This window comes from Roseibium litorale, assembly GCF_014842915.1.
GTDB lineage: Bacteria > Pseudomonadota > Alphaproteobacteria > Rhizobiales > Stappiaceae > Roseibium > Roseibium litorale.
The window spans coordinates 170153-227005 of sequence record NZ_JACYXI010000006.1; the positions used below are offsets into that span (position 1 = coordinate 170153).

At 61.1% G+C, this 56853-nt stretch carries 50 protein-coding genes and 1 tRNA gene (1 of these 51 running past the window's edge); 27 read left to right on the top strand and 24 right to left on the bottom strand.

The window, feature by feature from the left end:
* Positions 1 to 129 precede the first annotated feature (129 nt).
* The 3 genes from IG616_RS11260 (at position 130) to IG616_RS11270 (ending at position 4364) form a co-directional block, all read left to right on the top strand.
* The gene (locus tag IG616_RS11260; RefSeq protein WP_192148252.1) at positions 130 to 849 is read left to right on the top strand and encodes an ABC transporter ATP-binding protein; all 720 of its coding nucleotides are present in this window, start codon (positions 130 to 132) and stop codon (positions 847 to 849) included.
* On the top strand, positions 846 to 3413 hold the full coding sequence (locus IG616_RS11265; protein WP_192148253.1) for an ABC transporter permease: 2568 nt from the start codon (positions 846 to 848) through the stop codon (positions 3411 to 3413). The genes IG616_RS11260 and IG616_RS11265 overlap by 4 nt, the downstream gene beginning before the upstream one ends.
* A 168-nt stretch (positions 3414 to 3581) precedes the next feature.
* Positions 3582 to 4364, top strand: coding sequence for a Bax inhibitor-1/YccA family protein (locus IG616_RS11270; protein WP_192148254.1), 783 nt, complete (start codon positions 3582 to 3584; stop codon positions 4362 to 4364).
* 232 nt (positions 4365 to 4596) lie between these two features.
* On the opposite strand, the gene IG616_RS11275 is transcribed toward IG616_RS11270, so the two are convergent.
* From IG616_RS11275 to IG616_RS11290, 4 genes are read right to left on the bottom strand one after another with little or no spacing between them, the layout of a single operon-like run.
* Complete coding sequence (locus IG616_RS11275; RefSeq protein WP_192148255.1) at positions 4597 to 5157, bottom strand: sarcosine oxidase subunit gamma; 561 nt, start codon at positions 5155 to 5157, stop codon at positions 4597 to 4599.
* A 13-nt stretch (positions 5158 to 5170) separates the two neighbouring features.
* The gene (locus IG616_RS11280; RefSeq protein ID WP_192148256.1) at positions 5171 to 8161 is read right to left on the bottom strand and encodes a sarcosine oxidase subunit alpha; all 2991 of its coding nucleotides are present in this window, start codon (positions 8159 to 8161) and stop codon (positions 5171 to 5173) included.
* Positions 8158 to 8460, bottom strand: coding sequence for a sarcosine oxidase subunit delta (locus IG616_RS11285; RefSeq protein ID WP_192148257.1), 303 nt, complete (start codon positions 8458 to 8460; stop codon positions 8158 to 8160). Before IG616_RS11285 ends, IG616_RS11280 begins: the two co-directional genes overlap by 4 nt.
* A 10-nt stretch (positions 8461 to 8470) precedes the next feature.
* Entirely contained in the window at positions 8471 to 9724 is a 1254-nt protein-coding gene (locus IG616_RS11290) for a sarcosine oxidase subunit beta family protein (RefSeq protein ID WP_192148258.1), read from the bottom strand.
* Between the two features lie 99 nt (positions 9725 to 9823).
* On the opposite strand from IG616_RS11290, the gene IG616_RS11295 reads away from it, so the two are divergent.
* The gene (locus IG616_RS11295; RefSeq protein WP_192148259.1) at positions 9824 to 10894 is read left to right on the top strand and encodes a GlxA family transcriptional regulator; all 1071 of its coding nucleotides are present in this window, start codon (positions 9824 to 9826) and stop codon (positions 10892 to 10894) included.
* Here the strand turns inward: IG616_RS11295 and IG616_RS11300 are convergent, their stop codons facing one another.
* Entirely contained in the window at positions 10895 to 11938 is a 1044-nt protein-coding gene (locus tag IG616_RS11300) for a GlxA family transcriptional regulator (RefSeq protein ID WP_192148260.1), read from the bottom strand. It lies immediately after the preceding gene.
* Positions 11939 to 12095: 157 nt separating this feature from the next.
* Between IG616_RS11300 and IG616_RS11305 the strand changes: the two genes are divergently transcribed.
* The 3 genes from IG616_RS11305 (at position 12096) to IG616_RS11315 (ending at position 17351) form a co-directional block, all read left to right on the top strand.
* The gene (locus IG616_RS11305; protein WP_192148261.1) at positions 12096 to 14657 is read left to right on the top strand and encodes a GcvT family protein; all 2562 of its coding nucleotides are present in this window, start codon (positions 12096 to 12098) and stop codon (positions 14655 to 14657) included.
* A gap of 286 nt (positions 14658 to 14943) precedes the next feature.
* Positions 14944 to 16221, top strand: a complete 1278-nt coding sequence (locus IG616_RS11310; RefSeq protein WP_192148262.1) for an aromatic ring-hydroxylating oxygenase subunit alpha — start codon at positions 14944 to 14946, stop codon at positions 16219 to 16221.
* A complete protein-coding gene (locus tag IG616_RS11315; RefSeq protein ID WP_192148263.1) occupies positions 16218 to 17351 on the top strand; it encodes an FAD-binding oxidoreductase in 1134 nt (377 codons plus the stop codon). Before IG616_RS11310 ends, IG616_RS11315 begins: the two co-directional genes overlap by 4 nt.
* An 85-nt stretch (positions 17352 to 17436) precedes the next feature.
* Here the strand turns inward: IG616_RS11315 and IG616_RS11320 are convergent, their stop codons facing one another.
* A complete protein-coding gene (locus IG616_RS11320; RefSeq protein WP_192148264.1) occupies positions 17437 to 17898 on the bottom strand; it encodes a DUF2794 domain-containing protein in 462 nt (153 codons plus the stop codon).
* 457 nt (positions 17899 to 18355) lie between these two features.
* Here IG616_RS11320 and IG616_RS11325 point away from each other — a divergent pair, with 457 nt between their 5' ends.
* Positions 18356 to 18874, top strand: a complete 519-nt coding sequence (locus IG616_RS11325; RefSeq protein WP_192148265.1) for a GNAT family N-acetyltransferase — start codon at positions 18356 to 18358, stop codon at positions 18872 to 18874.
* Between the two features lie 18 nt (positions 18875 to 18892).
* Here the strand turns inward: IG616_RS11325 and IG616_RS11330 are convergent, their stop codons facing one another.
* Positions 18893 to 19456 carry a hypothetical protein gene (locus IG616_RS11330; protein WP_192148266.1) on the bottom strand — a complete coding sequence of 188 codons (564 nt, stop codon included), beginning with the start codon at positions 19454 to 19456 and terminating at the stop codon, positions 18893 to 18895.
* 149 nt (positions 19457 to 19605) lie between these two features.
* Here IG616_RS11330 and ppa point away from each other — a divergent pair, with 149 nt between their 5' ends.
* The gene (ppa, locus tag IG616_RS11335) at positions 19606 to 20142 is read left to right on the top strand and encodes an inorganic diphosphatase (RefSeq protein WP_192148267.1); all 537 of its coding nucleotides are present in this window, start codon (positions 19606 to 19608) and stop codon (positions 20140 to 20142) included.
* 46 nt (positions 20143 to 20188) lie between these two features.
* On the opposite strand, the gene IG616_RS11340 is transcribed toward ppa, so the two are convergent.
* Genes IG616_RS11340 through IG616_RS11355 form a run of 4 tightly spaced genes read right to left on the bottom strand, consistent with a single transcriptional unit; the run spans position 20189 to position 22090 of the window.
* Positions 20189 to 20623, bottom strand: coding sequence for a metallopeptidase family protein (locus IG616_RS11340; protein ID WP_192148268.1), 435 nt, complete (start codon positions 20621 to 20623; stop codon positions 20189 to 20191).
* Between the two features lie 48 nt (positions 20624 to 20671).
* Positions 20672 to 20971: a hypothetical protein gene (locus IG616_RS11345; protein ID WP_209007454.1), complete on the bottom strand. Its 300-nt coding sequence runs from the start codon at positions 20969 to 20971 to the stop codon at positions 20672 to 20674.
* Entirely contained in the window at positions 20968 to 21477 is a 510-nt protein-coding gene (locus IG616_RS11350; RefSeq protein ID WP_192148269.1) for a disulfide bond formation protein B, read from the bottom strand. Before IG616_RS11350 ends, IG616_RS11345 begins: the two co-directional genes overlap by 4 nt.
* A gap of 34 nt (positions 21478 to 21511) precedes the next feature.
* Positions 21512 to 22090, bottom strand: coding sequence for a YqaA family protein (locus tag IG616_RS11355; RefSeq protein ID WP_192148270.1), 579 nt, complete (start codon positions 22088 to 22090; stop codon positions 21512 to 21514).
* A 176-nt stretch (positions 22091 to 22266) separates the two neighbouring features.
* On the opposite strand from IG616_RS11355, the gene IG616_RS11360 reads away from it, so the two are divergent.
* From IG616_RS11360 to IG616_RS11370, 3 genes are all read left to right on the top strand, one after another.
* Positions 22267 to 22351 (top strand) — tRNA-Leu (locus IG616_RS11360).
* Positions 22352 to 22563: 212 nt separating this feature from the next.
* Positions 22564 to 23124 (top strand): cupin domain-containing protein, encoded by a 561-nt coding sequence (locus IG616_RS11365; protein WP_192148271.1) that lies wholly within the window; start codon positions 22564 to 22566, stop codon positions 23122 to 23124.
* Between the two features lie 87 nt (positions 23125 to 23211).
* A complete protein-coding gene (locus IG616_RS11370; RefSeq protein ID WP_192148272.1) occupies positions 23212 to 24759 on the top strand; it encodes a CYTH and CHAD domain-containing protein in 1548 nt (515 codons plus the stop codon).
* 215 nt (positions 24760 to 24974) lie between these two features.
* On the opposite strand, the gene IG616_RS11375 is transcribed toward IG616_RS11370, so the two are convergent.
* The 6 genes from IG616_RS11375 to urtA form a co-directional block, all read right to left on the bottom strand.
* Complete coding sequence (locus tag IG616_RS11375) at positions 24975 to 27875, bottom strand: AsmA family protein (protein ID WP_192148273.1); 2901 nt, start codon at positions 27873 to 27875, stop codon at positions 24975 to 24977.
* A gap of 78 nt (positions 27876 to 27953) precedes the next feature.
* Positions 27954 to 28649: an urea ABC transporter ATP-binding subunit UrtE gene (urtE, locus tag IG616_RS11380; RefSeq protein WP_192148274.1), complete on the bottom strand. Its 696-nt coding sequence runs from the start codon at positions 28647 to 28649 to the stop codon at positions 27954 to 27956.
* Positions 28650 to 28846: 197 nt separating this feature from the next.
* Positions 28847 to 29593 carry an urea ABC transporter ATP-binding protein UrtD gene (gene urtD / locus IG616_RS11385; RefSeq protein ID WP_192148275.1) on the bottom strand — a complete coding sequence of 249 codons (747 nt, stop codon included), beginning with the start codon at positions 29591 to 29593 and terminating at the stop codon, positions 28847 to 28849.
* A 4-nt stretch (positions 29594 to 29597) separates the two neighbouring features.
* On the bottom strand, positions 29598 to 30746 hold the full coding sequence (gene urtC, locus IG616_RS11390; protein ID WP_192148276.1) for an urea ABC transporter permease subunit UrtC: 1149 nt from the start codon (positions 30744 to 30746) through the stop codon (positions 29598 to 29600).
* Positions 30743 to 32362, bottom strand: a complete 1620-nt coding sequence (urtB, locus tag IG616_RS11395; RefSeq protein ID WP_192148277.1) for an urea ABC transporter permease subunit UrtB — start codon at positions 32360 to 32362, stop codon at positions 30743 to 30745. The genes urtC and urtB overlap by 4 nt, the downstream gene beginning before the upstream one ends.
* A 268-nt stretch (positions 32363 to 32630) precedes the next feature.
* Entirely contained in the window at positions 32631 to 33920 is a 1290-nt protein-coding gene (gene urtA, locus IG616_RS11400; protein WP_209007466.1) for an urea ABC transporter substrate-binding protein, read from the bottom strand.
* A 294-nt stretch (positions 33921 to 34214) separates the two neighbouring features.
* Here urtA and IG616_RS11405 point away from each other — a divergent pair, with 294 nt between their 5' ends.
* Together IG616_RS11405 and IG616_RS11410 are read left to right on the top strand one after the other, a co-directional pair.
* Entirely contained in the window at positions 34215 to 34760 is a 546-nt protein-coding gene (locus IG616_RS11405; RefSeq protein ID WP_192148279.1) for a biliverdin-producing heme oxygenase, read from the top strand.
* Entirely contained in the window at positions 34761 to 37304 is a 2544-nt protein-coding gene (locus IG616_RS11410; RefSeq protein WP_192148280.1) for an HWE histidine kinase domain-containing protein, read from the top strand.
* A 161-nt stretch (positions 37305 to 37465) separates the two neighbouring features.
* Here the strand turns inward: IG616_RS11410 and IG616_RS11415 are convergent, their stop codons facing one another.
* Positions 37466 to 37867, bottom strand: coding sequence for a hypothetical protein (locus IG616_RS11415; RefSeq protein WP_192148281.1), 402 nt, complete (start codon positions 37865 to 37867; stop codon positions 37466 to 37468).
* A gap of 259 nt (positions 37868 to 38126) precedes the next feature.
* Between IG616_RS11415 and IG616_RS11420 the strand changes: the two genes are divergently transcribed.
* The 5 genes from IG616_RS11420 to IG616_RS11440 all read left to right on the top strand — a co-directional run bounded on the left by IG616_RS11420 (position 38127) and on the right by IG616_RS11440 (position 44892).
* Complete coding sequence (locus IG616_RS11420; RefSeq protein ID WP_192148282.1) at positions 38127 to 41534, top strand: hybrid sensor histidine kinase/response regulator; 3408 nt, start codon at positions 38127 to 38129, stop codon at positions 41532 to 41534.
* Entirely contained in the window at positions 41527 to 42438 is a 912-nt protein-coding gene (locus tag IG616_RS11425; RefSeq protein ID WP_192148283.1) for a response regulator transcription factor, read from the top strand. The genes IG616_RS11420 and IG616_RS11425 overlap by 8 nt, the downstream gene beginning before the upstream one ends.
* A 229-nt stretch (positions 42439 to 42667) precedes the next feature.
* On the top strand, positions 42668 to 42865 hold the full coding sequence (gene rpmI / locus IG616_RS11430) for a 50S ribosomal protein L35 (protein ID WP_192148284.1): 198 nt from the start codon (positions 42668 to 42670) through the stop codon (positions 42863 to 42865).
* A 33-nt stretch (positions 42866 to 42898) separates the two neighbouring features.
* Positions 42899 to 43258, top strand: a complete 360-nt coding sequence (gene rplT, locus IG616_RS11435) for a 50S ribosomal protein L20 (RefSeq protein ID WP_073014711.1) — start codon at positions 42899 to 42901, stop codon at positions 43256 to 43258.
* A 206-nt stretch (positions 43259 to 43464) separates the two neighbouring features.
* Positions 43465 to 44892 carry an alanine/glycine:cation symporter family protein gene (locus IG616_RS11440; RefSeq protein WP_192148285.1) on the top strand — a complete coding sequence of 476 codons (1428 nt, stop codon included), beginning with the start codon at positions 43465 to 43467 and terminating at the stop codon, positions 44890 to 44892.
* A 90-nt stretch (positions 44893 to 44982) separates the two neighbouring features.
* On the opposite strand, the gene IG616_RS11445 is transcribed toward IG616_RS11440, so the two are convergent.
* Positions 44983 to 45651: a DJ-1/PfpI family protein gene (locus IG616_RS11445; protein ID WP_192148286.1), complete on the bottom strand. Its 669-nt coding sequence runs from the start codon at positions 45649 to 45651 to the stop codon at positions 44983 to 44985.
* An 82-nt stretch (positions 45652 to 45733) separates the two neighbouring features.
* On the opposite strand from IG616_RS11445, the gene IG616_RS11450 reads away from it, so the two are divergent.
* Positions 45734 to 46690, top strand: coding sequence for a GlxA family transcriptional regulator (locus tag IG616_RS11450; RefSeq protein ID WP_192148287.1), 957 nt, complete (start codon positions 45734 to 45736; stop codon positions 46688 to 46690).
* 25 nt (positions 46691 to 46715) lie between these two features.
* Here IG616_RS11450 and IG616_RS11455 read toward each other — a convergent pair whose 3' ends face one another.
* Positions 46716 to 47336, bottom strand: coding sequence for a hypothetical protein (locus tag IG616_RS11455; protein ID WP_192148288.1), 621 nt, complete (start codon positions 47334 to 47336; stop codon positions 46716 to 46718).
* Positions 47337 to 47472: 136 nt separating this feature from the next.
* Between IG616_RS11455 and IG616_RS11460 the strand changes: the two genes are divergently transcribed.
* The 3 genes from IG616_RS11460 (at position 47473) to IG616_RS11470 (ending at position 49993) form a co-directional block, all read left to right on the top strand.
* A complete protein-coding gene (locus IG616_RS11460; protein WP_192148289.1) occupies positions 47473 to 48090 on the top strand; it encodes a 3'-5' exonuclease family protein in 618 nt (205 codons plus the stop codon).
* 196 nt (positions 48091 to 48286) lie between these two features.
* Positions 48287 to 48580: a hypothetical protein gene (locus IG616_RS11465; protein ID WP_209007455.1), complete on the top strand. Its 294-nt coding sequence runs from the start codon at positions 48287 to 48289 to the stop codon at positions 48578 to 48580.
* Between the two features lie 369 nt (positions 48581 to 48949).
* Positions 48950 to 49993 carry an ATP-grasp domain-containing protein gene (locus tag IG616_RS11470; RefSeq protein WP_192148290.1) on the top strand — a complete coding sequence of 348 codons (1044 nt, stop codon included), beginning with the start codon at positions 48950 to 48952 and terminating at the stop codon, positions 49991 to 49993.
* A gap of 4 nt (positions 49994 to 49997) precedes the next feature.
* Here IG616_RS11470 and acuI read toward each other — a convergent pair whose 3' ends face one another.
* Together acuI and IG616_RS11480 are read right to left on the bottom strand one after the other, a co-directional pair.
* Entirely contained in the window at positions 49998 to 50990 is a 993-nt protein-coding gene (acuI, locus tag IG616_RS11475; protein WP_192148291.1) for an acryloyl-CoA reductase, read from the bottom strand.
* 126 nt (positions 50991 to 51116) lie between these two features.
* The gene (locus IG616_RS11480; protein ID WP_192148292.1) at positions 51117 to 51827 is read right to left on the bottom strand and encodes a GntR family transcriptional regulator; all 711 of its coding nucleotides are present in this window, start codon (positions 51825 to 51827) and stop codon (positions 51117 to 51119) included.
* 170 nt (positions 51828 to 51997) lie between these two features.
* Between IG616_RS11480 and IG616_RS11485 the strand changes: the two genes are divergently transcribed.
* The 4 genes from IG616_RS11485 to IG616_RS11500 all read left to right on the top strand — a co-directional run bounded on the left by IG616_RS11485 (position 51998) and on the right by IG616_RS11500 (position 55913).
* Positions 51998 to 53005 carry a sialic acid TRAP transporter substrate-binding protein SiaP gene (locus IG616_RS11485; RefSeq protein WP_192148293.1) on the top strand — a complete coding sequence of 336 codons (1008 nt, stop codon included), beginning with the start codon at positions 51998 to 52000 and terminating at the stop codon, positions 53003 to 53005.
* Positions 53006 to 53083: 78 nt separating this feature from the next.
* Entirely contained in the window at positions 53084 to 53647 is a 564-nt protein-coding gene (locus IG616_RS11490) for a TRAP transporter small permease (RefSeq protein ID WP_246476201.1), read from the top strand.
* Entirely contained in the window at positions 53644 to 54939 is a 1296-nt protein-coding gene (locus IG616_RS11495) for a TRAP transporter large permease (protein WP_192148294.1), read from the top strand. Before IG616_RS11490 ends, IG616_RS11495 begins: the two co-directional genes overlap by 4 nt.
* 44 nt (positions 54940 to 54983) lie before the next feature.
* Entirely contained in the window at positions 54984 to 55913 is a 930-nt protein-coding gene (locus IG616_RS11500) for a dihydrodipicolinate synthase family protein (protein ID WP_192148295.1), read from the top strand.
* Positions 55914 to 55923: 10 nt separating this feature from the next.
* Here IG616_RS11500 and IG616_RS11505 read toward each other — a convergent pair whose 3' ends face one another.
* On the bottom strand, positions 55924 to 56538 hold the full coding sequence (locus IG616_RS11505; protein WP_192148296.1) for a thiamine phosphate synthase: 615 nt from the start codon (positions 56536 to 56538) through the stop codon (positions 55924 to 55926).
* Positions 56535 to 56853, bottom strand: the final stretch of a protein-coding gene (locus tag IG616_RS11510) for a thiazole synthase (protein ID WP_209007467.1). 449 nt of this gene lie beyond the right edge of the window; the window shows 319 of its 768 coding nt (coding positions 450-768); the start codon falls outside the window, past its right edge; it ends in the stop codon at positions 56535 to 56537. Before IG616_RS11510 ends, IG616_RS11505 begins: the two co-directional genes overlap by 4 nt.

Consider the following 56853-nt stretch of genomic DNA (forward strand, 5'->3'; position numbering starts at 1 on the left):
ATCTTGATGCTTTCTGGTCCCATATGGTCGCAGAAGCGCAAAAGACAAGGAAGCCCAAGGATCTTCACGCTCCAACAGGGCAGAAATTTCATCACACCGGTTTCCGGTACGCACCCTACGGCAGGCAGTATGACGGCACTTTCCGCGATCGCTCTCCAGAATGTCCATCTCAGCCTCGGTGAGGGCGCCGGAAGGGTTCATATCCTCAAGGGCATTGATCTTGAAATCGCGCAAGGCACGGCGGTTGGCCTGATCGGCCCGTCCGGATCGGGCAAGTCCACGCTGCTGATGGTCATGGCCGGACTGGAGCGGGCGGACAAGGGCAGCGTGCGGGTGGCCGGAACGGATCTGTCTCCGTTGAGCGAAGACGGTCTTGCCCGCTTCCGCGGCCAGAATGTCGGCATCATCTTTCAGTCGTTCCACCTTGTTCCCAACATGACGGCCCTTGAAAACGTTGCGGTTCCGCTGGAACTGGCAGGAGACCGGGATGCCTTTTCCAAGGCGGCCCGCGAACTGGAAGCCGTGGGCCTTGCCCATCGCCTGCACCATTATCCGGCGCAGATGTCCGGCGGTGAACAGCAGCGCGTGGCCGTGGCGCGGGCGCTTGTGGTGGAACCGAAGATCCTCATTGCGGACGAGCCGACCGGCAACCTGGACGAAAGCACCGGCAACCAGATCGTGGAACTGATGTTTGCCGCCCAAAAGGCGCGGAACATGACCCTTGTGCTGGTGACCCATGATCCGGCACTGGCGCGCCGTTGCGACCGGATGATCCGTGTCAGATCGGGTGAAATCGAACCTGAGGTTCATACGGCAACAAGCAAAGCCGCAGAAGAGGTATCCGCATGACGGCGGGCGGTGTGTCCCACGGTCCCGGTTTTGCTCTGGCGGTTCGTTTTGCCCTGCGTGAGCTGCGCGGCGGGTTGAAGGGGTTTTACATCTTCATCGCGTGCATTGCGCTTGGCGTGGCCGCCATTGCGGGTGTGACCTCTGTCTCCCGCGCTCTGACCGAAGGCATTTCATCCGAAGGCCAGTCCATTCTTGGCGGTGACCTCGCCTTCTCGCTGGTGCTTCGGGACGTGGGGCCGGAGGAGAAAGCCTATATCGAAAGCCTCGGGAGCGTTTCGAAGGCGATCACCTTGCGGGCGATGGCCCGCACGATCGACAATTCGGACCAGACCGTCGTCGAGCTGAAGACCATCGACGACGCCTATCCGCTTTACGGCAGCCTTCAGCTGGAAGGCGGCGGCGATGTTGCAACCGCGCTTCAGAAGACAGATGGGGAATGGGGCGCGGTCGCAGAACCTGCCCTGCTGTCACGGCTGAACCTTTCCAAGGGGGATACGCTTTCCCTTGGCCGCACGAAGGTTCGAATCACCGGAGTTATTGCCAAGGAACCGGACAAGCTGGCCGGAGGGATGGAATTCGGTCCCCGGCTGATGATTTCCGAAGCGGCTCTCAATGACACCGGCCTGGTCCAGCCTGGCAGTCTGGCGCAGTGGAACTACCGCGTCCGGCTTGCAACGCCGGTCACTGATGATGCGCTGAAAACACTCATCGAAAAGGCAGAAGAAGCGCATCCCAAGGCCGGATGGCGTATCCGCTCCCGCGTTAATGCCGCACCTGGCCTGCAGCGGAACATCGATCGCTTCGCGCAGTTCCTGACCCTTGTAGGGCTGACAGCCTTGGTGGTCGGCGGGGTTGGCGTTGCCAACGCCATCCGCGCCTTTCTGGAAACCAAGCGCGAGGTCATTGCCAGCTTCAAATGCCTTGGCGCCACCGGCGGCTTCGTCTTCCAGATCTATCTGGTGCAGATGCTGTGCCTGGCGGCCATCGGCATTGCCATCGGTCTCGTCGCCGGGGCCATCATTCCCTTTGCCGCCGCGGCGGCCCTTTCCGGCGTCCTGCCGGTCGCGCTCCAAACCGGCCTCTACCCGGCGGAGCTGGGCCTTGGGCTGCTCTACGGGTTTCTCACCGCTCTTGCCTTTGCGCTCTGGCCCCTGGGCCGTGCCCATGATGTTCCGCCGACGGCCCTGTTCCGAGACATTGTCTCCGGCGGCCCGCGCCTGCCGCGCAAGCGTTATCTGGCTGCGACAGCAGCCATGACGGCGGCGCTTTGCGCGATCGCCCTGATCCTGGCCTATGATCAGCGTATTGCGCTGATTTACATCGCCGCTTCCGCCATTGCCTTCCTGCTGCTGGTGGCGGTTGCCCGCGCAATCATGACAACGGCCCGGAGACTTCCCGCGCAGAAATCGACGGAGCTGCGGCTTGCAATTGCCAACATCCACCGCCCCGGCGCCCTGACACCGTCCGTGGTCCTGTCGCTCGGACTGGGGCTGTCGCTGCTGGTGGCCATCGCCTTAATCGACGGCAATCTGCGCCGGGAACTCACCTCGACAATCGCGGAGGAAGCGCCGAGCTTCTTCTTCCTGGACATCCAGAACAGCGAGCGGGATGCCTTCCAGACCCTCGTCTCGAAGGAGACCACCGGCACAAAGCTGGTGAGCGTACCCATGCTGCGCGGAAGGCTGGTCAGCCTGAAAGGCGTGCCGGTGGAACAGATCCAGGCGCCGCCCAACTCTGCCTGGATCCTGCGCGGCGACCGCGGCATCACCTATGAGGACAAGCTGCCGGAGAACTCCACGCTGGTAACCGGGGACTGGTGGCCGGAGGGCTATTCCGGCAAGCCGCTCGTGTCCTTTGAGGATGAAGCGGCCCGCGACCTTGACCTCAAGATCGGCGACGAGGTGACGGTCAATGTTCTGGGCCGGGAAATCACCGCCGAGATCGCCAACACACGAAAGGTGGAATGGCGGTCGCTTTCGATCAATTTCGTCATGGTGTTCTCGCCGAACACCTTCGCCGGGGCACCACACGCAAATTTGATGACCGTCGCCTGGGATCAGGATGTGCCAGCCGAAACCGAACTGGACCTTCTGCGCAAGGTGGCCAATGCCTTCCCGACGGTGACGGCGATCCGGGTGAAGGATGCGATTTCACAAGTCAATGATCTGGTGGAACAGCTCGCCTGGGCGATCCGGGGCGCGTCCTCCATCACGCTGATCGCCAGTGTTCTGGTGCTGGCCGGGGCGCTGGCCGCCGGTCACCGCAACCGGATCTATGATGCCGTAATCCTGAAGACTCTGGGAGCAACACGGCGCAGACTGATGATCGCTTACGGGCTGGAATACGCCATTCTCGGGCTTTCCACCGCGGTCTTCGCCCTGGTTGCCGGTGGGCTCGCCGCCTGGTTTGTGACGACGCAAGTGATGAACGGCAGCTTCGCCCTTCTGCCCTTCACGGCGGTCGGAGCAGCCCTGATCGCGCTGGTGCTGACGGTCAGCTTCGGACTGATCGGCACCTGGAAAGTGCTCGGTGAGAAACCCGCACCTGTGCTTCGCAACCTTTAATGGTATTCACAAACAAGTGATCAAGGACAAGACGCCCGGAAAACCTGACCAGATTGTAATGGTTTTTTCGCCCGGGCCATCTTGTTATGCGTCTCCGGCTCGCCCATATTTCGAGCGAGGTACACGGCTGGAAACAGCCAGCAATTTGTCACAAGGGGAATGAAGCGAATGTCGACCTTTAACCGAAATTCGAATTCGGCTTATTCGGTGGCCGGCTCGCATGCCGATGCAACCATCGATCAGGGCCTGCGCAGCTATATGCTGGGCGTCTATAACTACATGACGTTCGGTCTGGCCCTGACCGGCCTGTTTGCGCTTGGCACCATCTTCCTGGCGACCACCACGGATCCGAACCAGGCTGCCGCCCAGATGGGCAACGGCGTAATGCTGACATCGCTTGGTGTTGCTCTTTACGGAAGCCCGCTGAAGTGGGTGGTAATGCTGGCTCCGCTCGGCGCCGTCATGTTCCTGTCCTTCCGCATTCAGGCGATGAGCGCGTCTGCTGCCAAGACCACTTTCATGGTCTACGCAGCGATCATGGGCCTGTCCCTGTCCTCGATCTTCCTGGTCTACACTGGCGGATCGATTGCCCGGGTGTTCTTCATCACCGCGGCTTCCTTCGGTGCGCTTAGTCTGTTCGGCTACACCACCAAGAAGGACCTGTCCGCGATGGGCTCGTTCCTGTTCATGGGCCTGATCGGCATCATCATCGCCTCGCTCGTGAACCTGTTCCTGGCGTCTTCCGCCCTGCAGTTCGCGATCTCGGTGATCGGTGTTCTGGTGTTTGCCGGCCTGACCGCCTACGACACCCAGCAGATCAAGGAAATGTACTACGAGGGCGACAGCGGCGAAGTGGCTGCCAAGAAGTCCATCATGGGTGCGCTGCGCCTGTATCTGGACTTCATCAACCTCTTCATCATGCTGCTGCAGCTCTTCGGCGACCGCAAGTAATCTGCAGCTCTGACAGCTCACTGAAACTTCAAAGCCCGGCCATGAGCCGGGCTTTTTTTGGCCCAAGTGATTGCTGCTGCGCTTGGGGGGAATAAAGCACTTACCCCGCAGCCTGACGCTGGCCCTGGCACCGATTGTGCCGGAACAGACTTTTAAGCCCAGCCGCTCAGACACACCCTCGCCGGGGGACGCGGGGAAGACGATGGCCCTTGGCTTGAGTGCCCGGTACCCTTCAAGCCTGACGGGCTTCAGCAGCAAGTTCAGCACAGCCGGTCTTGAGCAAGTCCAGAACATGTGGCGCGAAGCTGTTCCAGATATCCAGCCGGTAGCTATCGGCGGCGTCTTTCCACAAGACGACGGTTGTTCCGTCAAACATTGTGCGGCGCCCCTCGCCTGCGGGAATGGCCTCCACGTCCCGGGCACAGCCGATGCTCAGCAGGTCGGAGGCCTGTGCGCCTTCAATCACCAGGCTGACCTCGCGACCGGAAATATCCACCAGGCTGTGAGGATGGTCCGGATAGATCGCCGCAAAGGCTTCGAGAAGCCTCTGAACCGCAGCCATGGGCGTGTTGAGCGTCCATTCATCCGGGCCCAGGCGGATGGCACGGATATCATGCTCTTCGGCACGCTGGCCGATCCGCTCCGGCAGAGCGAACCCCAGGACCCTGGCAAAGGGGGTCAGATCCCCTCTGGCCCGCAGAGACAGCCGCCCACGGGGTTCAGCAAGGGACACCTCGACCGCGGGTGATGTTGCAAGCACGCCGGGATGACGGGAAGAAAGGGTCGTGGTCATCATCATCTCCTGCTCAGATCTTGAGGCGTGCGTTTTCGGGATCAACGAAGACGGTGCTGGTGATCTGCGCCGCAATGGTTCTGTCCGGCATCGGGATATAGACGGTCTCGCCCATCCGCTCGTGCCCCCCTGCCACCAGGGCCAGAGCAATGGGCCGCCCCACCGCATCCGAGTGGTAGGACGAGGTGACATGCCCGGCCATTGTCATGGGAATGGGCTGGTTGGGGTCGAAGACGATCTGCGCGCCCTCTTCCAGCCGCGACCGGTCTTCCGTCAGCAGGCCGACCAGCTGCTTGCGCCCGGGCGCGACCAGATCGGGACGGGCCATGCCGCGCATGCCCACGAAGTCCCGCTTCTTGGTGCCTACGGCCCAGGACAGCCCAGCGTCGCCTGGCGTCACGGTGCCATCCGTGTCCTGGCCAACGATGATGTAGCCCTTTTCGGCGCGCAGAACATGCATGGTTTCCGTGCCATAGGCGGTGATGCCCAAGGGCTGGCCCACCTCCCAGAGCACGTCCCAAAGGGCACGACCCAGGTAAGCCGGGACGTTGACCTCAAAGCCGATCTCACCGGTGAAGCTGACCCGGAACAAGCGCGCGGGCATGCCCGCTACCGTGCATTCGACGCAGGACATATGCGGGAAAGCCTCTTCCGTCAGGGTCACACCTTCTACCAAGGGGGCCAGAAGCTTCGCGGCATCCGGGCCGTTCAACGCGATGGTCGACCATTGCTCGGTTGTCGAGGTCAGCCAGACCTGCAAATCGGGCCATTCGGTCTGGAGGTAATCCTCCATCATGTTGAGAACCCGCGCGGCACCGCCGGTGGTGGTGGTGACATGGAACCTGTCCTGAGCCATGCGGCCGATCACACCATCGTCGCGGATATGCCCGTCTTCCCCGAGCAGCAGGCCGTAACGGCAGCGTCCCGGCATCAACTTGGTCCAGGGGTTGGTGTACATGCGGTTCATGAATTCCGCGGCATCCGGCCCGACCACTTCGATCTTTCCGAGGGTCGAGGCGTCGAAGATGCCCACACCCGCGCGTGTGGCCCGGCATTCCCGCAGCACCGCGGCATCCATATCCTCCCCTGCCTTGGGGAAGTACCAGGCCCGGCGCCATTGGCCGACAGGCTCGAAGACAGCGCCGTTTTCCTCGGCCCAGCTGTCGATATTGGTCTTCCGGGTCACCTCGAAATGGCTGCCCCGGTGATAACCGCAAAATGTGCCGAATGTTGTCGGCGTGTAAGGGGGCCGGAAAGTGGTCAGTCCCACTTTCGGCGCTTCCTTGCCCAGCGCTTCCGCGGCAATGTTCAGTCCGTTGATGTTGGACAGCTTGCCCTGGTCGGTTGCCATGCCGTTGGTGGTGTAGCGCTTGACATGCTCGATCGAGCGCATGCCTTCCTTCACCGCCAGCCGCAAATCCTTGGCGGTCACGTCATTCTGGAAATCGACGAAAGACTTGTTCTTGCCGGCATCGCGGCGGGTTGGCAGTTCCGTGTGGGACACGCCGGTTCCGGTACGGTCGTTCTCCACACGGACCGGGGCAGCGTCAACGGACCGACCCAGAGCGGCGGCGGCCTCCCGGCCTCTTTCAAGACCATCCGCCAAGGCGGCCTCGATGCCCCACAGCCCCCGGCCAGCGCCAGCTATGCCGCAGTTCTCCTGGGTAAAGCCCGGCAGGAACGTGTTCTGGTTCTCGTCCCAGGCAAGTTTGCCCTGCGTGTGAGAGAACAGATGCAGCGACGGGGTCCAGCCTCCGCTCATCAGCAAGCAATCGCAGGCATACCGGGTTTCAGGCCCTGTCTTGCCATCCTTGACTACGGCGAGAGTGATTGAGGAAATCCGCAAGCGGCCCGAGGTTGTCGTCGCGGTGTGCGACAGGAGGACCGGGATACCCCGCTTCCCGGCTTCGGCGATGAGATCACCCCGCACAGCGGGCCGGGTATCTGCGATGGCCGCCACTTTCGCCCCGGCGTCCTCCAGATCGAAAGCCGCGTACCAGGCGCTGTCATGACTGGTGAGCACCACCGGCCGGTGCCCGGCCTTGACCCCATAGCGGTTCAAATAGGTCTGGGCGGCGCCTGCCAGCATCACGCCGGGACGGTCGTTGCCGTGGAACACCAGGGGCTTTTCCAGGGCACCCTGGGCCAGAACCACCCGCTTGGCGCGGACACGCCACAGCCGTTCACGCGGCATATCCTTGGGCAGGACATCCAGATGATCCGTCAGCTTTTCGCACAAGCCGACCATGTTTTGGTGGTAGTAGCCGATGGCCGTGGTGCGGGTCATGATCCGGACGCCCTTGGCCTTCAGCCCCGCCAGTTCGGCAGCCAGCCAGTCCCACGCCTGCTGACCGTTGATCTGTGCCTGAGGCTCGGACAGAAGCGTGCCACCAGCTTCGGCATTCTCGTCCACAAGCACGACGCGCAGACCTGCCTCAGCTCCAACACGGGCGGCAGCCAGACCTGCGGGCCCAGAGCCGACCACCAGCAGGTCGCAATGCAGATAACGCGATGCATAGGTGTCCGGATCCGGCTCAGACGGGGAAACGCCCATGCCAGCCGCCGCTCTGATGAAAGGCTCATAGACCTTGTGCCAGAACGCCTTCGGCCACATGAAGGTCTTGTAGTAGAACCCGGCGGAAAACAGCATGTAAGCCGCGTCATTCACCGCGCCGATGTCGAATTTCAGGCTGGGATATTTGTTCTGGGACGTGACCGTCAGCCCTTTCCAGATCTCCTGCACTGTGGCACGGGTGTTGGGCTCATACCGGCCAGCACCCCGGCTGGTTCCGACAATCGCGTTCGGCTCCTCAGAGCCGGCCGAGAGGATGCCGCGCGGACGGTGATACTTGAAGGACCGGCCCACCAGATGGACCCCATTGGCCAACAAGGCCGAGGCGATGGTATCGCCTTCCAGGCCGGAATACTCCTTCCCGTCAAAGGTAAACCGCACCCGGCGGCCGGAATTGATCCGGCCACGGCCTGCAACACGGAACTGGCTCATTTCTGATCCCCCCCTTCAACGGGAAGCTCCGGGCGGGGTTCCCCTGCCTTGTAGGTGGTCAGGAACTGATCGGTGACCGTGTGGCGCAGAGCGTTGAAGAACCGTCCGCAGCCGTGGACATGGCGCCAGCGCTCGGCATGAATGCCCTTCTCGTTGGTCCGGATAAACAGATAGGCTTCCCACTCCTCGTCGGTTTGGCTCGACGGCAGATCGGGACGGGCGATATGCGCCTGTCCGGCGTGAACGAATTCCACTTCCGGCAGGGTTTCCTCGCAGTAGGGGCAATGGATCAAGAGCATAAAAATATCCTCAGTGCGCCACGGCCGCTGCCGCGGCCTCGTCGATCAGGCGGCCAGTGCGGAAGCGTTCCAGCGTGAAGGGAGCGTTGATCGGATGAGGTTCATCCTTCGCGATCATCCAGGCGAAGGTGTGCGCTGCGCCCGGCGTGGCCTTGAAGCCGCCGGTGCCCCAGCCGCAATTCACATAGAGCCCGGGAACCGGGGTCTTGGAGATGATTGCGGACCGGTCCGGGGTGACATCAACAATGCCGCCCCATTTCCGCAGCATGCGGACCCGGCTGAAAATCGGGAAGATCTCGGTGATCGCCGCAAGGGTGTGTTCGATCAGGGGCAGCCCGCCCCGCTGGGAGTAGGACGTGTACTGGTCCGTGCCGGAACCGATCACCAGTTCCCCCTTGTCGGACTGGCTGATATAGGCGTGGACAGCGTTCGACATGACCACACAAGGGAAGACCGGCTTCAATGGCTCGGACACCAGGGCCTGAAGCGGAAAGCTCTCCAGAGGCAGGCGGACCCCAGCGGTCTCCATCACAGTGGTCGTGTGACCGGCGACGGAAACACCGATCTTCTTGCACTTGATGAAGCCCTTGGCGGTCTCCACGCCCTCGACGGCGCCATGGGCATCCCGCCGGATGGCCAGAACCGGGCAGTTCTGGATGATGTCGACCCCACGCGAAGACGCACTGCGCGCGTAGCCCCAGGCCACCGCATCGTGACGGGCCGTGCCGGCACGTTCCTGCAAGGCGCCGCCCATGACCGGATAACGGGCAGCCGGAGACAGATCCAGAGGCGGGCAGAATTCCTTGCATTCTTCCCTGGTGAGCCAGCGGTTGTCCACGCCGTTCAGGCGGTTGGAATGGACGTGGCGCTTGAAACTTTGAACATCATGGGCCGTGTGGGCCAGCATGAGGCAGCCGCGTCGGGAGTACATGACGTTGTAGTTCAGGTCCTGACTGAGACCTTCCCACAGATCCACCGCATGGTCGTAGAGCCGGACGCTCTCGTCATAGAGGTAATTCGAGCGGATGATTGTGGTATTGCGGCCTGTGTTGCCGCCGCCGAGCCACCCCTTGTCGATCACTGCCACATTGGTGATGCCGTGCTGCTTGGCGAGGTAATGCGCGGCCCCCAGGCCATGCCCGCCGGCGCCAATGATAACCACGTCATACTCGGCCTTGGGCTGGCTGTCGGGCCACTGCTCGGTCCAGTTCTTGTGGCCGGAAAGAGCATTTCTCAGGAGTGAAAAGGCATTGAAACGGGTCATCGGGCATACCGCGCGCACTGGAAAACTTGGCGGAAGTGTAATTTTGAGCCATGGTGGCCCGGAGGAAGATTTGCGCCAGTTTGTTTGAAGGTTTGCGCCATGGCCGAAGACAGGATTCCGCAACGGAAGAGGCTTCGTGTCGCATTCCTGCTCGCGGACCGGTTCACCCTGTCGGCCTTCGCCAATTTCGTCGATGTTCTGCGCCTTGCCGCCGATGAGGCCGACAAGTCCCGGCAGATCCTGTGCGAATGGACGGTGATTTCCAGCGACATGGCGCCCATCCGGTCAAGCTGCGGCGTCCGGCTTCAACCGGACATCCGCCCCCGGAATGCGGGACACTATGATTATATTGTCGTGGTAGGCGGGTTGATCGGGGATCAGAGCGCCCTTAGCCCAGACATGACAGCCTTCCTGAAAGCCCGGGCTCAGGCGGGCACGCCGCTGGTCGGGCTCTGCACCGGCGTTTTCATCCTCTATGAGGAGGGGCTGCTCGAAGGCTACCGCTGCTGTGTAAGCTGGTTTCACCACCAGGACTTTATCGACCGCTTTGAAATGGCGCCTCCGGTTGCCGACCAGCTCTTCGTCGTGGACCGGGACAGGCTGACCTGCTCAGGAGGTCATGGGACCTCGCATCTGGCAGCCTACCTGGTTCAGCGCCACATTGGCGCGCCCGCGGCAGCCAAGAGCCTGAACATCATGATGATCGACTCGGCACTCAGCGGCGAGCGCCCGCAGCCCGGCCAGCACCTGGCCCGCCACGCGAAAGACCCTCTGGTGAAACGGGCAATCCTGCGGATGCAGCAATATATCGAGTTCCCCAAAACCATAGAGGAGCTGAGCGGGGATCTGGAAGTTGCCCGCCGGACGCTGGAACGCAGATTCACCGCGGATCTGGGTCTATCTCCCCAGAAGATCTATCTGGAATTGCGTCTCGACCGGGCCATTGCACGGCTCCGAAATTCAGAGGAGACGATTGCCGAAATCGCTCTTTCCTGCGGCTTCTGCGACACACCTCATCTGTCCCGCGTCATGAAGGCGGAACGGGGCATGACTCCCGCCCAATACCGGCGGACGCGGCTGGAGCCTGCCCAACCGGCCGCAAGTGAACCCCCTGTGCCGTCCCCGGATGCGGATGCGCCTGGCGAAACAGGGACGCGTTCCTCCCTCTGATCAGCCAAGCCCTTCCAGCAGCGTGCGGCGGACCTCCTGCGGCGTATTTTCATATCTGCGGCGGAACATCCGGCTCAGGTGGGAGGAATCGCAAAAGCCGCAATCCACCGCGATCTGAGCAATGGACTTGTCCGTCGTTTCCACCAGATGGCGGGCAAAGGTGAGGCGGATCCGCAGGAAAGCGGCTTGCGGAGAGATCCCGAGGGCGGAGCTGAAATGCCGTTCAATCTGGCGTTTGCCGATCCCCATCCGCTTGGCGATCTCTTTCACCGTAAGGGGAAAATCGATGTTCTGCTGCATGATCAGCAAGGCACGGCGCACCAAGGGGTCCTGCGTCTTCAGATCGAGCGTGACGCCGGGCTGCGGTTTCTCGGGCAAATAAAGATCGTCGATAATCATGATGTGCAGGCTTTTGCTCGCCTGCGCCCGTCCGATGTGTTTTTCCACCAGATAGGCCGCCAGATGCGCCGAACTTGCGCCGCCGGAACAGGTCAGCCGGTTCCCGTCCACGATGAAGATCTGGTCCGCGACCGGATCAAGCCCGTCAAACTGCTCCAGAAAATCAGCATGGTGGAACCAGCTGACACAGCAGCGGTGGCCATCCAGCAAGCCGATCTGGTGTAAAAAGAAGGCCCCCGTGCAAACCCCGACCAGCGGGACCCCCGCATCCGCAGCTTGTCGCAAATATTTCGTATAGGCAGCCCCCAGACTTGGGGTTTCATCCATCAGGCCGCCAACCACGACGATGTAATCGAACTTGGCCGGGTCCCCCAGCCGCTCCTTCGGCTGGACAGTCACGCCGGAGCTTGAGGGAACCGCATCCATGGTGTCGGAGAGGATGGCCCAATCGCACAGGATCGGGCGGCTCCGGTCTCCTTCATCCGCCGCGAGCCGCAGAACGTCAACAAAGTTCGCGAAAGCGCAGAGCGTAAACCGCTTCGCCAGAATGAACCCGACCGTCAGCCGCGGCCTTTGAACCGGGGCTGGCGCCTTGTTAGTCCGCAGCCCCGCTCCGCTCCGGTGTCCTTCGGCAACAGACGTCATCGCCCTCTCCTCCGGTGGAAAGGCCACCTGCGGTTCCATTGTCGTAGGTGTCATCCAAGAATGACGCAATCATTCTGTCAATTCCAAATTGAACCAACAATGCTCGTCCATCTCGCCCGCATGACCGGGCAAACGGATCCATGAGGTGGAGTGAGCCATGTCCGCATTTCCCAGCAAGGCAAAGGTGGTCATCGTCGGCCTCGGCGGCATCGTAGGGGCATCGGTCGCCCACCATCTGATCGCCCGCGGATGGGACGGGATCGTCGGCATCGACAAGTCCGGCGTTCCGACCGACATCGGTTCGACGGCCCACGCGTCCGACTTCTGCTATGCGACCAGCCACGACTTCCTGAGCTGCTGGACCACGCTCTATTCCATGGATTTCTATGAAAAGATGGGTCACTACGCGCGCATCGGCGGCCTTGAAATTGCCCGCACCGGTGACGATGCCCGCATGGAAGAACTGAAGCGCAAGGTTGCCTCGGGCAAGGCCTTCGGGACTCGGGCGACACTGATAAGCGCCGCGGAAGCCAAGGAAAAATTCCCGCTCCTGGAAGAAGACCTGGTGCAGGGCGCCCTCTGGGACCCGGACGCAGGTCTGGTGATACCCCGCTCGCAAACTGTCGCCGGCAAACTGGTCGATGAGGGCGTGGAAAGCGGCAAGCTCACGTCCATCGCCAACTGCTCCGCCCTGTCTCTCGTGATCGAGGAGGGGCGCATCAAGGGGGTCAACACCACACGCGGCACCATCATGGCCGATCATGTTGTCGTCTGCGCCGGGCTGTGGGGGCGCCTGATTGCCGCGATGGCAGGGGAAGATCTTCCGGTGATGCCCGTGGACCATCCGCTGACCTTCTTCGGCCCCTATGACAAATGGGCAGGCACCGGGGTGGAAATCGGTTTCCCGCTGATGCGCGACCAAGGCAACTCTGCCTATATGCGCGACACCGGCGACCCGAAGACCGCAGAAGGCGGTCAGATCGAGTGGGGCTACTATTACGAGACCGATCCCCGCCTGGTCCATCCGCGCGACCTTCTGGAGAAGGATCAGGCCCGCCTGTCTCCCTCCCAGCGCGATCTGGACCTGGAAGACGTGATTGCACCGCTGGAGCGGGCGGTCGAGCTGACCCCGATCCTGGGAGAACTGGGCTTCAATGAAGGGCATTCCTTCAATGGCCTGCTGCAAACCTCCACGGATGGCGGCCCTTCCATGGGCGAAAGCCAGAAGGTGCGTGGCTTGTGGTACGCCGTCGGGATCTGGGTGAAGGATGGCCCGGGCATGGGGAAACTCATCGCCGACTGGATGACCGATGGCCGCACAGCGATCGACCATCACGCCATCGATTTCTCCCGTTTCAACGCGTTCCAGCTGGACGAAAAATTCATCTGGGACCGTTGCACGGAAACCGCGGCAAAGATCTACAATCCGCCGGTTCACCCCCGCGAGCCCTTCTCTGGTGGCCGGGGCATCCGCCGCTCGCCATTTTACGAGCGGGAAAAGGAACTGGGTGGCCACTTCATGGAACTGGGCGGCTGGGAACGGGCCCACGGCTACGCCGCCAACGAGCACCTGCTGGAGAAATACGCAGACCGCATTCCGGTCCGGGAAAACGAATGGGACAACCGCCACTTCTGGCGTGTCTCCAACGCCGAACACCTGGAACTGAGCGGGAACTGCGGGATCATCAACCTGTCCCACTTCCATATCACCGACATCGAAGGGCCGGATCACGTCGCCATGCTTGAATGGCTTTGCGCGGCCAAGATCGGCGGGGACAACAACATCGGCAAGGGCATCTACACCCACTTCCTCGATGAGGAAGGCATGGTGCGCGCCGATTTCACCGTCATCCGCATGGCAGGCCGGTGCCGCCTGATCAACGGCGCAGACGCAGGTCCGCGCGACTTCCACTACATGCGCCGCGTTGCCCAGGACAAGGGATATGACGTCACCATCACCGACGTGACCGAAAAATACGTCACCATCGGCATCTGGGGACCGAACGCCCGCGAAACCCTGTCCAAAGTTGTCTCCGACCCCGGTGCCCTGTCGAAGGAGAACTTTCCCTTCGCCGCGATCAAGCCCATCACGATTGCCGGAAAGACCGTCACCGCTTTCCGCCTGTCCTATGTCGGAGAGCAGGGATGGGAGCTGCATATGGCCTATGAGGATGGCCTTGCCGTCTGGGATGCCCTGCGTTCCACCGGCGTGATCGCCGTGGGGGTGGAGACCTACGCCAACTCCCGCCGCATGGAGAAATCCCTGCGGCTGCAAAACGCCGATTTGCTGACCGAGTACAATTTGCTGGAAGCCGGTCTGGCCCGGCCCAAGGTCAAGGAAGCCGACTTCTGCGGCAAGGCAAAGCACCTGGAATACAAGGCCCGCGACCACCAGCCAGCCATGCTGTGCACCCTGGTCATGACCTATAACGTGGACAGCAAGGGATGTGCCCGTTACCCGGTGGGAATCATGCCTGTGCTGGACCCAGACACCGGTGAAACGCTGGTCGACGAACTCGGACGGCGGTCCTTCACGACCTCGGTCGCCTATGGCCCCACCATCGGCAAGAACATCGCCCTGGCCTACCTGCCCTGGTCCCATTGCGAGACCGGACGCGTGCTGCAGGTGGAATACTTCGGTGAGACCTTCCCGGTCGAGGTTGCCGCTGTTGGCTATAAGGCCTTGTACGACCCGGAGAATCTTATGCCGCGAAGCTAACCTTAGCGGGTGAAGCGGCGGCTGGTTTGTAGCTTCTTACCCTTGGACAGCCACCAGCAGCCGCTGCCCCAAAATAAACTCCAAAATGAAAACGATCGGCTGTCGCTAAAGTACCGCCAGGTCGTCGCATTGATTCTCCCTCACGAAGTGACAAAACTCTCTAAATTCCGGATTGGATAGACTTCCCGAGCGATCGGCGAAAGGCGTTCCAAGCAAGGAACCAGAAGACGCTTCGGAAAGGCCGCGGTTCACCGAAACGCCCCAGCAGATAACGAGGTATCCGCAAATGCCTTTCTCTCCCGATATCGTGAATCTCGTCCATCGCCGCGAGACTGGTAAAAGCCTGGAAGCCCCTTTCTACACGTCCCAGGAGATCCTTGACCTCGACATGGAGCTGATCTTCGGACGCCACTGGCTGTTCGTAGCCGTTGAGCCTCAGCTGCCGGAGCCTGGCGACTGCATCACCGTGGACATCGGCAAGGCATCCATTCTGATCCTGCGGGGAGACGACATGGAGATGCGCGCATTCCACAATGTCTGCCGCCACCGGGGCGCCAAGCTGATCGACGAGCCCTCGGCAACGATCGGCAACATCGTTTGCCGCTATCATGGCTGGACCTACAATGACGAAGGCAAGCTGATCCTTGCCGAGCACATGGGCAGTGATTTCGACAAGAACTGCCACGGCCTGAAGACCGTGCACCTGCGCTCCATCAACGGGCTGATCTTCATCTGCCTGGCCGAAATTCCTCCGGCGGATATCGAACATCTGGCAGCGACCATGGCGCCCTATCTGGCGCCCCATGATGTGGTCAACTGCAAGGTTGCCCATTTCTCCGAACTCATTGAGGAGGGCAACTGGAAGCTGACCATGGAGAACAACCGCGAGTGTTACCATTGTGAGGCAAACCATCCTCAACTGACGGTTCCTCTTTCGGAATTTGGCTTCGGCTTTGCCCCGGACGAGCTGGACGAGCGCCGGGCGGATGACGTGAGAGCCTATGAGGAGTCCCTGGAGAAGGCCCATACGGCGTGGGAAGGGTGCGGGCTGCCGTCCGGCGAGCAGGAGTACCTGCGCGATGTCACCGGCTTCCGCACCATGCGCCTGCCGCTCAAGTGGGAAGGGGAATCCCATACTGCTGACACCAAGGTGGCCTCCAAGAAGCTGCTCGGCCAGCTGACGGATGCAAAGCTGGGCAGCCTGAGCTTCTGGACGCAGCCGAACTCCTGGCACCACTTCATGAGCGACCACATCGTCTGCTTCTCCGTCTTGCCGGTCGCGCCTGGCCGGACCATGCTGCGGACCATCTGGCTGGTGAACAAGGACGCCGTCGAAGGCGTGGACTATCAGCTTGAAAACCTGACCCAGGTCTGGACCTTGACCAACCAGCAGGATGCGGAACTCGTCCGTCTGGCGCAGATGGGCTGCGAACAGCCCGGCTATCAGTCCGGCCCCTATTCCCAATTCACCGAACCTCATGTGGAAGCATTCTGTGACTGGTACATCTCGCGCCTGCGCGACCATCTCACGAGCGGCACAGTAAACATGGCGGCGGCAGAATGAACATCACCCCGAAAACGGACAGGGCGCGCCAGCCCGGCACGCGGGACGCCTCCAAATTCACCGAGGCAACCCGTGTTCCCCTGTGGGACCCGGAAGTGGACGATATTCTTGTCTGCCGGCAGGTGCGTCAGGAAACCCACGATGTGAAGACCTTCGTCTTCTCGGCACGCGAGCCCCGGGCCTTCCGTTTCTATCCGGGCCAGTTCATGACCTTTGAACTGCCGGTCGAAGGCATGGTGTCACGCTGCTACACCATTTCGGGATCCGCCGCCCGGCCCTACCGCATCGAAATCACGGTGAAACGTGTCCCCGGCGGCCCGGCTTCGAACTGGCTGCACGATTACATGATCCCCGGAAAAGAGGTGACGGTGAGCGGCCCGGCGGGCGAGTTCACCACCGACGCGACCGCGGACAAGAAACTGCTGTTCATTTCCGCAGGCAGCGGCATTACGCCCCTGATGTCCATGACCCGGACCGCTTGCGACTTGTCCGAGCCCACGGACCTGCATTTCATCCATGCGGCCCGCACCCCGGCAGATCTGATTTTTCATGATGAGCTGTCTCTGCTGATCAGCCAGAACCCGACATTGAAAGTGGCTCTCACGTGCCAGGCGTCCTCTCCCAGCCATGCCTGGAGCGGCTTCACGGGCCGCTTGTCCCTGCCGATGCTGCACCTGATGAGCCCGGATTTCATGGACAGGCAGATTTTCTGCTGTGGTCCCGGCCCCTTCATGGACAGCGTCAGGGCCATGCTTGCCGAAGCAAACTTCGACATGAGCAACTATTACGAGGAAAGCTTCGACTTCGGCGCCGAGACGGCGGGCTCCTTTGACGAGCCGGCTGACGCCGCTCCGGAAATCAGCGATCAAACTTTCCGGGTCAGTTTCCCCAAAACCGGACATGTCGTGGAATGCAGCCCCGGCATGACCATCCTTTCCGCGGCCCGTGCCGCCGGATTGCTGCCAATCTCCTCCTGCCAGCGCGGAATTTGCGGAACCTGCAAATCCAGACTCATCTCTGGCGAGGTTGATATGCAGCATGGTGGCGGCATCCGCCAGCGGGAGATCGATCAGGGCAAAATCCTGATCTGCTGTTCCACTCCGACCTCGGATATCGAGGTGGAGATCTAACGGGCCTGACCCGGTACCGCTTTATTGCTGTCTGCGGGCAGGAAGACGTTGCGGCGTGAAGCTGTGACGAACCTTTCCGGCCCGTTCACACGTCCACGAGACGAAGGTGTTTCTTTTTCTCGAGAACCTTCAGAACCTGAACCAGATCCTGCCCCCGCTTCAGGATCATGCCCCCAGCGGCGACGACTGAATAGGCGCCCTGCTTGCGGGCAAGCTTCGGATCTTTTTCGATCCGGTAAAGCGGCATCTCCGACGTGCGGCGGAAAACGGAAAAGACGGCCCGGTCCTTCAGCAGGTCGATCGCATAGTCCCGCCATTCACCTTCCGCAACCATTCGCCCGTAAAGCCGGAGAATGACATCCAGCTCCCGCCGGTTGAACGAGACAATTGCCTTCACGGGCTGGCTGTTTGCCTGAGGTCCAGCCGGGGACACAGGTGCGGCAGTGTTTAAGCTGGACGGCCTGGCGGAAGGGGCAGCACCGGCAGGCGCGCCGCAGACCTCGATCAAAGATGCCCCGTCGCCCGCTCCATCTTCTGTCTCGCTCATTCGGCCTCCCATCAAAGCACTTGCTGAGACATTCCGTGACCAGGGCCGGACCCTTGCAGTCATCAGATTGTCATGATGCGCAAGACTGGCCTTATTTGGCAAGTCCAACCAGGAATTTCATGCCGTTCCAAGCAGCCGCTCCCGGATCGCTGGACAAGCCGCGACAAATTCTTACAAATCCAAGCGAGAAATCACGTTTTTGCCTCATTCCAGCCCTTGGCCAGCCATTTTGGGCCACCATATTAATGGCATACCCTGATGGGTCTTGAGATGACGGCTTTGGAACGCATTAGCCCCCCAGCCCCCCAAGGCAGGTCGTCCTGGACTTAGTCGCGTAACGTTCATCAGGGCAAATGAAGGGCCGGCCAAGCGCCGGCCCTTTTCCTATTCTCCCATCCCTTCCCCTATCTCATCAATCCATCTGTTGCGGCTTTTACGCTTCATGTATTCTGGTCACATGAGCACGGAACTGATCGGCCTGCGCCCCGCGAGAACCAGTGATTGCGAGCCCCTGGCCGCCATTCGCGACGACGCGTGGCGGGTTGCCTACCGCGGCCTGATCGATGGCATCGAGCTTGAAAAGCTCATTGCCCGCCGGTCTCCCGGCTGGTGGCAAGGTGCAATCATGCGCGGCGTGAACATCCTGGTTCTGGAAATCGCCGGGGAACTTGCCGGTTATGCCAGCTATGGCACCTGCCGGATTCCGGGCCACCGGGGAGCGGGAGAGATCTACGAGCTTTACTTGCGACCCTCCCATCAGGGGCTCGGATTCGGCCGCATGGTTTTCTGCGCGGCGGGAACGGAGCTGGAAGCCAAGAAGCTTGAAGGCCTCGCAGTCCAGGTTCTCGCGGCCAATGAACCTGCCTGCCGCTTTTATAAGGCCATTGGCGGGCGCCTCACCGGAAAGTCCGCCATGCGGACGGGTGCGGGCAAGCTCGATCTCTCGATCTATTTCTGGCCACCCCGCACCAACTGAGGCCTGGAACCGGTCAGTTCAGTTCAGGTCTCCCGGACGCCCGACAATCTGCGGTGGCCGCGAACAGTCAAACCCTCCAGCCATCTCGTCAGCAGCCTCGCGTGCCATTTCATTGGCCTTTCTATTGGCCCGCGCATTGATCCAAGCGATCTGGCAGGTTGCCCCGGGCACAAGCTGCGTCACGATCAGAACGCTCCCGGGCTGGCGTCCATCCTGTCCCAAGGGGAACCACCGCTGAATGACCGCGAAAGGAACACCGCCACGCAGCCGCCATTCGATGACCTCGTTAATCGTGTTGAACCCCGGCAAAGTCTGCGAGGCCGCGGGCTCCTCCTCTGCATTGCTGCCAAAGGAGACCACCATTCTGAGATCCCCTTCCGCCACATAGACCGGAATTCCGCTGTATCCGGGACAGAGCAGGGAGGCACCCGCGGCCCCTTGGTCATCCGGCGGTGAAATCTCCTGGCACCCGCTGTAGCGCAACTCCGTGTAGGCGCTGGTGACACCCGCGGCCGCGGCATGGGCCATCCCGGTCAGGAGCCCCAGAAAAAGGGCCGCGCAGGTCAAACAGATTTCCTTCAATGCAGCTTTCCTCCTGCCTATGCCCCTTCCGGACAAGGTCTTCACGGCCCGTCCTTGACCGCAATTGCCCCGCAGCGCAGCAAATAGGGCTTGCGCTTGCTTTCACAGACTGCAATAGACCCAGCAGCACCCAACAGGAGTCAAGCAGCATGCGTATTGATGCCGTGCCGATCGGCAAGAACCCGCCCGAAGACATCAACGTCATCATCGAAGTTCCGGTGGGCGGCGAGCCAATCAAGTACGAAATGGACAAGGACGCCGGTGCGATGTACGTCGACCGCTTCCTCTACACACCGATGCGTTATCCGGGGAACTACGGCTTTGTTCCGCATACCCTGTGCGGTGACGGCGATCCCATCGACGTGGTTGTTGTCAACCAGCGCCCGATCATGCCGGGCGCGATCATGAGCTGCCGCCCGATTGGCGTTCTGATCATGGAAGATGAATCCGGCCAGGACGAGAAGATCATCGCGGTTCCGAGCTCCAAGCTGACCCGCCGCTATGAGGACGTCAAGGACATCACCGATCTGCCGGAAATCACCGTGGCACAGGTCAAGCACTTCTTCGAACACTACAAGGACCTTGAGTCCGGTAAGTGGGTGAAGGTGACCGGCATGGAAGACGTGAACAGCGCCAAGAAGCTGATCGTCGAAGCCATCGAGCGCTACAACGCCGAAGCAAAGTAAGCAGCCTCAGGGCTGAAAAGACGGATTATCCGGAGGCCGCAGCGGATCAATCGCCCGCTGCGGCCTCTATTGCATCCATATCCTCGTCGGACAGGCCAAAGTGATGGCCGATCTCGTGGATGAGGACGTGCGCAATGACATTTCCAAGGCTTTCGGTGCCCGAGGCCCAGTAATCCAGGATCGGCCGGCGGAACAGCCAGATCCGGTTCGGCATCTGACCGGTCAGCAATTCCGCAGCCCCCTGGCTGAGACCGCTTCCCTCGAACAGGCCCATCAGCTCGAACGGGTCCTCAATGCCCATGGCATCCAGAATGGCATCGTCGGCAAACTCGCAGAGGGTGATCTGCAGATGGCCGCACTGATCAACGATTTCATGCGGCAATTGCGCGAGGGTCTGGCTGGCGATCGCCTCGAACACCTCCAGATCCGGCGCGAAACGGTCTGCCCATTCGACGACCCTGGGCGGATGTCGTGATGCCATAAGGCTCTGTCTCCCGGGAACAGCCCGTCCTGATACGAACGGCTTTCCTTATAAATAGGTCACGAAGAGGTAAATGATCAGCCCAATGGCAAAGAGTGCCCCGGCGATCCGGCCAATGCGCGTGCCCAGAACCTCGACCGGATCATTCTGATCCTTGTCCGCTGCACCGAAATGCCCCTTGGCCCTCTGTGCCATGCGCACGAAAGTGGACCCTGTGATGGTCTCGCTCTCGTCCTCGACACGCTTCAGGGCGCGCAGAGCCTCCAGGCGTGTCTTCTCGTGAGGATCTGTCCGGCGGTCCATTTGCGGATCCGGACCACTGCCCTGCTGGTCCGGACTGCCGCTCATGCCTTCCGCTCACGGTTGGCCAGAACGGCTCCAATAAGAGCCAGAACGGCCACACCGGCAGAGGCCACGGCGTTCCAGCCGGCAAAAGAAAGCCCGAACAGACGCCAGCTTGCTTCCGTGCAGCTGACAACACGGATCGTCTGCAGCGCCTGAAGCATGTTGGCAGCATTGGCGGGGCCAGCACTGCCGCCGCCACAGTCGGAAGGTCCTGCCCAGAACTGCCACTCTGCCCCCGCCTGGTAGACACCCAGCCCCGAGCCATAAGCAAAGGCGGCAGCGACAATCAGCAAGAGAACGATGGCAATCCCCTTGCGGCCAGCGAACAGCGCAATCAGGGACAAGAAGGCCAGTGGCAGGCCGGCATAATAGGGAACCCGCTGCTCAAGGCACAGCTTACAAGGTACATAGCCGCCAATCAGCTGAAAGCCCCAGGCTGTCGAGATGGCGGCAAGACCACCGGCGAGAAGCAGTCCGTTGACTGCCTTAGCTTTAACCGCAATTCCCATTGCAAAAACCTTCCAGATCCGGCCTTGAGGGCCGCTACAGCAGCTTTATAAGCGCGAAACCGCCAACAAGCAGCACGACGAAGAGTGTAAACATCAATCCGAGGCGCTTTTCGATAAAGTCCTTTATCGGAGCGCCAAAGAAATACAGCAGCCCGGCAACGACAAAGAACCGGATGCCGCGGGATACCAAACTCGCCAGCATGAACACCGGCAGGCTGAGCCCTGCCGCTCCGCTGGCGATCGTGATCACCTTGTAGGGGAAAGGTGTCAAACCCGCGATGAACACAAACCACCAGCCCCACTCATTGAAGATCTGGCTGAACCTTTCAAACTTGTCGAGATAGCCATAGAAGCTGAGGATCGGCGCAGCGATTTCCTGAAACAGCAGGTGGCCGATCATGTAGCCGGCGAAGCCACCGGCAACCGACGTCAGCGTGCAGAGCACCGCCAGCGCCCAGGCACGCTTGGGCCTCGCCACGACCATGGGAATCAGCAGAAGATCCGGCGGAATCGGAAAGACGGAGCTTTCGACGAAGGATACCGTTCCAAGTGCGGCAGTCGCACGGGGTCCGGATGCAAAGGACAGGGTCCAGTCGTAGAGGCGGCGCAACATGGGCTCTCAATAGCGGTTTCCCGCGGCAAAGTCACCCGTGGAGAAGCCATGGCAACGCCGATTTTACGGCCGGTTATCCACCTCTTGAAATCAATCTCCGGGACAGTTTCCGAAACCCTCCTGATAAGGATTGACGCGTCCTCGCGCGTGGCTATTATCGCGCGACCTTGAGTGCTGCCCCTGTGGCGGAATTGGTAGACGCGACGGATTCAAAATCCGTTTTCTTCGGGAGTGCCCGTTCGAGTCGGGCCAGGGGCACCAAGGATCTTCCCTCAAAATCCGGTTCCAAGACCCGCGGAAATGCGTGGCGGAGCTCTATGGCATGCCGGCGTCTTCACCAAGCCCTAACCTTGAGTTCAAAAACCAGCCCCAGATCAGCAAAACACGTGAGTCACCTAGCGGGCAGTAAGAGTTCCTGCAGCTATTGCCGGTAGAAAATCCCGATCGGATTTCAGGATTTTGCGGGATTGACCATGAACACCCAAAAGGCATTTGACACATCCATCAAGGACGCATCTGGCGTAGAGCTGCAAACCCAGGACATTGCAAGCTGGCAGCGAGATGCCCGCGAGGAAGCCAAACAGCAGACACTGTTCAACGGCCTGTTCACCCTGGCAGCGCTTGATCCGTCCAATCTGAAGCCTGCCCCCATCCGGCCCCATTGGATTCTGGAAGGCTCTCCCGAGGCCAAATGCATCAACCTGTCGAACGGCACCCGGGGCTGGACATCAACCGACCATTGGTCCTGCACAGCAGGCAAGTTCAGCTGGCACTATGGCTGGGATGAGACCGTCCTGTTTCTGGAAGGAGAGGTGCGGATCACGGATGACGCTGGGGTCGTCTACCACGGCAAACCCGGCGTGAGCCTGTTCTTCCCCGCAGGAACGTCTGCCACATGGGAAGTGCCGAATTACATCCGCAAGATTGCCTTCAACCAGCGTCCGGTTCCGGTCTATCTGGATTTCCCTGCCCGCGTGATCCGCAAGCTGCAGCGCATGGCCGGCCTCGAAGGCCGCCGCCAGAACGGTCTCTGACCACCGTTTTCCAGCCCCGGCTCCAAGGCCGGGGCTGCGGCATCCTGATGCTGGACAGGGACCGGAGTAAAGGGTTACCTTGGTCTCATGAGCAAAACTCAAAGGGAAATCGAGCTCAAGCTCGAAGTTTTTCCGGCAGACGGCGAAACACTCGCAAAGCCTGCGGTACCGGAAGGATTCACTTCTGGACGCGCGAGCACCCAAACGCTGCAGTCGATTTATTTCGACACTCCGGACCATGCCCTCAGACGGCGGAAGATGTCGCTGCGCCTGCGCAAGACGGGCAAGACCTGGGTGCAGACGCTCAAGATCGGGACCGGCGTCAACGGTGGCCTGTCCTCCCCGATTGAAATCGAACACCCCGTCTCAGGCCGATCCATTGACCTGACCGCGATCAGCGACGCCAAGGCGATCCGGCATCTGGTGGATGCGGTCCAAGGCCAGGCGCTCAGCGAAATGTTCGAAACGGTCATGCGCCGCACCAAGCGGGACCTGACGGCGCCGGACGGAAGCATGATCGAGTTCGCGCTGGACCGCGGCGAAATCCGCTCGGGTGACACCTGTACCTCCTTGTCCGAGCTGGAGCTGGAACTGAAGGAAGGGGCCGAAGAGCACTTGCTGACGGCAGCGCGCGCCATTGCGGGGACTGCCCCATTCCGCTTCTCACCCTGCAGCAAGGCTGAACGCGGCTACCGGCTTCTGTCCGGGGAAACAACCGCCAGTCTGGAGCCTTTGGGCGCTGGCAAACTCGGCATTCACGCGGATGAAACGGTGGAGCAGGTCTTCAAGGCCGTTGTCTGGTCCTGTTTCGAGCAGATCGCGCAGAACCGTCTTGTCATTCTGACCAGCGAAGATCCGGAAGGCCCGCACCAGTTCCGCATCGGCTTGCGGCGTTTGCGCAGTGCTTTCCGCCTCTTTTCAAAGGCCCTTCAGCCGGACTGCTGGCGGGCGCTGGATGCGGCGGCCCGCGACCTTGCGGTTGCTGCGGGCACGGTCCGGGATCTGGACGTTCTTGCCGAAGAGATTGTCGGGCCACTGGAAGTGGACGCGCCTGAGGGTTTGTCGGCAAGCTCTCTCTTGAGCCACTTGAGCACTTTGCGGAAGGGCGCAAGACAAGAGCTGGAACAGGCCCTCCGGGCGGAATCTGTCAACACATTCCTGTTCGATCTGGCAATCTTCGCACAGGGCAATGCCTGGCTGCCGGACCCGGCCAAGGCAGGCAGCGGGACGATATCCCGTTACGCTGAAGCGGCCTTGAACCGGCAATGGCGGAAGGTGGCGGAGTTCGGCAAGCGGATCGCTGAACTGGATGTTCCGGAGCGCCACGAGATGCGCAAGGCCCTGAAAAAGCTGCGCTATGGGTGCGAGTTCTTTGCCAGCCTCTATCCCAAGTCCAGGCGCAAACCTTTCCTCAATCACTTGAGGCAGCTTCAGGAAGTCTTCGGCTATCTGAATGATGTGGCCATGGCGGAAAAGCTGCTCGGCCTGCCCGTGCCCAAAGGCCCCGGCGCTCCATCAGCAAATCAGGCCGCCGGCTTTGCAATCGGCTGGCACAGGGCCCGCGCCCAATCTGTCTGGCTGGAAGCGCGCAAAGCCTGGGAAGAAGCCGCAACAGCCCGCCGCTTCTGGACCTGACGGAAAGACGTCAGTTCCAGAAGCGGCCCGGTGACAAGCACCGGGGATGTTCATTGCAGAACCAAAACTTCACGAACTTTCGCCACGCCGTCCCGGCCTTGAGCCGGGACCTGCCCTTCAAAGCACCTCATTCTCACCAGATTGAACTGAGGAGAGATCCCGGATCTCCGCTCCGCTTCGTCCGGGAAGGCGCGGCGGAAACTCACCTGAGCCCCTTACTGTTGCGGGGCCGGTTGAGGCTGCTGTTCCTGTTGCGGCTGTTTCTTCTTGCCAAGGCCGAAGGACCCGAGAAGACCGGATGGCAGGCCGAAGCCTTCTTCCACGGCCTTCAAAACGTCCTCGTCCTTCACATCCCCTTCAAGGACCTTCTGCACGTCGATCTGGGTCTTGCCGCCGGTCACCTGCTTGATCACCTCGTTGGCCGTCTCCGTCAGAGCCTTGTCAGGCTTGCCGCCCTTGAGGATCTTGGTCAGCTCCCCGCCCATGGACTGGAGCTGCTGATAGGCCGCTTGCGGGTCTTGAAGAATGCCGGCAATATCCGGATAGATCTGCGGCTTGTCCCAGGACCCGGAAATCACGATCGGCACACCGAGACCGGCGAGCTTCTTGTCTTCCCCCTTCTTGCGCGGCGCAGGTGCCTGGCCTTCGAGGGTCGGCACAATTTTCGGTTCAACCCGCCAGTTCAGCGTGCGGGCGGGCATGTCCGTTGTGCCCTTGCCCGACATGCGCACCAGCGGCCCGATCAGGCTGAGGTCCTCGTTGACCGCGATCCCCTTGTCGATGGCAAAGGTGGCCGTCAGGGAGCTGAAATCGGTTTTCTCAGAGGAGGCATCCTGCCAGCCAAGCAAAGTTTCAACCGACAGGCTGCGCAGCATCTTCGGGATGTTGATGCCCCTGATGGCACCATCCACGAAGGAATAGGACGCATTGCCGGAAAGGGAGCTGACCAGCTGGCGCTGGGATGCCCCGGCGGCCTGCACGTCCAGTGCCACCGCCGCCGTTCCCTCCAGCCATTTAAAGCCCGCCGCATCGCGCAGGGCTTCATAGGCCCCAAGACCGGAAAGATTGAACTTCGCCCGCACTTGCGGCTGAGCCGCCGCCCCGTTCAGGGAGAGCGAACCGGTGCCGGTGCCCTTGTAAAGTGCTAGCTTATCGAGCGACGCGTTCAGGACGCCATCCTTGATCGTCAGAGACAGAGCGCTCTGGTCGATCTGCACGGCCTTCCAGCGGATCTGCTTGGTCGAGATGGAGAAGTTGGCATCGACAGCCTTGAGACCGGAAAAGTCGACAGGCGCATCGCTCCAGCCGCCACCTGCGCCAGAGGGCGCGGCACCACCACCCTGCCCGGACTTGCCAGATCCGGCTGCGGAGCCTCCGCCGCCGAAATAGGGATCAAGCGCCAGCTCGTCCAGCGACAGATCCGCGGAGATAACCGGCTTGGCGCCAAAGACAATCTCGCCCTTTGCCCTGCCGGACGTCTGGTCGAGCTGGAAGACCGTGTCTTCGAACCGCAGGCCCTTGCCGCTGTGGCTGAACCGGCCCGAGGCCTTGAAGCCCTCCAACCCCGTTCCGCCGCCAAGCGGCTGCCCGATCCAGGCGAGCAGATTGCGCAGGCTCGCGGTCTCGACCGAAACAGCCCCCTGAACCTGGCCGCCTGCCGACAGAGATCCGTCAAACCCTGCCGTCACGCGCGGACCGGAAACCTTCACCTTCGCAGGAGCCGGCTTTCCGGCAATCAGCGCCGCAGGCGTCGCGGTGCCGGAAATCTTGAATGCATCACCGCGCCAGTTCAGCCCGCCGGAGAGGTTCGCCGGCTTGCCGAGCCCCTGCAACGCTACGTCAACGGCAATGCCACTGACCTTGTCGGCCGCAGGATCGCCGCCAACAGCACTGGCAAGGTCAAGGCCGGTCACCTCGCCATCACGCAAGCTGGCGGATCCGTTGAGATCAAGCGAAGCCGCGATCTGTTCCGGCGTTGAACCGGAAGCGGTGAACGCAAGATCCGCCCCCAGCGTGCCCGTTGCGGCCAGATCCTGACCGGCAAGCTTCAAGAGATCGCCGAGCGAGCCTTGCTGCAATTGCAGGCGGCCAGAAAAACGCGGGGTCTCCTTGGAAAGATCCGCAGCCGCATTGCCTGCAAGCTGGACCGGGCCCACTTTGGCGGCGAGGCTGGACACCTTGACCGACGCCGGATCTGCAATGACCTTTGCAGACACATTGAAATCGCCCGGATCGGCAGTCAGTGCCGTGCCGAAAAGTGCAGCAAGCCCCTGAACCGACGGACCGGACGCAGCCACATCCAGATTGGCCTTCTGCGCGGGACCATCGATTGTGCCGGCAACCTTGACGGTGTTGTCACCGCTGGAAACCGTGAGATCGACCGGCAGGGCGCCACTTGCGGCAGCCCCGAGCGGATCGACCACGCTGCCGGAAATCTTCACCGGCTTGTCCTGCCAAACCAGGCTGCTTTCAAGCGACACCTTGCCCCGCAGATCCGGCGCTGTGACGTCCATCATCAGGTCGGAGACGACAATGCGCTGATCGGTGCGCCGGTCGTCATAAACCAGCGTGCCGTTGGTAATCGTGATGCGGTCAACCGCGATGCTCTTTACGAAACCGCCGTCTTCCGGCCCTTCCGCAGCCGTAGCCGGCTGGGGAGAGGCGGTGTCAGCGGGAGCGGCAGAACCGCCGGAGAGAATTTCCGCGGCTTCCTGGGCAGGGGTCAATTGACGGCGTGGCGCCCAGCTGGTCATTCCGCTCTTGGTGATCTCGAGCAGGATATTCGGTTGGTCGAGGGCAATGCCGGTCACGCGGATATCGCCTCCGAAAAGCCCGGCCAGCGCAAGACCGATTTCGATCCGGTCGGCCCGGGCGAACTCCACGCCATCCGCGCCAGCTTCACCGGACAGGCCAATGTTTTCCGCGATCAGGGAGAAGCCAGGCAGAAGCGAAAGACTGACGGGGCCGTCCAGCCGCAACCGCCAGCCGGTTGCCACTTCCACCTGCTCAACGACCTTGGTCTTGATGGCGTCTTTCGGCAACAGCAAGGGAACGGCAATCACCACCGCCGCCACCAGAGCGAACAGGGCACCGAGTCCGATCAAAATCCGCCGCATGTGCATTCCCCCATCTCGAATCGCTTCAGTTTAGGACAAAGCGTGGCGGGATGGTGGCGTCAAGGACACGTTTGGAAATCAAACCGTCAAATGGCGGCGGACTTCTTCTTCGTTGAGGTCGGCGCGGGCACCGGACATGACCACTTCGCCCCGGTCCATGACCGCGAACTGGTCGGCCAGGTCGCGGGCGAACTCGAAATACTGCTCCACGAGCACGATGGCCATGGTGCCCTGATCGCGCAGCCATTCGATGGCCCGGCCGATATCCTTGATGATCGAGGGCTGAATGCCTTCCGTCGGTTCATCAAGCACAAGAAGCTTCGGGCGGGTCACCAGCGCCCGGGCAATCGCCAGCTGCTGCTGCTGCCCCCCGGACAGATCGCCGCCACGACGGCCGAGCATGGACTTCAGCACCGGAAACAATTCGAAAACTGTCTCGGGCACATTCCGGTCCTTTCTGGGCAGGCAGGCATATCCGGTTTCGAGATTTTCCTTCACGCTCAGGAGCGGAAAGATCTCGCGGCCCTGGGGCACGATGGCAATGCCCCGCTTGGCGCGGGCATGGGGCGCAAGACGCGACACATCTTCGCCGTTCCAGAGGATCTTGCCGTTGCTGATGCCGTGCTGGCCGACGATGGCCCGGAGCGTGGACGTCTTGCCGACACCATTGCGGCCCATCAGACAGGTGACTTTGCCAACCTCGGCGGTGAGCGAGACACTTTTCAGCGCCTGGGCCGCGCCATAGTGCAGATCAATGTTTTCAACGCTCAGCATGGTGACCTCTTGTTGCCGCGAGCCCGTGAAGGACCCCGGCTTTCACTGCCGCCTCATCCTGAGGAGCAGGCAGCGCCTGCGTCTCGAAGGATAGGCCGCTTGCTCCGGTGTTTGCCGCCCATCCTTCGAGACGGCCTGACGGCCTCCTCAGGATGAGGTGTTCAGGGCTGCGGCGGTTGAAAGGACGGTTCATCAGTTCACCGCCCCAGATAGACTTCCACCACACGCTCATTGGCCGAGACGTGGTCCAGGGAGCCTTCGGCCAGGACCGAGCCTTCAGCAAGGCAGGTGACCTTGACGCCGAGCGCGCGGATGAAATGCATGTCGTGCTCGACCACGACGACGGAATGGGTGCGGGCGATGTCCTTCAGAAGTTCCGCCGTTTCCATGGTCTCGGCGTCGGTCATGCCGGCAGCCGGTTCGTCCACTAAGAGCAGCTTCGGGTCCTGGGCCAGCAGCATGCCGATCTCCAGCCACTGCTTCTGGCCGTGAGACAGGTTGGCGGCCAGTTCATCCCGCTTGTCCGACAGGCGGATGAGCGTCAAGAGCTCTTCGATCCGGGACTTTTCCGCGCCGGAGATGATGTGAAACAGGGTCGCGAAAGGACCGCGCGGGGCTTTCAGGGCCAGTTCCAGATTGTCCCAGACCGTGTGGCTTTCGAATACGGTCGGCTTCTGGAACTTGCGGCCGATGCCAAGCTCCGCAATGGAGGCTTCGTCCTCGCCGGTCAGGTCGACAACGCCATTGAAATAGACCTCACCGCTGTCCGGCTTGGTCTTGCCGGTGATGACATCCATCATCGTCGTCTTGCCCGCACCGTTGGGCCCGATGATCGCCCGCATCTCGCCAGGAGCAATGACGAGAGAGAGGTCGTTAAGCGCCTTGAAGCCGTCGAAGGACACAGACACGCCGTCGAGATAGAGAAGGCTGGTTTGCCGGGTCATGTATTTACTCCGCAGGCTGGGGTTCGGCGCGGTGTGCGGCGGTGTCTTTTGCCGGGCGGCGGCGGACCGCGCTCCAGCCCTTGTCCATCAGGCCGAGCAGGCCCTTGGGCAGGAACAGGGTGACCACCACGAAGAGGCCACCGAGGGCAAAGAGCCAGATTTCCGGCAGAGCAGCGGTGAACCAGGTCTTTGAGAAGTTGACGAGGATCGCCCCGAGCACCGCTCCGACCAGTGTTCCGCGCCCGCCGACAGCGACCCAGATCACCACTTCGATGGAGTTCGCCGGGGCAAACTCGCCCGGATTGATGATGCCGACCTGGGGCACGTAAAGGGCGCCTGCGATGCCCGCCATCATGGCTGACAGGGTCCAGACGAAGAGCTTGTAATGCTCCACGCGGTAGCCGAGGAACCGGGTCCGGCTTTCCGCATCGCGTACCGCGACCAGAACCTTGCCCAGCTTGGAGCGGGTCACCGCACGGCAGATAAGGAAACACACGACCAGCGCCAGGCCTGAGGCTGCAAACAGCCCGGCGCGGGTCGTGCCGGCCTGAATGTCGAAACCGAAGATGTCCTTGAAATCGGTCAGGCCGTTGTTGCCGCCAAAGCCCATGTCGTTGCGGAAGAAGGCGAGCAGAAGTGCATAGGTCAGCGCCTGGGTGATGATCGAGAGATAGACACCGGTGACCCGCGAACGGAAGGCGAACCAGCCGAAAACGAAGGCCAGAATGCCGGGCGCCAGCAGCACCATCAGGGCCGCGAAGGGGAACATGTCGAAGCCGTACCAGTACCAGGGCAGTTCCTTCCAGTTCAGGAACACCATGAAGTCCGGCAGGACCGGGTCACCATAGACGCCGCGGGTGCCGATCTGGCGCATCAGATACATGCCCATGGCATAGCCGCCGAGGGCGAAGAAGGCACCATGGCCGAGCGAAAGAATGCCGCAATAGCCCCAGACCAGATCCACCGATAGAGCCAGCAAGGCGTAGGTCAGGTACTTGCCCATCAGCGTGACCGCGTAGGTCGGCACATGGAAGGTGCTGCCTTCGGGAACCAGGAGGTTCAGCGCCGGGACGAGAACCACAGCCGCCAGCATCAGGCCGATGAAAATGCCTGCCCGGGCATCGAGCGTGCGGAAGAGGAAGGAGGTCATCATGCTTCGACTGCCCGGCCCTTGAGGGCGAACAAGCCCCGCGGACGCTTCTGGATAAAGAGAATGATGAAGACGAGGACGAGGATTTTGCCCAGCACAGCGCCCGCATAGGGTTCAAGGAACTTGTTCACCACGCCGAGCGTCATGGCACCGACGAGCGTTCCCCAGAGGTTGCCCACCCCGCCGAAGACCACAACCATGAAGCTGTCGATGATGTAGCCCTGGCCAAGGTTGGGGGAGACGTTGTCGATCTGGCTGAGCGCGACCCCGGCGATGCCCGCAATGCCGGACCCCAGACCGAAAGTCAGCGCGTCAATCCAGGGCGTGCGGATGCCCATGGAGGCGGCCATCCGGCGGTTCTGGGTGACGGCGCGGGTGAAGAGACCGAAGGGCGTCTTCTTCAGCACCAGCATCAGCCCGGCAAAGACCAGAAGGGAAAAGACAATGATCCACATACGGTTATAGGTGATGGTCAGCTGGCCTAGCTCGAAGGCGCCGGACGTCCAGGACGGGTTGCCCACTTCCTGGTTGGTCGGGCCAAAAATGGAGCGCACGGCCTGCTGCAGCATCAGGGAGATACCCCATGTGGCCAGCAGCGTTTCCAGCGGACGGCCATAGAGCCAGCGGATGACGCCGCGCTCGATGGCCATGCCGATGCCGCCGGAAATCACGAAGGCGAGCGGCAGAGCGATCAGCAGGGAATAATCAAAGAGCCAGGGCGCGGACGACCGGATCATCTCCTGCACCACGAAGGTGACATAGGCACCGATCATGACCATTTCGCCGTGCGCCATGTTGATCACGCCCATCACGCCGAAGGTGATGGCAAGACCAATGGCGGCAAGAAGCAGCACTGACCCGAGAGAGACACCGTACCAGATGTTCTGGGCATTGCCCCAGAGCGCCAGTGACTTGTTGATCCGGGTGATGGCCTTGTCGGCGGCGGCCTTCTGCTCGCCTTCCGCAGAAGCCGCAAAGCCGGTCAGAAGGGACAGGGCGTCCCTGTTTCCCATGCTGGCGAGGACACCGATGGCTTCAAGCTTGTCAGCGTCACCACGGGTGGAATTAAGAACGGCCGCGGCCCGGGCCTGCTCCATGACCAGACGCACGTCATTGTCGCTCTCCTTTGCAATGGCCGCATCCAGTGCCTCAATGGCATCCGGATCCTTTGCCTTAAACACCGCCTCAGCAGCGGACAGGCGCACGGCAGGATCTTTGGCCATCAGCGTCAGCGAGCCGAGTGCGGCCCGGATGGACCGGCGCAAACCATTGTTGACCTTGATCTTGGAGACTTCGCTGCGGGATGCATCCCCGGCGGGTTCCAGCGTCAGCGGATCAATCAGCTGATAGCCCTTGCCTGCAGATCTGGTGATGAAGACCGCCTTGTCGGACTTGCGGAATTGAAGATCCCCGTTGCCCAGCGCCTCCAGCAAGGGCGCCACGGCAGGATTTCCGGTGGCGGCCAGGTCCGCGACCTGCTTTTCCGTCTCCTTGAACTTGCCTTCGGCCAGCGCGTTGACCAGCGGGCGCAGGGATTCAAGATCCTCTTGCGAAAGCGCTGCGCCAGAAAAACCGGTCAGCAGGCAGAGGAGGAGGAGAAAGGACTTCAAGAAGGACATGGGCCCACCTGGTTTCGATTTGAACCCCGAAGGAAGAGGCAAAGGTCAAAGACGGACTTTTCGGCTTGTTATCCCGGACGGAGCAAAGCGGAGATCCGGGACCGGTGAGCCAAAGTGTTCCGGCTCTCAGACAGGCCAGGCCGATAGGTTTCTGGCTCACCGGTCCCGGGTCGCGCTCCGCTTGCCCGGGATGACTTTCGAGAGGTTGATACCTTCGTCAGCAGTTAGAGACGGGCAGAACCGCCCGTCTCTTTCGCAAGACTTCAGATCAGGAGCCGGAGCCGCCGCACTTGCCGGTCTTGACGTTGAAGTTGCCGCAGGACATCGGAGCGCGCCAATCGGAGATCAGGTCCTTGGAGCCTTCCAGGTAATCCGACCAGGCATCGCCAGCGACGAGACCCGAGGTTTCCCAGACGGTTTCAAACTGGCCGTCTTCCTGGATTTCACCGATCAGAACCGGCTTGGTGATGTGATGGTTCGGCATCATGGCCGAATAGCCGCCGGTCAGGTTCGGAACGGAGACGCCGACGAGTGCGTCGATCACAGCGTCAGAGTCCGTGGTACCGGCCTTTTCAACGGCCTTCAGCCACATGTTGAAGCCGATGTAGGACGCTTCCATCGGATCGTTGGTCACGCGCTTGTCGTCCTTGGTATAGGCGTGCCAGGTATCGATGAATTCGGCGTTGGCTTCGGTATCTGCAGACTGGAAGTAGTTCCAGGCAGCGAGATGACCGACGAGCGGAGCCGTGTCGAGACCGGCAAGCTCTTCTTCACCCACGGAGAAGGCAACAACCGGAATGTCTTCCGCCTTGATGCCGGCGTTGCCCAGTTCCTTGTAGAAAGGCACGTTGGCGTCGCCGTTGATGGTCGAGACCACGGCGGTCTTCTTGCCTGCGGAGCCGAAGGCCTTGATATCGGACACGATCGTCTGCCAGTCGGAATGGCCGAACGGCGTGTAGTTGATCATGATGTCTTCGTCGGCCACGCCCTTGGCCTTCAGATAGGCCTCGAGGATCTTGTTGGTCGTGCGCGGATAGACATAGTCGGTGCCGGCGAGAACCCAGCGCTTCACCGCGCCGCCTTCTTCGCTCATCAGGTAGTCGACGGCCGGAATGGCCTGCTGGTTCGGGGCAGCGCCGGTGTAGAACACGTTGCGCTGGGATTCTTCGCCTTCGTACTGGACCGGATAGAAGAGAACCGAGTTCAGCTCTTCAAAGACCGGCAGAACGGACTTGCGCGACACGGACGTCCAGCAGCCGAAGACGGCGGAGACCTTGTTCACTTCGATCAGTTCGCGGGCCTTTTCGGCGAACAGCGGCCAGTCGGAAGCCGGGTCGACGACAACAGCTTCGAGCTTCTTGCCCAGAAGGCCACCCTTCTTGTTCTGCTCTTCGATGAGCATCAGCATGGCGTCCTTGAGCGTCGTTTCGGAAATCGCCATGGTGCCGGAAAGCGAATGCAGGATGCCAACCTTGATGGTGTCTTCGTCGGCCATGGCGCCACCGATCATGGTGGAAGCCATCAGGCTGGCCAGTGCAAGGCCCGCGGCGCGGGTCATCAGCTTGGTGCTCATCTGTTCAAGTCCCCTCTTATTTGCCCATGCCCCTGCGGTTCGGAGAACCGGGGCGGATCTGCGGCAATCGCCATCGCTGCCGTCTGGAGGGGATCGTGGGGGCAGCGGCTGCAGGGGGACATACGTCGAATGACGTAAGCGCTGGGGAAAAGTCCGCACTTTCACGCAGATGACCCTAGGTAGACCTTCGCCTTTCCATTGACCTGGAAAATTGTTCCAGATTTAAATCACGGTTCTCTGAAGGATTTTTTCCTTTAATTGGGCGAGGACTTAACAAACTTGACTGACCGAAGGAAACTCCTGCGGGACCACACAAATCATCTTCACAAAAAACTCGATGACAACGTCGGCCCCTTGGGAAGCAATGAGCAATACCTGCGCTACCTCCACGGTATGCTGCAGTTCCGGCATCCGCTCGAACAACAGATCGCAGCGAGCAAGATACCCGCCGAGTTCGATGATTTCGTCCCGAGCATGATTTCCGAAGAGATAGAAAGTGACCTAAGGTCTCTGGACACAAAGCCGATTTTCTTGCCGGCAAGCATCACAGAGCCTCAACCATTTGAACTCAGTCAACTTTTGGGCGTCCTCTACGTGCTTGAAGGCTCTTCCCTGGGCGCCCACTTCCTGGTCAAGCAGGCTCACCAGCTAGGTTTCGGAGAAGCAAACGGAGCAAGTCATCTCGCCAAGCAGACCTCCCGCAAAGGGAACTGGAAAGCATTCTGCGCGTTGTTAGAGCAGATAGAAACAATTGATGAGAAGGCTATGACCAGCGCGGCGCGAACAACTTTCAGTCTCGCGCTGGATGCTTTCGAGAAAGTATGAATGACCCAGTCTGAACCCGTAAATCTTACGAATTGCGACCGTGAACCCATTCACATCCCCGGCAGCATCCAGCCTCATGGCTGCCTGCTTGCCTGTGACTTGGCCGTGTCCATCGTTCAGCGTCATTCGGCGAACACCGCGGAGCTCCTGTCGCTCGAGAGCCCGATCAACGGCCAGCCTCTGGCAGCTCTGGTCGGTGAGCAGATCACCCACGACATCCGCAACGCCCTGGCGGGCGCTCCGGATCCTGCCAGGGCGGGTCTGCTGCTGCGCCAGCAGATGGCCAACGGCCGTGTTTACGACATTTCCGTCCACCGGCACGCCGGTCACGCGATTATCGAGTTCGAAGCGGCGGACACAAACGTCCTGCCGGTGCAGCTCGCCCGTGAGCTGATCGGCCGAATCCGCATGATCACCACCAGCGAAGAGCTGCTGCGCAAGACCCCGGCCCTGCTGCGGGCCGTGCTCGACTATGACCGGGTGATGATCTACCGGTTCGAGGAGGATGGTGCCGGCAAGGTGGAGAGCGAAGCAAAGCGCTCTGACCTGGAGAGCTTTCAGGGGCAGTATTTCCCGGCAAGCGACATCCCTCAACAGGCGCGCGCGCTGTATCTGAAAAACTCCATCCGCATCATCTCGGACGCCCGTGGCCAACGCGTTTCGATCGAGCCGGTGTTCGATGGATCCGGAGAGCCGCTGGATCTGTCCTACGCCCACTTGCGCAGCGTGTCACCGATCCACCTGGAATATCTGCGCAACATGGGCGTTGCAGCCTCCATGTCGATCTCGATCATCGTCGATGGCGCGCTCTGGGGTTTGATCGCCTGCCACAATTATTCGCCGAAGATCATGACCCTGCCGCAGCGCATCGCCTCGGAGATGTTCTGCGAGTTCTTCTCCATGCATCTGATCGGCCTGCTGCACCACCACAAGCTCAATCTTGTAACCGCAGCACGCGATTCCCTTGACCGGTTCCTGCAGCGCGCAAGCCAGCAGACGGATGTGATGGATCTGCTGATAGAGGTCCTGCCGGACTTCCAGACGATGATCGACTGTGACGGCATTGGCTTTTTCCTGCAAGGGGAATGGCATTCGCTCGGAACCGTGCCGCCTGCCGAAGTGATCCCTCAGCTCGCCCAGCATATTACCGAAACCGGGGAAGACCGGATCTGGACCACCAATCAGCTCACAGCAGTCTTTCCGCCTGCGGCCGGGTTCTACGAGAATGTGTCCGGCGTTCTGGCCATTCCGCTGTCGCACGTTTCCGACGATTGCCTGCTGTTCTTCCGCAAGGAGCGCCTGCAGACCCTCAACTGGGCAGGCAATCCGGACAAGTCCTACGAGACCGGGCCGTTCGGTGACAGGCTCACCCCGCGCAAGAGCTTCGCGATCTGGAAGGAAACGGTCGAACGCCAGTCCGAGTCCTGGTCGGAAGCCGACATGGAAATCGCATCGGCGATCCATTCGGCTGCGGTCGAGGTGGTTCTGCGCCACAGCGAGCTAATGCAGGAAGAACGCGACAAGGCTGATCTGCGGCAGCGGCTCCTGAATGAAGAGCTGAACCACCGGGTGAAGAACATCCTGGCGGTGATCAAGTCACTGATTGCGACACCCGCGAGGGAAGCAGCCACCCTGCAAGACTATATCACCTCACTGAAGGGCCGCATCCAGGCCCTGGCGCATGCCCATGACCAGGTGATCCGTGGCAGCGGCGGCGGCGATATCCGCGGCCTGCTGGAAGCTGAACTGCTGCCCTATACTGCCGGCACCGCAGCCATCCAGCTGGAAGGTCCCAAGGTCAAGCTCGACGGACGCGCCTATGCGGTTGCAGCTCTCGTGTTCCACGAGATGTGTACCAATGCAGCCAAATACGGCGCGCTGTCGCGCCCGGGCGGTCATCTGACCATCCGCTGGGGGCTTGACGGGGCCTGCGATCTCGAAGTCAACTGGCAGGAGGCAGGGGGACCAAAGGTCACGCCGCCGAGCCGGAAGGGCTTCGGCTCGTCCCTGATCGAGCGCAGCATTCCCTTTGACCTTGGCGGCTCCAGCGAGATCAACTTCGACCTCACCGGCCTCCGGGCGCGGATGACGATCCCGGCCAAGTTCATCACCGTGACGGAGAGCCTTGACGCGCTCCAGCCGCAGGTGATCGCGGAAATGGCACCGGGCCTGTCCGGCAAGCCGGAAAATGCCGCCGTGCTGCTGGTCGAGGATCAGGTCCTGATTGCCATGGACGTGGAGATGATGCTTTCCGATCAAGGTTTTGCGAAGGTAGCGACCGCCAATTCCGTGACCTCGGCTCTGGAGCAGCTAGAAACTTTTGCTCCGGATGTGGCTGTTCTCGACATAAATCTCGGCCACGAGACGTCGATCCCGGTCGCTTTGGAACTCCACAGCCGCAAAATCCCCTTCGTGTTTGCGACGGGATATGACGACAAGACGCAACTTCCGCCGGAACTCGGGGATGTTACCGTGGTGCGGAAACCCTACAACAGCGAGGCTCTGGTCAGAGCGCTCTCTCAGCTTATGATGAGCCGCCATTAGACCGCCAGAAGCTGCCTAGAAACTGATCATTTGCCCTGAATTTTGGCAAAACTGACAGACTGGACAGACAAACCTATGAGTACGGGCGGACTCTCACCCATGGAGAATCCGCCCGGAAGCTTCCAACTGGCCTTCAAAGCCGCTGGAGAACGACAGCGCGCTCAGTCGTCGCTGTCGTTGCTGTCGTGGTCGTTGCTGTCGGGACCATTGTCATCGTTTCCGCGGCCTCCGTCGTCATTACCGCGGCCGCTATCGTCGTCGCCGCGGCCACCGTCGTTGCTGGCACTGTCGTGCGAGCTTTCGCGTCCGCTGTCGGTGCCGCCAGAACGATCATCGGAGCCGGAATCTCCCGCTTCCTGATGGCTTTCCCGGCCACCGGTCGAGGCGGTACGGCTATCATGGTCGCGCTGCCCCCTGTCCGAGGCTTCAGAGCCGGTCCGGCCGCTGAAATCACCGCTGATCAGATTGCTGAGAAAACTGCCGCTGCGTGTCTCTTCAGCGAAAGCTCCGGAAACACCCTGAAGAAGAAAAGCCGCCGCCAATACCATCAAACCTTTTTTCATCTTCCATTCCTTCCCTAGTTGTTTTGCAGAAACGCCACCAGTGCGGCGCTGACAAAACAGATCTAGCAAAGTCGCGCTGACAGCCCGCTGACACAGGATGTCATGTTCTTGCTCAAAAACCGGCGCCACTTATCTGAACCACAAAACATTGGCCAACCCTTGGCATTTTTATTGCTTCAAATTCGTTCAAAGAATGAGCAAGCTGTCAGGCAGAGGCTTCCCGCCATTCCATTGACCTCAATCCAGCTGGATATTTCACATGACAGCGCGCCAGCGCATTCTGCCGGTCCGGCGCCAATACAATCAGTGGGTCAACAATCAGACCCTTGAGGACTATGCGCTGAGGTTCACGGCCAAGAGCGCCCGGCGCTTTTCCTCCCGGCTGATTTCGCAGACTGCCATCGGAGCGATCTCCTTTCTGGCGCTAGAGGCCATCGGTGGGGCGATCACACTTTCCTATGGTACGGCGAATGCTTTTCTCGCGATTCTCATCGGATGCCTGGCGCTGCTGTTCGTCGGCTTGCCCATTGCGCGCTATGCCATCCGCCACGGGGTCGACATCGACCTCCTCACCCGCGGCGCGGGCTTTGGCTATATTGGATCGACGATCACCTCCCTGATCTATGCCAGCTTCACCTTTCTGCTCTTCGCCATCGAAGCCTCGATCATGTCGAGCGCGCTGCACTATGCGTTCTCAATCCCGCTTTGGCTTGGCTATATCATCAGCGCGGTTGCCGTCATTCCGCTGGTCACCCACGGCATCACCTGGATCAGCCGGTTTCAGCTTTTGACCCAGCCGTTCTGGATCGTGCTGAACATCCTGCCCTTCGTCTTCATCGCTTTTGCGGATTGGAGTGCATTTTCCGGCTGGGTCCGCTTTGCAGGCATCGATCCGCTGACCCAAACCGCCCGGCCGGATGCAGGATGGGCATCTGTCAACCTCATCAGCGTGGGCGCTGCTTCTGCCGTCATTCTGGCGCTCATGGCCCAGATCGGTGAGCAGGTGGACTTCCTGCGCTTTCTGCCTGCCCAGGATATGCCGCGCAAACGGCACAGGCTCTCTCTGTTTCTGGCGGGTGCCGGCTGGGTGCTGCTCGGCGCTCCCAAGATGCTCGCAGGCTCCTTCCTGGCAGTGCTGGCCTTGTCCGCGGGCATAAGCCCGGATCACGCGGACGAGCCCTCGCGCATGTATGCGGTTGCCTTCGGCTATATGCTGCCGTCCGAACAGGCCGCCCTTTTCCTGATGGCTGCCTTCGTTGTGGTGTCCCAGCTCAAGATCAACGTGATGAACGCCTATGCGGGCTCTCTCGCCTGGTCGAACTTCTTCTCGCGTCTGACCCACAGCCATCCGGGCCGTGTGGTCTGGCTGGTGTTCAACGTCGCCATTGCCCTGCTGCTGATGGAACTCGGGATCTATGAGCTTCTGGAGGAAACTCTCGGCGTCTTTTCCATCATTGCGATGGCCTGGCTATCGACCATTTCCGCGGACCTCTTCATCAACAAACCCCTTGGTCTGTCGCCTCCCGGCATCGAGTTCAAGCGGGCGCATCTTTATGACATCAACCCGGTTGGCACAGGGGCCATGGCCTTGGCTGCCACCGCCGGGCTCTTGGCCCATTTCAACTACTTCGGTGCCGAGGCGGCAGCCTTCGCCCCTTTCGTCGCCATGATCGTTGCCTATCTCGCAGCGCCTGCCATCGCCTTTGGCACGGGCGGCAAATACGCCCTTGCCCGCAAGCCAAGGCGGCACTGGAACCAGAAATCCACGATCACCTGCTCGATCTGCGAAAACCCGTTCGAACCGGAGGACATGGCCTATTGCCCGGCCTACCAGGCGCCGATCTGCTCGCTCTGCTGCTCGCTGGATGCCCGCTGCCACGATCTGTGCAAACCAAAGGCCAGGTTGTCCCATCAGGTCGGTGTGGCCGCGGCCCACTTCCTGCCGGAAAAGACCCTTGGCCACCTGCGCACCCGCCTTGGCCGCTATGCCGTGACCGCCGTTCTGTCGACCGCCGCCATCGGCCTGGTCCTCTGGATCATCTCCGCCCGCGCGGTCGATCTTTACCCGGAAGCCGCCGGGATCATCGGGCAGACCGTGGCACTGATCTTCTTCGTCTTTGCCGTCGCAGCCGGGATTGCCTCCTGGTTCCTGGTGCTCGCCCATGACACGCGCCATGTGGCGGAAGAGGAATCCGCCCGCCAGAACGCCCTGCTGCAGAAGGAAATCGACGCGCACAGCAAGACCGACGCGGCGCTTCAGAAAGCCAAGGAGGACGCGGAAGCGGCAAACCTTGCCAAAAGCCGCTATGTGGTCGGCCTCAGCCATGAACTGCGCACCCCGCTGAATGCGGTGCTGGGCTATGCCCAGGTGATGGAGCGGGATGAAACGATCCCGGAAAACCGGCGGGCAAACCTCCACACCATCCGCCGCAGCGCCGAACATCTCTCAGGACTGATCGACGGGCTGCTGGACATTTCCCGCATCGAGGCGGGCCGTTTGCAGGTCTATTCCAACGAGATCGACATCCACGACTTCCTCGACCAGATCGCCGATATGTTCGAGATGCAGGCCGGAGCGAAGGGCCTCAAGTTCATCCACGAACGCTCCCCCAACCTGCCGGTTCATGTGCGCACGGATGAAAAGCGCCTGCGCCAGATCCTGGTGAACCTGCTCACCAACGCAATCAAATTCACCGAGACCGGCTCGGTCAGCCTGACCGTCGGCTACCGGTCGCAGGTCGCAACCTTCACCGTTACAGACACCGGTCCCGGCATCGCGCTGGAAGAACAGTCCAAGGTGTTTGAACCCTTCGGGCGGGGGGAAGGCGAAAAAATACAGCGCACCCCCGGCCTCGGGCTGGGTCTGACGATCACCAAACTGCTGACCGAAACCCTTGGCGGTGCGATTGGGCTCTCCAGCGAACCAGGCAAGGGCTCGCGCTTTGAAGTCCGCCTGATGCTGGCCGCCGTTACCCAGTCTCCCAAGGCACGGCAGAAGGAGGAGCGTATCACCGGCTACAAGGGAGTCCGTAAGACTATCGCCGTTGCCGATGACAATCCCGACCACCGGGCACTGGTCTGCGAAATCCTGAAACCTCTTGGCTTTGCGGTGCTGGAAGCCGGAAATGGCGCGGAATGCCTGACGCTCCTAAACGACCCCTTGCCAGATCTTTATCTGCTCGACATCCTTATGCCGGACATGAACGGCTGGCAGTTGCTTCAGGAGCTGAGAACCCGTGGCATCCAGGCGCCGGTGATCATGTTGTCCGCCAACATCGCCGATGCCGCCCTTCGTCCAGGTGGATCGGAGCTGCATAACGACAGCCTGTCCAAGCCCTTCAACGTGGGTCAGCTTCTGGCAAAGCTGCGCAAACATCTTGATCTGGATTGGACAAGCTTGCCGCAAACGGCCACGGCCGGCAGCCAGCCGCTCAACGGCTCCGGAACTGTAGCCGGCACAGATCTCGTTCATCCCGGCCTGGGTCATCTTGATGAATTGATCAGCCTTGGCCAGATCGGCTACATCCATGGCATCGAAGCGAAGCTGAAGCAGCTTGAAACCGATCCGCGCAACGGGCCTCTGGTCACGCGCCTGCGCGGCCATCTCAAGCAGTTCGACTTCGACAGCTACACCCGCGTGCTTGAAGGACTTGCATCCAATGACTGACCGGCACCGCGATATTGTCCTTGTCGTTGATGACTCGCCCGAGGCGCTTGGCTTTCTGACCCAGGCCCTGGAAACATCCGGCCTGACCGTTCTCGTGGCCACAAGCGGCACCGGAGCCCTTGCAATCACCGACCGGGTCACGCCGGACATGATCCTGATGGATGCGGTCATGCCGGGTCTCGACGGCTTCGAGACCTGCCGCGAGATCAAGGCCCGCGCGCACCTCAGCCATGTGCCGGTGATCTTCATGACCGGCCTCAGCGAAACCGAACATGTGGTGCATGCGCTGGAGTCCGGCGGGGTCGACTTTCTCACCAAGCCGATCAACATCGACGAGCTTCAGGCCCGCATCCGGGTGCATCTGGCCAACGCCCGCTCTGTCCAGAGCGCCCGGATTGCGCTGGACGCTGCCGGCCGTCATCTGGTCGCGGTCTCCCGCAATGGCCAGCTGGGCTGGTCCACGCCCCAGGCCCATCAGCTGGTCGGCAGCGGACCGGATGGCAGCGGGATCCTGAGCGAGATCGCGGATCATCTGGGCAAATGGCTGAAGGGCTCCGAAGGCACCGCCGCATCCGCCCCCTTTCCGCTGACGCTGACCAATGGCCGCCAGGTGCAGATGCAGTATCTCGGCGCCGTCGGCCCTGATGAATGCCTGTTCCGCATGAGCTCCCAGAACTCTGAAGACGAAGGCGGCGTGCTGCGCCAGCACTTCGGCCTGACCGCACGCGAAGCAGACGTTCTGCTCTGGATTTCCAAGGGCAAGGCCAATAAGGACATCGGCGAGATCCTCGGCCTGTCTCCACGCACCGTGAACAAGCATCTGGAGCAGATCTACCAGAAGCTGGGCGTCGAAAACCGCGCCTCCGCCGCCGTCAGAGCCGCCCAGGTGCTGCACGCCCTGTGAATCCGGCTTTCTTTGCCGGATTCAGGTTGCGCAATGGACCCAAGCCCCCTATAAGCGCCCGGTCCAGAGTCGTCCGGCTCTTTCGGAGCTGGATATCTGTATTCCAATTTCCGGTCATTTGCCGGTGGAAAGCAGACAGCCCGAATACCAAGGGCATGCCGTGGCGACCTCTCGATGCACCAACAAGACAGCGGATGGCTTGCCATCCGCACCAATGAAAGGATGCAAAATGCCCAAGCTGAAGACCAAGTCTGGAGCCAAGAAGCGCTTCAAACTGACCGCGAGCGGCAAGGTGAAAACCGGGCAGGCTGGCAAGCGTCATGGCATGATCAAGCGCACGACGAAGTTCATCCGCAACGCCCGTGGCACGACCACGCTGGCTCCGCAGGATGCAAAGATCGTCAAGCAGTTCCTGCCCTACGCTTAAGCCTTAAGCACCTGTTTTTTAAGGAGTACTCCCATGTCGCGCGTTAAAAGAGGCGTTACCGCCCATGCCCGTCACAAGAAGGTTCTGAAGGCTGCCAAGGGTTACTACGGCCGCCGCAAGAACACCATCCGCGTCGCCAAGCAGGCCGTCGAGAAGGCAGCACAATATGCCTACCGCGACCGCAAGGTTAAGAAGCGGAACTTCCGTTCGCTCTGGATCCAGCGCATCAACGCTGCGACCCGTGAACATGGCATGACCTATGGCCGCTTCATTGATGGCCTGAACAAGGCTGGCATCGAAGTTGACCGCAAGGTTCTCTCCGACCTCGCCATTCATCAGCCGGAAGCCTTCAAGGCTCTGGTTGACAAGGCCGAAGGCGCTCTGGCTGCCTGAGGCACCGGACCTTTGAGAAATCAAAAGGCGCACTCGAAAGAGCAGCGCCTTTTTTGTTTCCAGAATATCAGCATACGCATCATTTGAGCTGGCGGCCGGGGAGACAGCGGAGCCAATCCGCTCACGTCTTAAACCAAGAAAAGATAAGCCAGCCATTAAACCTGGGAAGAAAATCCGCGCTTTAAAATCAGGGAGCATCCAAAACTATGCAATTGCTACAATCCTTCTTTGGACTGATTGGAGACCTCACGTGGGGATGGGCACTCATTCCATTCCTCGTCGTGATCGGTATCTTCTTTACGACCGTTACCGGCTTCGTTCAGTTCCAATATTTTGGACGCATGTTCCGGGTGCTTTCCTCCAAGTATCAAACTGGTGATCCCAACGCGATCTCGGCCCGCGAAGCCCTGCTCCTGTCCGTCGGCGGCCGCGTCGGCGGCGGCAACATTGCGGGTGTTGCCGTTGCCATCTCTCTCGGCGGCCCGGGCGCGATCTTCTGGATGTGGGCGATTGCCCTCGTCGGCATGGCGACCAGCCTGATCGAGTGCTCGCTGGCGCAGCTGTTCAAGCGCTCCGCAGGGGATGGCACCTATCGCGGAGGCCCGGCCCGCTCGATCATTCACGGCCTTGGCGCCGACTACCGGTGGCTGGCCATCCTCTATTGCGTCTGCCTCATCGCGTCCTTTGCCCTCGGCTTCAATGCCTTCCAGGGCAACACGGTAGCCGGGGCTGTCGAGGAAAGCCTTGGCGTTGGCCGTCTTTGGACGGGCCTCCTGCTGACCATTGTCACTGGCCTCATCGTCTTTGGCGGCATTCACCGGATTGCCAAGGCCTCTGATGTGATCGTTCCGGTTATGGCCGTCGGCTATCTTGGCATGGCCCTGATCGTGATCGCGCTGAACATCACCGAAATCCCTCACCTGGTCTATACGATCGTGACCGATGCTTTCGGGCTAAACGAAGCCGTAGGCGGCGGAATGGGGGCAGCGCTCAGTCAGGGGCTGCGCCGCGGCCTGTTCTCGAACGAAGCCGGTCTCGGCTCGGCTCCGAATGTTGCGGCCACCGCAGACGTGCGCCATCCGATCAGCCAGGGCATCACGCAGTCCTTCTCGGTCTTCATCGACACGATCCTGATCTGCACCTGCACCGCCTTCATCATCCTGCTGGGCGACGTTTACCAGCCGGGTGCCGAAGGTGTTGACGGGGTGGTCCTGACCCAGCAGTCCCTGGCCTTCCATCTGGGAGACTGGACCAGCTATTTCCTGACCGGCGCAATCCTGCTCTTCGCCTTCAGCTCGATCATCTACAACTACTATCTCGGTGAAAGTGCCCTGACGTTCATGACAGGCAACCCGGTTGTCCTGCTCGGCCTGCGGGTTATCGTCATGGCTCTGGTGTTCCTTGGCGCAACAGCCCCGAACGCCACGGCGGTGTTCTTCTTCTCCGACCCGATGATGGGCATTCTGGCCGTCGTGAACCTGCTCGCGCTGATGATGCTGTTCCCAACGGCCAAGCGGCTCCTCAACGATTTCCGCGCCCAGCTCAAAGCCGGGGTCGACCGGCCGGTGCTCAATCCGGATCAGTTCCCTGATCTCGATCTGGACCGCACCGCCTGGACCGGCAAGGTCCGCTAGGCTCCTGATTTTCAAGAAATGCATCTGCGCGTTTCACAGGGAACGCGCAGATGCCCTTGCCCGCACATCAGGCTGGCGCTTTCGGCGACTTCACACCCAAGCCGAGAGGATCTCCTCCCGCAGTTTGCGGGACGACAGAAGCCTCTGCTTAGCAGCCTCCAGCACCTCCGGAGAAGCCGTCGCCGGTATGCCGCTGTTGAACGGCGGCTGAGGCGCATATTCAATCGACAGCTGAACGGTTTCCGCCTCTTTCTGTCCCAGCACTTCACCGATAACAGTCAGACCGAAATCGATCCCGGAGGTCACGCCTCCCGCCGTGATCAGATTGCCGTCCTGAACAACCCGGTCGCGGCTCGCCTCTGCACCGAAATTCTTCAGAAAATCGAGCGCATTCCAGTGCGTGGTCGCCCGCTTGCCCTTGAGAAGTCCGGCAGCGCCCAGCAGCAGTGAGCCGGTGCAGACCGAGGTCACATAGCGGGCACCTGCCGCCTGCTCGCGGATGAAGCCGAGAACCGCGGGATTGACCAGTGACGCATTCACACCGCCGCCGCCGGCAACGCACAGAACATCCAGCTGCGGACAGGTTTCAAATGCTGCCGTCGGGTGAAAAACCAGACCGTTCGAGCAGCGCAACGGATCAAGTGTCTGGGCAACCACATGCACCTCGGCACCGGCCACCGAGGCGAAGGCATCATAGGGCCCAGCAAAGTCGAGCAGCTGGACATTCGGGAAAACGAGCAGACCAAAACGCAGGGTCATATAAAGTCTCCAAATTTGACTTCCGCAAGTTTAGGGCGCTACTGCTTGTCTGAATTGCCATTCATCCCAAGAATTGAGCCAAATGCAGCGCCGGATTGAAATCCTCAGCTTTCCCAATGTCCAGCTTCTGGATCTGGCTGGCCCCTTGCAGGTCTTTGCCTCCGCCAACGACCTTGAGAAGCTGAAGGGAAGAAACCCGGCCTATCTGCCGGTCGTTGTCGGCGCTAAAAGAGATACGCTCACGTCCTCAGGACTGGCGGTGGCCGCGGAGCCGTTTCCATCGGAAAACCTGCCGCTCGATACGCTGGTCGTACCTGGCGGATGGGGCGTCAATGCCGTGTGCGAAAAGCCGGCGCTGGTAAAGTGGGTGAAGGAACGGTCTCAAACCGCCCGCCGGACCGTGTCGGTCTGTAGCGGCGCATTTCTGCTAGCAACCGCTGGCCTGTTGGATGGCCGCAGAGCTGTGACCCATTGGCAGCGCTGCGAGGAGTTTGCACTGCGATTTCCGCGAGTAAAACTGGACCCGGACCCGATCTTCATCCGCGACGGCAGCTTCTGGACCTCCGCGGGCGTTACCGCCGGGATCGATCTTGCCCTGGCTCTGGTTGAAGCCGACCTTGGCCGCGAGATCGCTCTGGCTGTTGCCAGACAGCTGGTCGTCTTCCTCAAGCGTCCCGGAGGTCAGTCTCAATTCAGCGCAGCCTTGACGCTGCAGGACAACGGCGGACGTTTCGACAAGCTGCATGCCTGGCTGGGCCAGAACCTGCACCGCCCCCTGAAGCTTGCCGATCTTGCGGATCAGGCGGGAATGAGCCCCCGCAGCTTTTCCCGCCATTACCGGGCGGAGACAGGACGGACCCCGGCCCGGGCGCTGGAAGACCTGCGCCTGGAACAGGCCCGGCGCCTGCTGGAGCAGGGAACCTATGTCTCCCGCACCGCAGACCGCTGCGGCTTTGGAACGGAAGAAACCATGCGCCAGATCTTCCTGCGCCGGCTTGGTGTCAGTCCGCAGGCCTACCGCGAACGGTTTTCCGCCTGAAACCCCACTGTGCCGGGCCCCGATTTCAATCCCTCACGCGCTCGAACAGGATGGGACCAGGTTCATGGGGCCGTTGGGCGGCGGCGGTGAGGTCCCACTTCACCGGAAAGCCACCGAACTGCAAGGTCTCCCCTTCGATCCAGGCCCTGTCGTAAAGGCGGGTCCCGGCCGCCGGAAAGGCGGTCACAGCACAGGTCTTGCCGGAGACATCCTGGGGCTGGTTGAGCTGCCATCCGGTCAGCCCGCAGCCCTTTTCCTCCGGCTGGGCATTGTAGAGGGCCACCACATCCGGAGCCTGCGGGGTCAGCGTCATAGTTCCCACATCCTGATCGGCCAGAAACTGCCCGGTCGCCTCCTGTGTCAGGGCCACATTGCCCTCATAGACCGCCTCAACCGTCGGATCGGCACAGTCGGACTTGGCATAGAGCTGCGCAACGGAATGAAGCGGCCCTTCGCCGGTGCGGGCCGTGTCTTCCGGAACGGACAGTGTCACAATCATGCCGTGCCGCCCGTTCTTTCCGATGGGCAGGCAGGCGGTTTGCCAGCGCCCCTCGAGGGCGGGCGCCCCGGCAGCGATCTGCGCCCACGCAGCCGTTCCGCCGCCGCAAACACTGGCGATAGCACTGGCGCAAACACCGGCGCGCATGACCGCTCCCATAAACACTGCCATTTTCATCAGCCGGCAGACCTTCTACTCTGACGCGAAGTCTGCAACCTCGCCGGTCAAGCTGGCCAAAATCAGGCGCGCGCGCGGCTATTCAGGGCAAAAAGGAAACCGGGACATGGCACCAAAACATATAGTGGTCTTCGACTGCGAATGGCTGGCGGAAGCAAATTCCTACCAGCGGCTCTGGTGCTCGCCGGACGATCCAGACCCGATGGTCGTCCAGATCGGCGCGGTGAAGCTCTCGCTGGAGCCACCCTACCCTGTCCTCGACACCCTGCGCCTGCACATCCTGCCCAAAGACAGAATGGGCCAGCCGGTGCCGCTTCCGGATTTTCTGATTGGCCTCACGGGAATAACGGAAGACACCTTGAAGCGGGAAGGATTGCCTCTTGATCAGGCGCTCACCGCGCTAGAGACCTTTGCAGATGGCGGCAGCTTCTGGTCCTGGGGCAAGGACGAGTTCTATCTCATGGCCATTTCGTGTTTCATCGCAGGACTGGCTCCGCCCCTGCCCGCAACGCGCTTCTTCAACGCAGCAAGCCTGATGACCAAGGCCGGAATGCCGGAGGAAGACCGGGAGAGAACACGCAGCTCCGGACTGACGCACTACTTCCAGCTGGACATACCGGAGCTTCCTGCGCACGACGGGTTGAATGATGCGCTTGGCATCGCCCTTTCCCTGCAGCACCTGCTGCGCAATGAGCGCCTCAGGCTCGCGGATTTCTGCGCGTAAAAATTAATATCACTCAAATTTGTTAACTTTTAAGATCGCAGATTAAGGATTTCCGCGGGCAAAAGGTTAACAAGGTCTATAAGCTGGCATACCTATTGCGAGGGTCCAGGCAGGAACGGAGCCTCCGTGCCGATCTGGAACAGGCAAGGTCACCAGCGTGCAAGTTAACCCGGTCAGATACACAGCACGTCCCAATATGAGGCAGCGCCGTCCCTTTGAGGGGCAGCGGGACGAACCACGCGACGAGCAGGCCTTCAAGATCCCGCCCGTTCCGCTGGAGCCGCGTCTGGAAGAAGCCCATGACCGGATGATCGCCCGTTACCGTCCGAACTCGGCCTTTCTCGCCCACCTGATCGCCACCCGCGACCATGACCCGCAAACGCGCACCAAGCGCCAGACAGAACCGGAAAACGGCATCCGCACCTATCGCGAAACCGCAGCCAGCCCCCGCAAGCGCGCCGCCGGATACGTTTTGTCCACGAGCCTCTGAAGCTCGCCCCCTCACCCGGACCTCCGGCTGGCCTGCCCCCGAGAGGAGAGGTGAAGGCTGAGCAAACGGAGGGGCTCACAATCTCTTCGGGACAGCATTCTCCCTTGCCGGCAGGCTTCAAAACGATACCGGCAGAGCAGCGGACATTCCCGCAACGCCCGTCCTTCGAGACGCAGCTTGACGCTGTTCCTCAAAATGGGGTTATCGTGTTGAAACTGGACGGGAAGTTGTGACCTTCAAACCCGCCCTTCTGTCCAACTGAGCAGCCTCGCGGTGATCCGGCGTCTCGAAAGGTGGTGGCTTGGGCTTGTTGATCGACGGCATGCCGGATCCGGAAATTGGTCATCGTTCCATCGCGCCAGATGGAGGTTGGAAATCATACCTCAAAGCACGTCATCCCCCGCCCCTTCCCGTCCCCTGATCTGGCGGCTTCTTGAAAGCTACTGCAAGGATCATGATCTGGCGTTGAATGCTGCCGATGCGCTGGGACATGCGGGCTGGATCGAGACCAGTCAGGGCCGCCGCAGCTTTTTTTCAGGCGCAAGCTTCGATCTCAATCCGCTCGGTGCAGCGCAGATTGCCAGGGACAAGGCCCATACGCTTGAGGTTCTCGCACGGGCCGGTTTGCCTGTCCCTGCCAGTCAGCTGCTTCACTCCGCAAGTGCCATCGCCGCGATGAGCCGGGTTCACGCCCTGTGCAGCGACATCCTGACCGGTCCGGACGAGGCGCTGAAGTTTGCGGAGCGCATTGGCTATCCGGTCTATGTGAAGCCGAATGACGGACAGGAAGGGCACGACATTCACCGGGCCCTGGATCCGCAAGGCCTCACTGCCTGTTTCGATTCCCTGTTCTTTCATCACGACAAGCTGCTGATCCAGGAAGAAATCAAGGGGCGCGACCTGCGTATCATCGTTCTGGATGGGGAAATCCTCTGCGCGCTGGAACGCCACCGGCCCTCCATCACCGGAGACGGGCACTCGACAGTTGCCGAGCTTCTCAAGTCCCAGCCGGACAAGGTGCGGATGGATTCCCGGCTCTTTCACGAGCTGGCAGCCCAGAACCTGACCTATTGCGCAGTTCCGGAAGCGGGCACCACCGTCACCCTTCTCCCGGTCGCCAACCTATCGGCGGGGGGCAAGGGCGGTCTTCTGGAAGACACGCTGCCCCCTGTGCTCGCAGATGCCGCGATCGCTTGCGGCCAGAAGCTGGGTCTGCGCTACTACGGGCTGGACCTGCTGCTTGAGAGCGATGCTGCCTCCGAAACCGCCTTCAAGATCCTAGAACTCAATGCCTCTCCCGGTCTGTCTCAGCTTCACAGGCAGGGCGGAGAGGCTGCGGGTCTGGCCTTGCAGATCTACACCAAGGTGTTCGATGCTTTGCGCCAGGATCTGGAAGGACCCCGGCGCAGCTGAACTGTCAGGCATTCACGTCGACGACGGCCCGTCCCTTGACCGCGCCTTTCAGGATCGCCGCGCCTAGCTCCGGCAGGTCGGACAGCGTGGCGGGTTGGATCATGGCTCTCAGCTTGTCGAGCGGCAGGTCTCGGGCAAGGCGGTTCCAGGCACGGACACGGTTTTGGTAAGGCTGCATGACACTGTCGATGCCGAGAAGATTCACACCGCGCAGAAGAAACGGCACGACGGTGGCCGGAAGAGCAGCACCACCCGCCAGACCAACCGCCGCCACGGACGCGCTGTGTTTCATCTGGCCCAGAACACGGGCCAGCATGGCCCCGCCCACCGCATCAACACATCCGGCCCAGGTCTCGCTCTCCAGCGGGCGCTTCACCGTTTCCGCCAGCTCTTCACGCGGTACGATGCGGCTTGCGCCAAGGCCGCGCAGATAGTCTTCCGTTTCCGGCCGGCCGGTGACGGCGGCAACCTCATACCCCAGATGCGCCAGGACCGCGGTTGCCACCGAACCGACGCCGCCTGCCGCGCCAGTGACCAGAACCGGGCCCTTTTCCGGCTTCAAACCGTGATCCTCGAGCGCCATGATGGCCAGCATGGCGGTGAAGCCTGCTGTTCCGATGGCCATCGCGTCCTGCGTGGTGAGCCCTTCCGGCAAGGGCACAAGCCAGTCGGCCTTCACCCGCGCCTTTTGCGCGTAGCCGCCCCACCAGACCTCGCCGACCCGCCAGCCGGTCAGAACCACCTTGTCGCCCGGCTTGTAGCGCTCATCCGTGGAGGTCTCGACCCTCCCGGCAAAATCAATCCCCGGAACATGCGGATAGGTGCGGACCAGCCCGCCCCCTGGTCCAATGCACAGACCATCCTTGTAATTGAGCGTCGAATATTCAACAGCAACGGTGACGTCGCCGTCCGGGAGCAGGCTTTCCTCCAGCGTCTGCACAGAGGCTTTCGTGCTGCCGTCATCGGCCTTCTCAACAACCAGCGCCTTGAATGTCATAAATTCCTCCGGATTGTTCAGCATTTCCGCCGATCGTAACAAGTCCGGTGGCAAGCACCAGTCTACAAAAGCCTGACAAGGTTCCGGCATCGCCGGAGGCCGCACCGGAGGCCTGAGACGCTGGAGCTAAGCGGTTCCCAGCGCATGACGCAGAGAGCTGGCAATGTGACGGCCCAGCGCCTCCTGGGCATTCGGCACATCTCCCGCAAGCAAAGGCTCCAGAAAGGCGATGTGCTCGCCAATCACGCGCTGCGCATTTTGCTGCGTGACCCGGATACGCGTCTGAACCGTCATGCGGATCTTGATCGCATTGACCCGGTAGACATTGGCCATAAGCTGATTGCCCGTGGCATGGATGATTTCAGAGTGAATGTCCCAATCCCGGTACTGGAGATCCTGAGGCAGACTGTCTGCAGCTTCTCCATTCTCAATCTGCTGCCTCGCGCATAAATGCCAATCCAGCCAGTCCGCGATCTGCTTGCGCTCGACATGCCGGACCACATCGGGCACAGCCGCCGTCTCAAGGATCAAACGCATCTGATAGGCATCCCGGATAAAGCTCACATCGAGGCTCGGGACCATCAATCCACGCTGCGGCAGTGTGACCAGCAAGCCCTCGGCCTCGAACCGCGGGATCGCCTCGCGGACGGCACCGAGCGTCGTTCCGGTCATCTCAACCAGCTCGCGCTGGGAAATGATCTGTCCGGGCAGCAAGGTTCCCGCATTGAGCAGAGCTTCGATCCGCCCATAGGCCACTTGTCTCAGCGAGATGTCCGCACCGCTTCCGCTGCGCCCTTTCCGATTGACACCCTGCTCCACTTCCGCTTCGCCAGACATATCCGATTCCATCGACCTGTTGATAACAGCAAACTAACATGTTAGTTAGGATCTTGTAAGCGCGAAAGTCATCATCAAAGATGTCTTCGTGACCGGTAGAGCCGGAACGCCATGCGGGCGGACGCTGGAGGAGCATCCCACCGCCAAGGCAACTCTTGGGAGGAGATGACATGACCATGAAAATGACCCGCCGCGCGTTTTCGGCGGCAGTAGGAGCTCTGGCGCTGGCAGGAACGAGCCTTGGCGCCTTCGCGCAGGACAAGATCACGCTGCGCCTGTCCACCCCCGCCTCGGAAACCGATCAACGGTCCGTTTCGCTGGCAAATGTCTTCGGCCCTGCCGTCGCCGGTTTCGCTGCCTATGAGCCGCATTACAACGCGTCACTTGTCGCCCAGGGCTCAGAGCTTGAAAGCATCGCTTCCGGCGACCTGGAAATGTCGATCACATCGGCTCAGGAACTTGCGACTTTCTTCCCCGAATTCTCGATCTTCGCCACGGGCTATGTCCATCAGAACGCCGAGCATCAGGTCCGGGTCTTCAACGATCCGCTGATGGAACCGTTCAAGCAGAAGGTCGAGGATGAGCTTGGCGTCAAACTTCTGGCCGTCATGTATCTGGGACGGCGCCACGTCAACCTGCGCTTCCCGCGCTCGGAAAAGAACGTCATGACCCCTGCGGACCTGGCGGGCGTGAACCTGCGCATGCCGGGCAGTGACGCGTGGCAGTTCCTGGGCAAGGCCCTTGGCGCGAACCCCACCCCGATGGCCTTCACGGAAATCTACACCGCCTTGCAAACCGGCTCGGTCGATGGCCAGGACAACCCGCTGCCGACCGTGGTGGACGCCAAGTTCTACGAAGTCACCAAGCAGATCAGCCTGACCTCGCATCTGGTCGACTTGAACTACATCGCTTTTTCCAAGGCGGTCTGGGACAAGCTGACGCCCGAACAGCAGGCAACGGTTCAGAAAGCGGCTGAAGATGCGGCGGAGAGCGGCCGCCAGGCCCAGCTGAAGAAGGAAGAGGACCTGGTTGCCTTCCTGAAGGACAAGGGGCTGGATGTTTATGAGCCGGACCTCAAGGCCTTCCGCGAGCATGTGCAAGCCCAGTATGTCGGCTCCAGCTTCGCCGAAGCATGGCCGGAAGGCGTGCTGGAGAAGATCAACGCGCTCGGCAACTAACCGGTGAGATGAGCTGAGGGGCGGCTTGCCCGCCCCTCCCATATCCTGCCGTGATGGCACCCAGCCGGAGGGCCGGTCTTGAACCGCATCAGCAAACCCTTGTTGAAGTTCGCCGAAGCTGTGGCCGCCTTCATGATGGCCGCCATGTTCGCGACCTTCATCCTTCAGGTGATGATCCGCTACACGGCGCGTATCGGCTGGGTGGCGGAGACATTTCCATGGCTCGAGCCGTCAAATTTTGGCTGGACGCTGGAGTTCTGCCTGGCGCTCTGGCTCTGGCTGGTGTTCTGGGGCAACTCCTTCGTGGTCCGGGACCAGGATCACGTCTCCTTTGACATTCTCTATTTCGCCGTATCCGGCAAGGTGCGCCGCGGTTTCATCATCGTGACCGGTCTGGCCATCGCCATCGGCCTCCTGCTCTCGATTGATCCGACCTGGGACCGGTTCAAGATCCTGCGCCTGAAAAAGACAGCCACGCTGTCGGACCTCTTCGGGGACTGGATCCGGATGCGGGATATCTACGCCATTTACATTCTGTTCCTGATCACGGTTCCGGCCCGTTATCTCTGGCTGGTCTGGCAGGCCTTCCGCAGCAGCATGCGCGCGCGCCAACATACGAGCGAAGGACGGCTGGACGAATGAGCCTCGCATTTCTTCTCTGCCTGCTGGCGCTGTTCGCAATCGCGGCCATGGGCGCTCCCATTGCCTATGCCATCATCGTTGGCGCCTTCGTCTATCTGGCCGCAAGCGGGCAGAGTATCGGCGTTGCCGGCAAAGTGCTGGTGGACGGGCTCTACCAGAGCTTCATTCTGCTGGCGGTGCCGCTGTTCATCGTTGCCGCAAACATCATGAACGCGGGAACGATCTCCGACCGGCTGCTGCGCTTCTGCGTCGCAATGGTCGGCAGGTTCCGCGGCGGCCTAGGCCATGTGAACGTCCTGGCCTCCCTGGTCTTTTCCGGCATGTCCGGATCCGCGGTGGCCGATGCTGCCGGTATCGGCAAGATCATCATCGAAATGATGACCAAATCGGGCCATTACACCCGCGGTTATGCGGCGGCCATCACAGCCGCCTCGGCCACCATCGGCCCGATCATCCCGCCCTCGATCCCGATGGTGCTCTATGCGCTGGTGTCGAACGCTTCCATCGGCTTCCTGTTTCTGGGCGGCATTCTGCCCGGCCTCATGATCGGGCTGGTCCTGATGCTTCTGAACGGCTGGATTTCCCATCGCCGCAACTTCGCGCTTGAAGAGCCGGTCGCCCTTGCCGAGATCCCGAAACTGACGGTCGAGGCCTTTCCGGCCCTGCTGATGCCAGCGATCCTGCTCTACGGCATCTATGGCGGCGTCACGACACCGACAGAAGCGGCTGCCGTTGCCGCGCTGTATGCGCTGATCCTTTCCGCCGTGTTTTACCGGGCCCTGAAGTTCTCAACGTTCTATTCGATCCTGGTCTCCAGCGCCCGGTCGTCGGCCTCCGTCGGCATCGTGATCGGCGGCGCGCTGATCTTGAACTACATCGTGGCCTCGGAGAACATTCCCAATCTGGTCGCTCAGGCGCTCGTCGGGCTGGATGTCTCGCCGCTGACCTTCTTGCTTAGTGTCAATGTGCTGATCCTGCTCCTGGGCTGCGTTCTGGATGCCACCACCATCATCCTGGTGATCATCCCGCTGTTCCTGCCCGCCTGCCGGGAACTGGGCATCGATCTGGTGCATTTTGGCGTGGTGGCCGTGGTCAATTGCATGATTGGCCTGATCACGCCGCCCTACGGCATCCTGCTTTTCGTCATCAACGCGGTCACCGGCATTCCCCTTGCCGAGATCATCCGGGAAATCTGGCTGTTTCTCGGCGTGCTGGTGTTCGCCCTCCTGCTGCTGATCTTCTTCCCCGGGATCACCCTGTTTCTCCCGCAGCTGTTCGGATACGCCGGCTAAAGATGACCGGCCCTGCCTCTGCCCCTTCAAGGACTGACTTAAAAATGCCGCACGCTCTCACAGGTATCTTTCCCGTGGTGATCACACCCTTTCACGACGACGACACCATCGACTGGGATGGCTACGAGGCCTTGCTGGAATGGTATGTCGCCAAGGGTGCGAGCGGCCTTTTCGCTGTCTGCCAGTCTTCGGAAATGCAATATCTGTCCTTGCAAGAACGCCGGGATCTTGCCCGTTTCACCGTCGATAAGATCGCGGGCCGCATTCCGGTGGTGGCGTCCGGTCATGTGTCCGCCAGCGAGGACGACCAGAAGGCGGAACTGCGCGCTGCCGCAGATGCCGGAGTGGACGCTGTCGTTCTTGTCACCAACCGGCTGGATCAGGACCAGACCGGCGGCAGCACGCTGACCGATGCCATTACCCAGCTGCTCGGTGCCCTGCCCTCCGATCTGCCCCTCGGTCTCTACGAATGCCCGGCGCCCTACCGCCGGCTCCTGACCGATGACGAGTTGACCTTCTGCGCCCAGAGCGGCCGCTTTGCCTTCCTGAAAGACGTGTCGTGCGACCTCGATACCGTGAAGCACCGGCTGGATCTGACAAGGGGCACGCCGCTTGCCATCAACAACGCCAATGCCGCCATCGCCTGGCCAGCCATTCAGGCGGGCGGTCACGGGTTCTCCGGCGTGATGAACAATTTTCACCCCGATCTCTACCGTTGGCTGATGGATCACGGAGCGAACCATCCGGACCTGGCAGACGAGCTGAACACGTTCCTGGTGCTGGCCGCCATGTCAGAGCCGATGGGATACCCGAAGCTGGCCAAGGAATACCACCGCCGCATCGGCACCTTCAAAAGCACCCACAGCCGGACTGTGCCCTTCGACATTTTCGACCGGTTCTGGGGTCTGTCTCCGATCCTGGATCAGGTCATGACCGGTGCCGACCGCTTCCGTGCCCGCATAGCGGCTCTCTGAGCCGCTATGCCTAACGGTCTCCTTGCCTGGAACACGCGCTGATCCAGAGCTTGCAGCGGGCAACCGGATCTTGCGCTGTCTGGATATCCGTCACGACGGCGGCACTGTCCGCACCGGCCTCGAACACCGCGGGTAAACGCTCCGGCGTCAGGCCGCCGATTGCGACCAGCGGCAGATCCCCGATCTTCTGCTTCCAGGACCTGAGACGTTCCAGGCCCTGGGGCGCCCATTTCATCTTCTTCAGCTGTGTCGGATAGACGGGACCGAGCGCCACATAGTCCGGATCATGCGCCAGAGCATTCTCCAGCTCTGCTTCGTCATGGGTGGAAAGGCCGTAGCGGATGCCCTGCCGCCGCAGCGCCTTGAAGTCCGCCGTCTCCATGTCTTCCTGACCGAGGTGGACATAGTCACAGCCAAGATCCAGTGCGATTTGCCAAAAGTCGTTGACGACCAGCTGCGCACCCCACAGCTGGCAAAGATCCCGCGCCAGAGCGATCTGCCGCCGCAATTCCCCATCCGTCTTGTCCTTGAGGCGGAGCTGAACAAACTTGACGCCGCAGGGCAGAAGCGGCTCCAGCCGCGAGACCTCGCCCGTGACCAGGTAAAACGGATCAAGTGCGCTCATGGCAACAACTCCGCCATGCCGAAGACCGGGGTTGAGGCATGAGCCATGTCCCGGCGCGGCATCAGACCCGCGGTATAGGCCATTTGCCCGGCGGCAACGGCCTGGCCAAAGGCGCGCGCCATCTGGACCGGGTCCAGCGCCTTTGCCACGGCGGTGTTCAGAAGAACCGCGTCAAAACCCATTTCCATGGCTTGTGCTGCCTGACTGGGGGACCCGATCCCTGCGTCGATGACAAGCGGAATGCCGGAGAAATGTGCCCGCATGGCACGCAGGCCTTCGATGTTGCGCAAGCCTTGGCCGGAGCCGATCGGCGCT

Excerpts from the sequence above, each read along its gene's own strand:
- IG616_RS11365 (WP_192148271.1), top strand. The coding sequence starts at position 22,564 with ATGAACACCCAAAAGGCATTTGACACATCCATCAAGGACGCATCTGGC.
- urtC (WP_192148276.1), bottom strand. The coding sequence starts at position 30,746 with ATGATGACCTCCTTCCTCTTCCGCACGCTCGATGCCCGGGCAGGCATT.
- IG616_RS11310 (WP_192148262.1), top strand. The coding sequence starts at position 14,944 with ATGCCTTTCTCTCCCGATATCGTGAATCTCGTCCATCGCCGCGAGACT.
- IG616_RS11440 (WP_192148285.1), top strand. The coding sequence starts at position 43,465 with ATGCAATTGCTACAATCCTTCTTTGGACTGATTGGAGACCTCACGTGG.
- IG616_RS11420 (WP_192148282.1), top strand. The coding sequence starts at position 38,127 with ATGACAGCGCGCCAGCGCATTCTGCCGGTCCGGCGCCAATACAATCAG.
- IG616_RS11325 (WP_192148265.1), top strand. The coding sequence starts at position 18,356 with ATGAGCACGGAACTGATCGGCCTGCGCCCCGCGAGAACCAGTGATTGC.
- IG616_RS11375 (WP_192148273.1), bottom strand. The coding sequence starts at position 27,875 with ATGCGGCGGATTTTGATCGGACTCGGTGCCCTGTTCGCTCTGGTGGCG.
- urtE (WP_192148274.1), bottom strand. The coding sequence starts at position 28,649 with ATGCTGAGCGTTGAAAACATTGATCTGCACTATGGCGCGGCCCAGGCG.
- IG616_RS11355 (WP_192148270.1), bottom strand. The coding sequence starts at position 22,090 with ATGTTGCGCCGCCTCTACGACTGGACCCTGTCCTTTGCATCCGGACCC.
- IG616_RS11485 (WP_192148293.1), top strand. The coding sequence starts at position 51,998 with ATGACCATGAAAATGACCCGCCGCGCGTTTTCGGCGGCAGTAGGAGCT.
- acuI (WP_192148291.1), bottom strand. The coding sequence starts at position 50,990 with ATGACATTCAAGGCGCTGGTTGTTGAGAAGGCCGATGACGGCAGCACG.
- IG616_RS11495 (WP_192148294.1), top strand. The coding sequence starts at position 53,644 with ATGAGCCTCGCATTTCTTCTCTGCCTGCTGGCGCTGTTCGCAATCGCG.
- IG616_RS11315 (WP_192148263.1), top strand. The coding sequence starts at position 16,218 with ATGAACATCACCCCGAAAACGGACAGGGCGCGCCAGCCCGGCACGCGG.
- IG616_RS11340 (WP_192148268.1), bottom strand. The coding sequence starts at position 20,623 with ATGGCATCACGACATCCGCCCAGGGTCGTCGAATGGGCAGACCGTTTC.
- IG616_RS11415 (WP_192148281.1), bottom strand. The coding sequence starts at position 37,867 with ATGAAAAAAGGTTTGATGGTATTGGCGGCGGCTTTTCTTCTTCAGGGT.
- IG616_RS11445 (WP_192148286.1), bottom strand. The coding sequence starts at position 45,651 with ATGACCCTGCGTTTTGGTCTGCTCGTTTTCCCGAATGTCCAGCTGCTC.
- rplT (WP_073014711.1), top strand. The coding sequence starts at position 42,899 with ATGTCGCGCGTTAAAAGAGGCGTTACCGCCCATGCCCGTCACAAGAAG.
- IG616_RS11370 (WP_192148272.1), top strand. The coding sequence starts at position 23,212 with ATGAGCAAAACTCAAAGGGAAATCGAGCTCAAGCTCGAAGTTTTTCCG.
- IG616_RS11275 (WP_192148255.1), bottom strand. The coding sequence starts at position 5,157 with ATGACCACGACCCTTTCTTCCCGTCATCCCGGCGTGCTTGCAACATCA.
- IG616_RS11345 (WP_209007454.1), bottom strand. The coding sequence starts at position 20,971 with ATGAGCGGCAGTCCGGACCAGCAGGGCAGTGGTCCGGATCCGCAAATG.
- IG616_RS11280 (WP_192148256.1), bottom strand. The coding sequence starts at position 8,161 with ATGAGCCAGTTCCGTGTTGCAGGCCGTGGCCGGATCAATTCCGGCCGC.
- urtB (WP_192148277.1), bottom strand. The coding sequence starts at position 32,362 with ATGTCCTTCTTGAAGTCCTTTCTCCTCCTCCTCTGCCTGCTGACCGGT.
- IG616_RS11270 (WP_192148254.1), top strand. The coding sequence starts at position 3,582 with ATGTCGACCTTTAACCGAAATTCGAATTCGGCTTATTCGGTGGCCGGC.
- IG616_RS11465 (WP_209007455.1), top strand. The coding sequence starts at position 48,287 with ATGAGGCAGCGCCGTCCCTTTGAGGGGCAGCGGGACGAACCACGCGAC.
- IG616_RS11410 (WP_192148280.1), top strand. The coding sequence starts at position 34,761 with ATGACCCAGTCTGAACCCGTAAATCTTACGAATTGCGACCGTGAACCC.
- IG616_RS11425 (WP_192148283.1), top strand. The coding sequence starts at position 41,527 with ATGACTGACCGGCACCGCGATATTGTCCTTGTCGTTGATGACTCGCCC.
- urtA (WP_209007466.1), bottom strand. The coding sequence starts at position 33,920 with ATGACCCGCGCCGCGGGCCTTGCACTGGCCAGCCTGATGGCTTCCACC.
- ppa (WP_192148267.1), top strand. The coding sequence starts at position 19,606 with ATGCGTATTGATGCCGTGCCGATCGGCAAGAACCCGCCCGAAGACATC.
- IG616_RS11320 (WP_192148264.1), bottom strand. The coding sequence starts at position 17,898 with ATGAGCGAGACAGAAGATGGAGCGGGCGACGGGGCATCTTTGATCGAG.
- IG616_RS11505 (WP_192148296.1), bottom strand. The coding sequence starts at position 56,538 with ATGAGCGCACTTGATCCGTTTTACCTGGTCACGGGCGAGGTCTCGCGG.
- IG616_RS11300 (WP_192148260.1), bottom strand. The coding sequence starts at position 11,938 with ATGACGTCTGTTGCCGAAGGACACCGGAGCGGAGCGGGGCTGCGGACT.
- IG616_RS11455 (WP_192148288.1), bottom strand. The coding sequence starts at position 47,336 with ATGCGCGCCGGTGTTTGCGCCAGTGCTATCGCCAGTGTTTGCGGCGGC.
- IG616_RS11290 (WP_192148258.1), bottom strand. The coding sequence starts at position 9,724 with ATGACCCGTTTCAATGCCTTTTCACTCCTGAGAAATGCTCTTTCCGGC.
- IG616_RS11350 (WP_192148269.1), bottom strand. The coding sequence starts at position 21,477 with ATGGGAATTGCGGTTAAAGCTAAGGCAGTCAACGGACTGCTTCTCGCC.
- IG616_RS11265 (WP_192148253.1), top strand. The coding sequence starts at position 846 with ATGACGGCGGGCGGTGTGTCCCACGGTCCCGGTTTTGCTCTGGCGGTT.
- IG616_RS11285 (WP_192148257.1), bottom strand. The coding sequence starts at position 8,460 with ATGCTCTTGATCCATTGCCCCTACTGCGAGGAAACCCTGCCGGAAGTG.
- IG616_RS11480 (WP_192148292.1), bottom strand. The coding sequence starts at position 51,827 with ATGTCTGGCGAAGCGGAAGTGGAGCAGGGTGTCAATCGGAAAGGGCGC.
- rpmI (WP_192148284.1), top strand. The coding sequence starts at position 42,668 with ATGCCCAAGCTGAAGACCAAGTCTGGAGCCAAGAAGCGCTTCAAACTG.
- IG616_RS11295 (WP_192148259.1), top strand. The coding sequence starts at position 9,824 with ATGGCCGAAGACAGGATTCCGCAACGGAAGAGGCTTCGTGTCGCATTC.
- IG616_RS11305 (WP_192148261.1), top strand. The coding sequence starts at position 12,096 with ATGTCCGCATTTCCCAGCAAGGCAAAGGTGGTCATCGTCGGCCTCGGC.
- IG616_RS11450 (WP_192148287.1), top strand. The coding sequence starts at position 45,734 with ATGCAGCGCCGGATTGAAATCCTCAGCTTTCCCAATGTCCAGCTTCTG.
- IG616_RS11260 (WP_192148252.1), top strand. The coding sequence starts at position 130 with ATGACGGCACTTTCCGCGATCGCTCTCCAGAATGTCCATCTCAGCCTC.
- IG616_RS11500 (WP_192148295.1), top strand. The coding sequence starts at position 54,984 with ATGCCGCACGCTCTCACAGGTATCTTTCCCGTGGTGATCACACCCTTT.
- urtD (WP_192148275.1), bottom strand. The coding sequence starts at position 29,593 with ATGACCCGGCAAACCAGCCTTCTCTATCTCGACGGCGTGTCTGTGTCC.
- IG616_RS11460 (WP_192148289.1), top strand. The coding sequence starts at position 47,473 with ATGGCACCAAAACATATAGTGGTCTTCGACTGCGAATGGCTGGCGGAA.